Annotated in this window: 51 protein-coding genes, 2 rRNA genes and 1 other RNA gene (1 of these 54 only partly in view); 10 read left to right on the top strand and 44 right to left on the bottom strand. The window is 46.8% G+C overall.

Annotated features, from left to right (window positions below):
• Positions 1 to 30: 30 nt before the first annotated feature.
• Positions 31 to 816 (bottom strand): sulfite exporter TauE/SafE family protein, encoded by a 786-nt coding sequence (locus MY523_RS00495; protein WP_250656855.1) that lies wholly within the window; start codon positions 814 to 816, stop codon positions 31 to 33.
• Positions 817 to 987: 171 nt separating this feature from the next.
• Between MY523_RS00495 and MY523_RS00490 the strand changes: the two genes are divergently transcribed.
• Positions 988 to 1,755 (top strand): NRDE family protein, encoded by a 768-nt coding sequence (locus MY523_RS00490; protein WP_250656854.1) that lies wholly within the window; start codon positions 988 to 990, stop codon positions 1,753 to 1,755.
• Positions 1,756 to 1,768: 13 nt separating this feature from the next.
• Here the strand turns inward: MY523_RS00490 and MY523_RS00485 are convergent, their stop codons facing one another.
• From MY523_RS00485 to pomA, 3 genes are all read right to left on the bottom strand, one after another.
• A complete protein-coding gene (locus tag MY523_RS00485) occupies positions 1,769 to 2,350 on the bottom strand; it encodes a hypothetical protein (RefSeq protein ID WP_250656853.1) in 582 nt (193 codons plus the stop codon).
• Positions 2,351 to 2,429: 79 nt separating this feature from the next.
• Positions 2,430 to 3,422, bottom strand: coding sequence for a flagellar motor protein MotB (locus MY523_RS00480; protein ID WP_250656852.1), 993 nt, complete (start codon positions 3,420 to 3,422; stop codon positions 2,430 to 2,432).
• Between the two features lie 76 nt (positions 3,423 to 3,498).
• Complete coding sequence (pomA, locus tag MY523_RS00475; protein WP_250656851.1) at positions 3,499 to 4,263, bottom strand: flagellar motor protein PomA; 765 nt, start codon at positions 4,261 to 4,263, stop codon at positions 3,499 to 3,501.
• A 331-nt stretch (positions 4,264 to 4,594) separates the two neighbouring features.
• Between pomA and MY523_RS00470 the strand changes: the two genes are divergently transcribed.
• The 3 genes from MY523_RS00470 (at position 4,595) to dxs (ending at position 7,931) form a co-directional block, all read left to right on the top strand.
• The gene (locus MY523_RS00470) at positions 4,595 to 4,858 is read left to right on the top strand and encodes an exodeoxyribonuclease VII small subunit (RefSeq protein ID WP_250656850.1); all 264 of its coding nucleotides are present in this window, start codon (positions 4,595 to 4,597) and stop codon (positions 4,856 to 4,858) included.
• Positions 4,859 to 4,907: 49 nt separating this feature from the next.
• Complete coding sequence (gene ispA, locus MY523_RS00465) at positions 4,908 to 5,804, top strand: (2E,6E)-farnesyl diphosphate synthase (protein ID WP_250656849.1); 897 nt, start codon at positions 4,908 to 4,910, stop codon at positions 5,802 to 5,804.
• Positions 5,805 to 5,972: 168 nt separating this feature from the next.
• On the top strand, positions 5,973 to 7,931 hold the full coding sequence (gene dxs / locus MY523_RS00460; RefSeq protein WP_250656848.1) for a 1-deoxy-D-xylulose-5-phosphate synthase: 1,959 nt from the start codon (positions 5,973 to 5,975) through the stop codon (positions 7,929 to 7,931).
• A gap of 31 nt (positions 7,932 to 7,962) precedes the next feature.
• Here the strand turns inward: dxs and ribA are convergent, their stop codons facing one another.
• The 7 genes from ribA to MY523_RS00425 all read right to left on the bottom strand — a co-directional run bounded on the left by ribA (position 7,963) and on the right by MY523_RS00425 (position 16,986).
• Entirely contained in the window at positions 7,963 to 8,577 is a 615-nt protein-coding gene (gene ribA, locus MY523_RS00455; RefSeq protein ID WP_250656847.1) for a GTP cyclohydrolase II, read from the bottom strand.
• 230 nt (positions 8,578 to 8,807) lie between these two features.
• On the bottom strand, positions 8,808 to 9,833 hold the full coding sequence (gene moaA, locus MY523_RS00450) for a GTP 3',8-cyclase MoaA (RefSeq protein WP_250656846.1): 1,026 nt from the start codon (positions 9,831 to 9,833) through the stop codon (positions 8,808 to 8,810).
• Positions 9,834 to 9,845: 12 nt separating this feature from the next.
• Positions 9,846 to 10,325 (bottom strand): cyclic pyranopterin monophosphate synthase MoaC, encoded by a 480-nt coding sequence (gene moaC, locus MY523_RS00445; RefSeq protein ID WP_250656845.1) that lies wholly within the window; start codon positions 10,323 to 10,325, stop codon positions 9,846 to 9,848.
• A 71-nt stretch (positions 10,326 to 10,396) separates the two neighbouring features.
• Complete coding sequence (locus MY523_RS00440; RefSeq protein WP_250656844.1) at positions 10,397 to 11,347, bottom strand: Nudix family hydrolase; 951 nt, start codon at positions 11,345 to 11,347, stop codon at positions 10,397 to 10,399.
• A gap of 17 nt (positions 11,348 to 11,364) precedes the next feature.
• The gene (gene argJ, locus MY523_RS00435; RefSeq protein WP_250656843.1) at positions 11,365 to 12,582 is read right to left on the bottom strand and encodes a bifunctional glutamate N-acetyltransferase/amino-acid acetyltransferase ArgJ; all 1,218 of its coding nucleotides are present in this window, start codon (positions 12,580 to 12,582) and stop codon (positions 11,365 to 11,367) included.
• Between the two features lie 192 nt (positions 12,583 to 12,774).
• Positions 12,775 to 15,507, bottom strand: coding sequence for a preprotein translocase subunit SecA (secA, locus tag MY523_RS00430; RefSeq protein ID WP_250656842.1), 2,733 nt, complete (start codon positions 15,505 to 15,507; stop codon positions 12,775 to 12,777).
• A gap of 537 nt (positions 15,508 to 16,044) precedes the next feature.
• On the bottom strand, positions 16,045 to 16,986 hold the full coding sequence (locus MY523_RS00425; protein WP_250656841.1) for a M23 family metallopeptidase: 942 nt from the start codon (positions 16,984 to 16,986) through the stop codon (positions 16,045 to 16,047).
• 263 nt (positions 16,987 to 17,249) lie between these two features.
• Here MY523_RS00425 and MY523_RS00420 point away from each other — a divergent pair, with 263 nt between their 5' ends.
• On the top strand, positions 17,250 to 17,711 hold the full coding sequence (locus MY523_RS00420) for a DciA family protein (RefSeq protein WP_250656840.1): 462 nt from the start codon (positions 17,250 to 17,252) through the stop codon (positions 17,709 to 17,711).
• 32 nt (positions 17,712 to 17,743) lie between these two features.
• Here the strand turns inward: MY523_RS00420 and lpxC are convergent, their stop codons facing one another.
• The 18 genes from lpxC to rsmI all read right to left on the bottom strand — a co-directional run bounded on the left by lpxC (position 17,744) and on the right by rsmI (position 37,359).
• On the bottom strand, positions 17,744 to 18,652 hold the full coding sequence (lpxC, locus tag MY523_RS00415; RefSeq protein WP_250656839.1) for a UDP-3-O-acyl-N-acetylglucosamine deacetylase: 909 nt from the start codon (positions 18,650 to 18,652) through the stop codon (positions 17,744 to 17,746).
• A gap of 118 nt (positions 18,653 to 18,770) precedes the next feature.
• Complete coding sequence (gene ftsZ / locus MY523_RS00410) at positions 18,771 to 19,934, bottom strand: cell division protein FtsZ (protein ID WP_250656838.1); 1,164 nt, start codon at positions 19,932 to 19,934, stop codon at positions 18,771 to 18,773.
• An 86-nt stretch (positions 19,935 to 20,020) separates the two neighbouring features.
• Positions 20,021 to 21,256 carry a cell division protein FtsA gene (ftsA, locus tag MY523_RS00405; protein WP_250656837.1) on the bottom strand — a complete coding sequence of 412 codons (1,236 nt, stop codon included), beginning with the start codon at positions 21,254 to 21,256 and terminating at the stop codon, positions 20,021 to 20,023.
• A gap of 93 nt (positions 21,257 to 21,349) precedes the next feature.
• Positions 21,350 to 22,192 carry a cell division protein FtsQ/DivIB gene (locus tag MY523_RS00400; RefSeq protein ID WP_250656836.1) on the bottom strand — a complete coding sequence of 281 codons (843 nt, stop codon included), beginning with the start codon at positions 22,190 to 22,192 and terminating at the stop codon, positions 21,350 to 21,352.
• A gap of 16 nt (positions 22,193 to 22,208) precedes the next feature.
• On the bottom strand, positions 22,209 to 23,177 hold the full coding sequence (locus MY523_RS00395) for a D-alanine--D-alanine ligase (RefSeq protein WP_250656835.1): 969 nt from the start codon (positions 23,175 to 23,177) through the stop codon (positions 22,209 to 22,211).
• Between the two features lies 1 nt (position 23,178).
• On the bottom strand, positions 23,179 to 24,621 hold the full coding sequence (murC, locus tag MY523_RS00390) for a UDP-N-acetylmuramate--L-alanine ligase (protein WP_250656834.1): 1,443 nt from the start codon (positions 24,619 to 24,621) through the stop codon (positions 23,179 to 23,181).
• Positions 24,614 to 25,696, bottom strand: coding sequence for an undecaprenyldiphospho-muramoylpentapeptide beta-N-acetylglucosaminyltransferase (murG, locus tag MY523_RS00385; protein WP_250656833.1), 1,083 nt, complete (start codon positions 25,694 to 25,696; stop codon positions 24,614 to 24,616). The genes murC and murG overlap by 8 nt, the downstream gene beginning before the upstream one ends.
• Positions 25,689 to 26,873: a putative lipid II flippase FtsW gene (gene ftsW / locus MY523_RS00380; RefSeq protein ID WP_250656832.1), complete on the bottom strand. Its 1,185-nt coding sequence runs from the start codon at positions 26,871 to 26,873 to the stop codon at positions 25,689 to 25,691. Before ftsW ends, murG begins: the two co-directional genes overlap by 8 nt.
• Positions 26,870 to 28,213, bottom strand: coding sequence for a UDP-N-acetylmuramoyl-L-alanine--D-glutamate ligase (murD, locus tag MY523_RS00375; protein ID WP_250656831.1), 1,344 nt, complete (start codon positions 28,211 to 28,213; stop codon positions 26,870 to 26,872). Before murD ends, ftsW begins: the two co-directional genes overlap by 4 nt.
• Positions 28,214 to 28,232: 19 nt before the next feature.
• Positions 28,233 to 29,315, bottom strand: a complete 1,083-nt coding sequence (gene mraY, locus MY523_RS00370; protein ID WP_250656830.1) for a phospho-N-acetylmuramoyl-pentapeptide-transferase — start codon at positions 29,313 to 29,315, stop codon at positions 28,233 to 28,235.
• Positions 29,315 to 30,682 carry a UDP-N-acetylmuramoyl-tripeptide--D-alanyl-D-alanine ligase gene (locus MY523_RS00365; RefSeq protein WP_250656829.1) on the bottom strand — a complete coding sequence of 456 codons (1,368 nt, stop codon included), beginning with the start codon at positions 30,680 to 30,682 and terminating at the stop codon, positions 29,315 to 29,317. The genes mraY and MY523_RS00365 overlap by 1 nt, the downstream gene beginning before the upstream one ends.
• Entirely contained in the window at positions 30,675 to 32,174 is a 1,500-nt protein-coding gene (locus tag MY523_RS00360) for a UDP-N-acetylmuramoyl-L-alanyl-D-glutamate--2,6-diaminopimelate ligase (RefSeq protein WP_250656828.1), read from the bottom strand. Before MY523_RS00360 ends, MY523_RS00365 begins: the two co-directional genes overlap by 8 nt.
• 2 nt (positions 32,175 to 32,176) lie before the next feature.
• The gene (locus MY523_RS00355; RefSeq protein WP_250656827.1) at positions 32,177 to 33,952 is read right to left on the bottom strand and encodes a peptidoglycan D,D-transpeptidase FtsI family protein; all 1,776 of its coding nucleotides are present in this window, start codon (positions 33,950 to 33,952) and stop codon (positions 32,177 to 32,179) included.
• A gap of 49 nt (positions 33,953 to 34,001) precedes the next feature.
• Entirely contained in the window at positions 34,002 to 34,313 is a 312-nt protein-coding gene (gene ftsL / locus MY523_RS00350; protein ID WP_250656826.1) for a cell division protein FtsL, read from the bottom strand.
• A gap of 5 nt (positions 34,314 to 34,318) precedes the next feature.
• Positions 34,319 to 35,269, bottom strand: coding sequence for a 16S rRNA (cytosine(1402)-N(4))-methyltransferase RsmH (rsmH, locus tag MY523_RS00345; RefSeq protein WP_250656825.1), 951 nt, complete (start codon positions 35,267 to 35,269; stop codon positions 34,319 to 34,321).
• A 38-nt stretch (positions 35,270 to 35,307) separates the two neighbouring features.
• Entirely contained in the window at positions 35,308 to 35,748 is a 441-nt protein-coding gene (mraZ, locus tag MY523_RS00340) for a division/cell wall cluster transcriptional repressor MraZ (protein ID WP_250656824.1), read from the bottom strand.
• A gap of 322 nt (positions 35,749 to 36,070) precedes the next feature.
• Positions 36,071 to 36,422: RNase P RNA component class A (gene rnpB / locus MY523_RS00335), an RNA gene on the bottom strand.
• Between the two features lie 88 nt (positions 36,423 to 36,510).
• Entirely contained in the window at positions 36,511 to 37,359 is an 849-nt protein-coding gene (gene rsmI, locus MY523_RS00330; protein WP_250656823.1) for a 16S rRNA (cytidine(1402)-2'-O)-methyltransferase, read from the bottom strand.
• 186 nt (positions 37,360 to 37,545) lie between these two features.
• Here rsmI and MY523_RS00325 point away from each other — a divergent pair, with 186 nt between their 5' ends.
• Genes MY523_RS00325 through MY523_RS00315 form a run of 3 tightly spaced genes read left to right on the top strand, consistent with a single transcriptional unit; the run spans position 37,546 to position 40,402 of the window.
• On the top strand, positions 37,546 to 39,366 hold the full coding sequence (locus tag MY523_RS00325; RefSeq protein ID WP_250656822.1) for a penicillin-binding protein activator: 1,821 nt from the start codon (positions 37,546 to 37,548) through the stop codon (positions 39,364 to 39,366).
• Positions 39,367 to 39,398: 32 nt separating this feature from the next.
• The gene (locus MY523_RS00320) at positions 39,399 to 39,764 is read left to right on the top strand and encodes a YraN family protein (RefSeq protein ID WP_250656821.1); all 366 of its coding nucleotides are present in this window, start codon (positions 39,399 to 39,401) and stop codon (positions 39,762 to 39,764) included.
• A gap of 47 nt (positions 39,765 to 39,811) precedes the next feature.
• Positions 39,812 to 40,402, top strand: a complete 591-nt coding sequence (locus MY523_RS00315; RefSeq protein ID WP_250656820.1) for an SIS domain-containing protein — start codon at positions 39,812 to 39,814, stop codon at positions 40,400 to 40,402.
• Between the two features lie 65 nt (positions 40,403 to 40,467).
• Here MY523_RS00315 and MY523_RS00310 read toward each other — a convergent pair whose 3' ends face one another.
• From MY523_RS00310 to prfC, 9 genes are all read right to left on the bottom strand, one after another.
• Positions 40,468 to 40,854, bottom strand: coding sequence for a ClpXP protease specificity-enhancing factor (locus MY523_RS00310; protein ID WP_250656819.1), 387 nt, complete (start codon positions 40,852 to 40,854; stop codon positions 40,468 to 40,470).
• A 140-nt stretch (positions 40,855 to 40,994) separates the two neighbouring features.
• Complete coding sequence (sspA, locus tag MY523_RS00305; RefSeq protein ID WP_250656818.1) at positions 40,995 to 41,624, bottom strand: stringent starvation protein SspA; 630 nt, start codon at positions 41,622 to 41,624, stop codon at positions 40,995 to 40,997.
• A gap of 118 nt (positions 41,625 to 41,742) precedes the next feature.
• Positions 41,743 to 42,498, bottom strand: coding sequence for a cytochrome c1 (locus MY523_RS00300; protein WP_250656817.1), 756 nt, complete (start codon positions 42,496 to 42,498; stop codon positions 41,743 to 41,745).
• Positions 42,498 to 43,730 carry a cytochrome b gene (locus MY523_RS00295; protein ID WP_250656816.1) on the bottom strand — a complete coding sequence of 411 codons (1,233 nt, stop codon included), beginning with the start codon at positions 43,728 to 43,730 and terminating at the stop codon, positions 42,498 to 42,500. The genes MY523_RS00300 and MY523_RS00295 overlap by 1 nt, the downstream gene beginning before the upstream one ends.
• Complete coding sequence (gene petA / locus MY523_RS00290) at positions 43,730 to 44,323, bottom strand: ubiquinol-cytochrome c reductase iron-sulfur subunit (RefSeq protein ID WP_250656815.1); 594 nt, start codon at positions 44,321 to 44,323, stop codon at positions 43,730 to 43,732. The genes MY523_RS00295 and petA overlap by 1 nt, the downstream gene beginning before the upstream one ends.
• Positions 44,324 to 44,571: 248 nt before the next feature.
• A complete protein-coding gene (rpsI, locus tag MY523_RS00285) occupies positions 44,572 to 44,964 on the bottom strand; it encodes a 30S ribosomal protein S9 (protein WP_250656814.1) in 393 nt (130 codons plus the stop codon).
• A 12-nt stretch (positions 44,965 to 44,976) separates the two neighbouring features.
• Entirely contained in the window at positions 44,977 to 45,405 is a 429-nt protein-coding gene (gene rplM / locus MY523_RS00280) for a 50S ribosomal protein L13 (protein ID WP_250656813.1), read from the bottom strand.
• Between the two features lie 229 nt (positions 45,406 to 45,634).
• Positions 45,635 to 46,411, bottom strand: coding sequence for a TatD family hydrolase (locus MY523_RS00275; protein WP_250656812.1), 777 nt, complete (start codon positions 46,409 to 46,411; stop codon positions 45,635 to 45,637).
• Between the two features lie 11 nt (positions 46,412 to 46,422).
• On the bottom strand, positions 46,423 to 48,003 hold the full coding sequence (prfC, locus tag MY523_RS00270; RefSeq protein ID WP_250656811.1) for a peptide chain release factor 3: 1,581 nt from the start codon (positions 48,001 to 48,003) through the stop codon (positions 46,423 to 46,425).
• Positions 48,004 to 48,228: 225 nt separating this feature from the next.
• Between prfC and MY523_RS00265 the strand changes: the two genes are divergently transcribed.
• Entirely contained in the window at positions 48,229 to 49,569 is a 1,341-nt protein-coding gene (locus tag MY523_RS00265) for a sensor histidine kinase (protein WP_250656810.1), read from the top strand.
• 16 nt (positions 49,570 to 49,585) lie between these two features.
• Positions 49,586 to 50,116 (top strand): response regulator transcription factor, encoded by a 531-nt coding sequence (locus MY523_RS00260; RefSeq protein WP_250656809.1) that lies wholly within the window; start codon positions 49,586 to 49,588, stop codon positions 50,114 to 50,116.
• Here MY523_RS00260 and rimI read toward each other — a convergent pair.
• The 6 genes from rimI to MY523_RS00230 form a co-directional block, all read right to left on the bottom strand.
• On the bottom strand, positions 50,106 to 50,546 hold the full coding sequence (rimI, locus tag MY523_RS00255) for a ribosomal protein S18-alanine N-acetyltransferase (protein WP_250656808.1): 441 nt from the start codon (positions 50,544 to 50,546) through the stop codon (positions 50,106 to 50,108). The two genes, MY523_RS00260 and rimI, sit on opposite strands and share 11 nt — an antisense overlap.
• Positions 50,543 to 51,481 carry a hypothetical protein gene (locus tag MY523_RS00250; protein WP_250656807.1) on the bottom strand — a complete coding sequence of 313 codons (939 nt, stop codon included), beginning with the start codon at positions 51,479 to 51,481 and terminating at the stop codon, positions 50,543 to 50,545. The genes rimI and MY523_RS00250 overlap by 4 nt, the downstream gene beginning before the upstream one ends.
• A 10-nt stretch (positions 51,482 to 51,491) precedes the next feature.
• A complete protein-coding gene (locus MY523_RS00245; protein WP_250656806.1) occupies positions 51,492 to 53,039 on the bottom strand; it encodes a 2-isopropylmalate synthase in 1,548 nt (515 codons plus the stop codon).
• Positions 53,040 to 53,145: 106 nt separating this feature from the next.
• Positions 53,146 to 54,159, bottom strand: coding sequence for an AraC family transcriptional regulator (locus MY523_RS00240; RefSeq protein ID WP_250656805.1), 1,014 nt, complete (start codon positions 54,157 to 54,159; stop codon positions 53,146 to 53,148).
• A 564-nt stretch (positions 54,160 to 54,723) separates the two neighbouring features.
• Positions 54,724 to 54,839 (bottom strand): 5S ribosomal RNA (gene rrf, locus MY523_RS00235).
• Positions 54,840 to 55,038: 199 nt separating this feature from the next.
• Positions 55,039 to 57,671: ribosomal RNA gene (locus MY523_RS00230) — 23S ribosomal RNA — on the bottom strand; it runs 260 nt beyond the window's last position.

The raw sequence follows: 57,671 nt of genomic DNA, 5'->3' as shown, positions 1-57,671 counted from the left end.
GTACACATCTTGCCACCTTAGCAGAAACCGTTAGGCTAACAGAAACCGAAGCCCAACAAAGACAAGTAACAAAGCAAAAATACGTTTAAGTTTCTCAGCCGATAATTTATGCGCTAGCTTAGCGCCTACCCGAGCGAAGTACACGCTGGTCATCACAATGCCGATGAAAGCAGGTAGGTAAATAAACCCGGCACTCCACTCCGGCAAGGCGGGCTCCCCCCAGCCTTTGTAGATATTTGTCACTGCCGCAGATACCGCTATGGGTAGCCCGCAGGCGGCTGAAGTACCCACCGCCTGCTGCATGCGAACATTGCACCAGGTTAAAAAAGGAACCGACAATGAGCCACCACCAATACCAAATATAGCCGAAGCCCAGCCAATCCCTGCACCTACGCCCATCAGCCCTTTGTTGCCTGGCACCTCACGGGCTGGTTTGGGTTTCAATCCAAAGCCCATTTGAGCGGCCATTACAATAGCAAACACACCGATGACCTTTTGCAGCACCGGGCCACTCAACTCTGCTGCCGTATAGACCCCGAGCGCAGCGCCTAAGACAATGCCTACGGTCATTGGTTTAAATAATTCCCAGCGAACGCCCCCTTTTTCATGGTGCGTTTTAACTGAACTCAAGGAGGTGAAGACTATCGTCGCCAGTGATGTGCCAACCGCCATATGCGTTAATACGTCAGGTGAAATACCCTGATACGCAAAACTAAATACCAAAACGGGAACAATAATCAGCCCGCCACCAATGCCAAATAAACCCGCCAGTAGCCCGGCAATTGCCCCTAACACCAAATACAGCAGAACAACCATTTATCCAATAAACCCTTATATTCGTTCAGCGCTAGAGCCAAAGCCGAGAGGAAAAAGTAGACCAAACCCTATCATCTACCGCTCATGTTTTTTTGAGAGTGGTATGATACACAAGAAGCGGCCATAGTGGTAAAACATGGTCTTAAGATTTTTCATTTTTGAGTCAACTTAATGTGCCTTATTTTATTCGCCTGGAACCCAGGCGCCGAAGAGCAGCTGATCGTTGCCGCCAATAGAGATGAGTTTTACAAACGCCCCAGCCAAAATGCTCATTTCTGGCAAGATAACGAGCAACTACTGGCGGGCAGAGATTTACAACAACATGGTACATGGCTGGGCGTTACTCGCGGAGGCAAGTTCGCCGCAGTCACTAACTTTAGAAGGCCCGATAAAAAGCAGTACCCTCTATCCAGAGGCGCTCTGACAGCGCAGTACCTGATAGGTGAGCAAAAACCGGCAGATTATCTGCAAGAACTTCAACAAAATCATGACCAATACGCAGGCTTCAACCTTTTAGTCGGTGACAGCTCGTCGCTCTATTATTACTCGAACAGAAGCAACCAGCCACCTTGTGAGTTATCTTCTGGGGTCTATGGTCTCAGCAACCATTTACTGAATACTCCTTGGCCAAAGGTAACAACGGGAGTAGACAGTTTTAGTAAAATAGTAAACCTCGACTATGACTCACCTTCAGCAAAAGAGGAGGCACTCTTGACACTTCTCCAAAACGACCAGCAAGCAGAAGAGTCCTTGTTGCCTGAGACGGGGGTTGGCAAAATGATTGAGAAACTACTGTCCCCTTTGTTTATAAAAAGCCCCGGGTATGGCACTCGAACAAGTACCATTCTAAGAGTGCAAGGCAATGGCGGCATCAGCTTTGTGGAACAAAACTATTCAGAAGGTGGCACGCCAGCAGAGAGGTCAAGGTTCGCGCTATAAGGCATTACACCCATTATTTTTGCCTCGATTCGCGTCTTTCTTTCAGCTGCTGAGTCTGTCGTTTAATAACATGTTGCACCAGCACTTCCTGCTCATTGCTGGTAATGTCAACAAAGTCTGCTCTAACGATATAGCAGTCATCCCCAATTGGCTCTTCCATCGAGTCACTACTAATGACAACAGCAACCAGCTTAAGACAAACATTAGAAGGGAACAGCGTCAAATCCAGTAATAGTCTATCGTTGGGCCGTAACTGCTCAGGAGCCGGGAATGCAATTCCGCAGGCACTGATACTAACCTGCTGAGAGCGTTTCTGCTGCTGACTGTCAGGTTCTGAGAGTGACTCATCCAGCGATAAAACCAGGTTTATTTTTCTATTGAATAGCTCCATCAACTCATGCACTTGAGGTTGGGCTGAGCGCAGTGTTTCAAGTGAGGCCGATATTTGGTTTTCCAGCTGCGCAATCAATGCAGCAGGCGAATTAATACCCACACCTGTTGCTGCAGCCTCGTCTTCAGGTAACAGCCGATAGCTAATGGCAACCTGATCGACAATTCTAAAGTAACGCCTTCGCTCTTGATTATTATTGTGCATATCTATTATTGCCTTGCGCTTCCCTTGTCATCATTACTATAAAAAGCCAGTTTCACCATCTATAGACACTCAGCACACGCTAGAAAATCTCATCTGGATTTAGCTCTTCAAACCCATCAAAGTCATCGCCTTTAAAGCTATCCGGGTCTACTTCACGCGCTTTGCGTATATTTTCCTTAAGCTCTGGATCGACCGGCTCTTGAAGAATAATCTCAACGCGCCTGTTTTTAGCCCTGCCCTCTGGCGTATCGTTGGGTACTAATGGTTTGGTATCAGCCATCCCGGTAACAGTGAAACGGCTCTGATCTAACGTGCCATCATCAAACAAGCCATGAGACACCTCAAGCGCTCTCGCAACCGAAAGATCCCAGTTTGAAGGAAACTGAGCGGTATTAATAGGAATATTGTCCGTGTGCCCTTCCACTGCGATATTGCCCTCTATATCAGCAAGCAGCTCTATCAGCTTGTCGAGCACCGGAAAAAAGTCTGTTTGCAGTCTTGCTGAGCCTGACGAAAAGGAGCCTTTTTCCTGAACCCTGATGACAATCTTTCGCCCCCGGGTCTCAATCTCAACCATGTTGCTGCGAATTTCGCTCTCAAGCTTGGCAGCCATGTCCATAGCATTACTTTCAGTCTGCTCAACCAGCTCTTGCAGCTTTTGAATCACCACTTCATTAAGTGCCTGCTGCTCACCGACCTGCTCAGAGCACTGATCTTCGACGGCCTTGCTAATCTGGGCTTCGCATAACACCTCAAGGGTTGACTGATCAGGGTCGGTCGTATGCTGCATCACCACTTGCAGGGGGGAAGGGTCAGGACGACCGGGAGAAAACTCCTGAGCAATAATACTCGTGCCCTTTGGAATATCATTGGCTTTAATCTGATTCTGTACCCCAAAAGCCTCTCTCATTGATCCAGCCAAGCGCTTAAACTTCAGCGCATCCATCTCGGAAAAAGAGAGCAACAATACGAAAAAGCACATCAACAGCGACATCAAATCCGCAAATGTCGCTAACCAAGCAGGAAGGCCGACAGGGCATTCGGGACAATCCTGTTCTTCTTCATCACTCATTCAAAAAATCACTCACAACACATTTATTACAGCTGAGCTAAAGCAGCAAATTTCACCGTTCACAGAGAGCACGTTATTAGCCATCTGCTTCGGCAGATGCTCGTTTACCTTCCGGCAAGTAAGTTCTTAACATTTGCTCAATTACACGAGGGTTCTGGCCAGCCTGAATCGCCAATAACGCATCTATAATCATCGACTTTAGCAGCTGCTCTTCCGCCATTCTGATTTTCAATTTATCGGCGATAGGCAAGGCAATCATGTTGCCGACCATCGCACCATAAAGCGTTGTTAGCAGGGCAACAGCCATGGAAGGCCCTATTGATTTTGGGTCATCCATATTTGATAACATTGCAACCAGCCCGACCAACGTACCGATCATTCCCATTGCAGGCGCAACATCGCCTATCGACATAAACACACTGTTGCCTAAACTATGGCGCTCCACCGCAAGATTTTTATCTTTAGTCAGCAGAGATTTAACGACATCACCATCATGCCCATCTACCAACAGTTGAATCCCTTTTGCCAAAAAATCATTATTGATTTCCTTTCCCTCAAGGGACAAAAGACCTCCTTTACGCGCTGCATCAGCCATTTCCACAATCTGTTCAATCAGCTCTTCAGGCTTATCCATCTTGAACATGAATGCTTTCGCAGCCACTTTGCCTGCCCCCAGAAATTGCCCTAATGTAAACTTCATTAATGCAACAAAGATGGTTCCGATTATTACAATCAGAAACGATGGCACATCGAGAAACATCCCAACGCCGCCGCCCAACACCATCGCCATAATGACGATAGCAAAACCACCAATTAAGCCTAAGAGGCTTGCTAAATCCACCCGCTACTCCTCATCTTGCCTTTACCAACAATACGTCATCAATCAATACATACATAACCAATCAATCAATACACAAGGTCGAAAAAACTCTCACCCATGCCAACCGGATATAATGAAGCCACACGTCATATCCGCTATTACACTTATATGTACAAGAATAAAGAAAAATGATTTCGATTATTGTTGGTCTGGTATAATGTTATGCACTTTATTATTGTAGCTATAATTTTTCAAAAATCATGAATAATTTTAATAATCTATGGTAACTTTGATATTCATGATGGTAGCGCCTAAACAACAACTTACCGACTTCAAGCAGGTCTGAAAGACAATGCCCAAGACAAAAAACATTGCGGCTGAGAGTGAAGCCCCCGTAGATTTCGAGCAGTCACTGAGAAAACTTGAGGAGATTGTTCGAAAAATGGAGCAAGGCGAACTGACGCTCGAAAGCTCTTTAGAAGCATTTGAAGAAGGGGTGAAACTGACCCGAAACTGTCAAACTGCACTGCAAAATGCAGAACAGAAAGTTAATATTCTGATGAAAAACTCCGATGGGGAGCTTTCAACCACTGGGTTCACCCCAGACAAAGACTAATTCACAGACGTCAAACAGCACGCAGCTTTTTATTAGGCCTACCGGATAAATGAATAACAACGACATTAGCAGCTACTTCACCCAAAGCCAGGAATTAATCGATAACACACTAACTGGCTGGCTTCCCTCAAGCACGATAGAACCTCGGAAACTACACTCGGCTATCAGATATAGCGCACTGTCTGGAGGCAAAAGAATAAGGCCTGTTCTAGTATTTGCGACCGCCGAAGCGTTTGGAATAGACAAAAGTGACGCACTCGCAGCAGCCAGCGCAGTAGAACTTATTCATGCCTACTCCCTTATTCATGATGACCTGCCAGCCATGGATGATGATGATCTACGCCGAGGCTTACCGACCTGTCATATTAAATATGATGAAGCCACGGCTATTTTAGCGGGTGACGCGTTGCAGGCAATGGCCTTCGAGATACTCTGTACCAGAGGTAAGCACTCGCCTCAATCAAGAGTCGAAATGCTGAAAACACTGAGCACAGCCAGTGGCAGCCTGGGAATGGTAGGCGGGCAGGCGATTGACTTGGACTCTGTTGGCCAGCAACTCAGCCTCGACTCATTGGAAAACATGCATAACCATAAAACCGGCGCACTCATTGAAGCCAGCATTATTTTAGGCGCGCAAAGCGCTGAAATATCCGATGCAAGCACGCTACAGCAACTGCGGCTTTACGCACAGAGCATAGGCCTCGCATTTCAGGTTCAAGACGATATTCTGGATATCACCAGCAATACCGAAACCCTGGGCAAAACACAAGGCGCAGACGAAGCCAGGAACAAGCCAACTTACCCCGCCCTGCTAGGGTTAGACGGTGCCAGAGAAAAAGCACAGGCACTTCATCTATCGGCGCTATCAGCGCTCGACAATCTCACCAATATTGACACCTCAAGACTGGCACAAATTAGTGAGTTTATTATTAGCAGAAGCCGCTAATAACTGAATATTGAAACCAAGCCGCCTTTTAAACAGTGACACTAACATCAGCAAATGAGCAAAATTCAGCAGAACTTCAGTGCTAAAAAAGTACATGCCTCTGTGTCAATTTGCTGAATATCCGAGTTATAATGCCTCTTTGTTGTCTCAACGGATTAACATCGCCGGATGCTTCATTCTCACATTTTTCAAGAAATACCAACTCACAGACCAAACACGCCTCTACTGGATAAGCTGGACACTCCGGCCCAATTGCGTTTGCTGAGCGAAGACCAACTCCCGCAGCTTGCACACGAGCTACGTGCATTCTTGTTATATAGCGTTGGGCAGTCCGGCGGGCACTTTGGTGCAGGTTTAGGTGTTGTAGAGCTGACTATTGCTCTGCACTTCGTCTTCAACACGCCTGAAGACCGGCTGGTGTGGGATGTTGGTCATCAGGCCTATCCACACAAAATTCTTACTGGCCGTCGCGATCAGATGACCAGAATCAGACATAAAGACGGCCTGGCTGCATTCCCTCGTCGCTCGGAAAGCGAGTTTGATACATTTGGCGTGGGGCACTCAAGCACATCTATCAGTGCAGCACTAGGCATGGCACTCGCAGCAAAACTGCAAAATATTAAACGTCAATCAATTGCCGTCATCGGTGATGGGGCTTTAACCGCAGGCATGGCATTTGAGGCACTGAGTCATGCAGGTGATGTTAAGCCAGACATGTTGGTTATTCTAAACGACAATGATATGGCGATATCCAATAGTGTCGGCGGCTTAAATAACCACTTAGCAAAAATTCTCTCAGGCAAAACCTACAACCATATGAGAGACAGTGGTAAAAGCTTTTTAAGCCAAAACCCAAATCTTATGGAGCTTGCACGAAAAACCGAAGAACACTTCAAAGGGATGGTGGCTCCCGGCACGCTGTTTGAGGAACTTGGTTTCAATTACATCGGCCCTATCGACGGCCACGATTTGCCAACCCTGGTTGCCACGCTTGAGAACATGAAAGAGTTAAGCGGACCGCAATTCCTTCATATTGTCACTAAAAAAGGCAAAGGGTTTGCTCCAGCAGAAAGAGACCCAATCGGCTACCACGCTATCAACAAAATAGCGCCAGCACCGAAAGCCGCTATAGCGTCAGAAGAAAAACCTCAAAAACCCAAATTCTCTAATGTGTTCGGCCAATGGCTATGTGATATCGCAGAAGCAGACCCACGTATTGTCGGTATTACTCCGGCAATGAAAGAGGGCTCCGACCTTATCGCATTTGCTGACCGCTTTCCTGATCGTTATTTTGACGTCGCCATAGCGGAGCAGCACGCAGTCACCTTGGCAGCGGGTTTGGCCTGTGACGGTGCGAAGCCGGTCGTCGCAATTTATTCAACATTTCTGCAACGAGCCTATGATCAACTGATCCATGATGTATCAGTTCAGAATCTGGATGTGTTGTTTGCTATTGATCGAGCAGGCCTGGTCGGTGAGGATGGGCCAACCCACGCAGGCAGCTTTGACTTATCTTACCTGCGCTGCATCCCTGAAATGCTGATTATGGCACCTTCTGACGAAAATGAACTAAGGCAAATGCTCAATACTGGCTACCACCACCAAGGGCCTGCAGCCGTGCGCTACCCAAGGGGAACCGGTATTGGAGCAAAGATAGAAGAGACGCTTGAACAGCTTCCCATCGGCAAAGGGCGCGTTGTCCGTGAAGGGCACAATATCGCTATTTTAGCATTTGGAACTCTACTGCATGAGACATTACATGCAGCGGAAGAGCTCAACGCAACTGTGATTGATATGCGCTTTGTAAAACCGTTGGATACAGCTCTGATTAGCCGCCTTGCTACGTCTCACTCTTTATTGGTAACCATTGAAGAAAATACGATTGCTGGCGGCGCAGGCAGCGGGGTTAACGAATTCTTAAACCAGGCAGCCATAGATATACCAACTATCAATCTTGGCTTACCTGATTACTTTGTCGAACATGGGAAGCCAGCAGAGCTATTAAAAGAGTGTGGGCTGGATAGACAAGGAATATTAGAAGCGATCCAAACAAAGTGGAGCCAAGTTCAGCTAAAAGACTCAGCACCAGCAATAGACAGCAGCTCTCAACACGCTATCAATCAATAAAATAAGCAGGTAAAAAATAACCGGAGTAGCATTACTCCGGTGGCTGATCATCCTGATGAGTTTGCAGCCAGTGGCCCAATTTGTCCGCCTTGGTAGCCAGATAACCTTCATTGTGAGGGTTTTTGCCCACCCGAAGCGGCACCCGACTCACGACCTCAACACCAAACTCACTGAGCGCCTTCACTTTTCTTGGATTGTTCGTCATCAGCTTTAACTTCGAAACCCCCAAATGCTCAAGCATTCCCTGACACATGCTATAGTCTCGAAGATCCGCAGCAAAGCCCAACCGCTCATTCGCCTCAACCGTATCAGCCCCTCCATCTTGCAGGTGGTAAGCTCTAATTTTATTGAGTAGCCCGATCCCACGACCTTCCTGTCGAAGATATAGCAGAATTCCGCGCCCTTCATTGGCAATGCTTTTCAGCGCCTCTTCAAGTTGATATCCACAGTCACAACGCATACTAAATAATGCATCACCAGTAAGGCACTCTGAATGCGTTCTGGCTAATACGGGCTCACCATTAGAGATATCTCCTAATGACAAAATCACATGCTCTTGACCTGTTTCCGTTTCTTCAAAGCCGTGCATTTCAAAGACAGCAAATGGAGTGGGCAAAAGACAAGTTTCAATAAAGCGAACAGACACTATATTTCCTCGGCACTATATTTCTCTGAGAGGCATCAATATCTCATAAATGCGGTAAACGATGACATTGGATACACTTGAGAATCAAATTAGGGCGGCATTGTACCATACTCAATATACTTGTGTGAGAGACATCACATACACCAAATTTACAGTACTAACCATTGTTGCTATTTGAACCACATCAGTACATTTTTATCGCGGCTCATAAGCAGCCCCTGCGGGTCTTTTTAGCCCCCAGTCATGTTCATAAACCTCAATATTTGAGGGTCATCATCATTGTTGAAGTAATGCCTCTCAGGCTTGAGATCCATCGCACTAATAATCACCTGCTTTAATCGGCCGGTATCTCCTGGATGCGACCGTAGCACGTCCTTTAAATCAACTGAGTGCTCGTTTCCTAAACACAAAAGCAACCGACCTTCGACAGTCACTCTTACCCGATTACAGTCACCGCAAAAGTTGTGGCTGTGGGGAGAAATAAAACCAATGCGACTATTTGAATCGGACATTGCGTAGTATTTTGATGGCCCGCCTGTGGAGTCATCAACAGGCGTAAGAGAATAAACAGTTGAGATGATATCTAATATCTCATCACTTGAGCAGTACGATTCACCTCTGTCATGCGATGAGATTTCACCCAATGGCATCTCTTCAATAAAACTGATATCTATTTGCTTATCTCTCGCAAACTTAACCAGATCAAGAATTTCATCATCATTCCGGCCTTTTAATATTACCGCATTTAACTTTATTCTTGTAAAACCTGCCGCAATAGCGGCATCTATACCGTTTAAAACAGTATCAAGGCAGCCGGTGCGAGTCAGCTGGCGAAACCGTTCAGCTTTAAGGCTATCAAGGCTGATATTAATACGCTTAACGCCTGCTGATACCAAGCCATTTGATAGCTTGGTTAACTGAGATCCATTGGTGGTTAATACCAATTCATCCAGCTGGGGCAGAGCGCCAATTTCTTCAATAACAGACATGACATTATTACGAATTAGTGGCTCTCCTCCTGTGAGTCGGATTTTACGAACGCCCAACTCACTGAACACCTTAGCGATAACCCCAATCTCTTCTAGCGTTAGGATATCTGCTCTAGGCAGAAAGCTCATCTCTTCATCCATACAGTACACGCAGCGAAAGTCACAGCGGTCTGTTACAGATATTCGAACATAAGTGACCTGTCTGCCAAATTTGTCGACCAATTTAGCTTCGGGTAAAACGGTACTACCTGCTTCATTATTGCTCATAACTGCAACTCATCATTCCGCTTTCCAATGCCCTGAGCGCCCGCCCTCTTTCTCAAGAAGTCTAACCCCTTCAATGACCATGCCCTTATCGACGGCTTTACACATGTCATAAAGTGTTAGTGCCGCGACACTGGCGGCGGTTAGGGCCTCCATTTCAACCCCTGTCTTCGCATCAAGTTTGCACATTGTTTCAATTCTTACTCGTGAATTATCAGGCTCTGCACTCAGGCTGACCTTTACCGAGGTCAATAACAAGCTATGACAAAGAGGAATTAACTCAGGGCACTTCTTTGCAGCCATCACGCCTGCAATACGCGCAGTCGCAAATACATCACCTTTCTTATGTCGCCCCTCAGTAATCATCTTGAGCGTTTCCGCCTTCATGACGATATACGCTTCCGCCCTTGCAACTCTGGTGGTGATCGTTTTCTCAGATACATCCACCATATAGGCTGCACCAGTATCATCCAGATGTGTAAGTTTCGACATCATAACCTCTATAGTCGTTTGATTAGACCGCACTCGCTTGCTAAGCGTTCAATATAGTTCTGAAAACAATAAGCCTACCACCAGCTACTTATAGCCGCGACGCCCTGCGCACCATGGCAAATTGCATCATTAATATCTGCCTCCCCCAATCCCCCAAGTGCGTAAACCGGAAACGGGGCATAATCAACAATGTCCTGAAATAGATTCCACCCTAGCGACTCTGCGCCAGGGTGCGAATTAGTGGGTTTTACCGGCGAAAGAAAAACGTAGTCTGGCTCTAAGTGCCTTATACTTGCGATCTCTTCGGCATTATGGCACGAAACGCCGAACCGCTTATTCGCCGGCACAGGCCTAACAGCATGCCGGCGAGACTCGGCATAACTAAGGTGCACGCCACCAACATCAATATCTTTTAATACTTCCGGCTGTGCGTTTAGCACTAAGCACACTCCATTTTTGTCGCAGAGTCTCTTAATTTGTTTGGCGAAATCAACATAGGCATCATAGTCACGCCGGTATAAGTCATGATTACGAAACTGTACCAGTTTTATGCCATTAACCAGAATGGCTCTCTCCAATCGATAAAGGCAGTCTTCTACATTGTCGGAACGGCCCGTGATCAGGTATTTCTGCGGTAAGAGAGTGGCTGCAAGAATAGGCCTATTGGCTTCAGGGAAGTCATAGTCAGCTAGTTCAGTTTTTTCCACCCATTTAATGGGTTGGCCTTCCGCCCCTTTTGCCTTGCCGGTAAATTGAGTGACACCCCAGACATCAAGTAAAACAGCCTTGTCACCGTAGTCATGCCGGATTCGAATTAACGGTTGAGTATTCCCTTTAATGTCGAGATCAATATCCAGCTCTTCTTTTAACTCGCGCTTCAAGGCTTGCTGGACAGTCTCATCGGGTTCTACTTTCCCCCCTGGAAACTCCCACAAACCTCCCTGATGAGCATGATCTGCACGGCGCGCGATCAGCACCTGATCATCGCGACGAATCACAGCAACGGCTACATGAACTAATGGCATCACAACACAAGCCCTTATCAGGTGCGGTATTCCGCATTAATAGTGACATACTCATGAGACAGGTCGGTTGTCCATATCGTCTCAGAGACTTGACCACGCCCCAGGTTTATCAGGATGGAAATCTCTTCGCGATTCATCACCTCCTGCCCTCTTTCCTCTGTATACTCAGCGTCTCTCCCCCCCTCACTAACAATGCACACTTCATCAAGATGTATGGTAATCGCGTCTAAATTCAGGTCATCAACCCCAGCTCTTCCAACCGCAGCCAAAATACGGCCCCAGTTAGGGTCACTTGCAAACAACGCTGTTTTCACAAGTGGCGAATGCGCAACCGTATAAGCGACACCCAGCGCCTCTTGTTGGCTGTTAGCCCCATCAACGATCACAGAAACAAACTTTGTTGCCCCCTCGCCATCTCTGACAATGGCTTGAGCGAGTTCAACAAACAGAGCTTTAAGCTCAGCTTTAAACAGTTCCAGTTCCTCTGTCCCTTTTTTCAATTCGGGGGCATCACTTCTGCCCGTTGCAACCAGTATACATGAGTCATTGGTAGAGGTATCACCATCTATCGTAATTCGATTGAATGACGAGTCCGTACACTCGATTAATAAGTCCTGTAGTAGCGCTTGTTCAATATTGGCATCCGTTGCCACGAACCCCAGCATGGTTGCCATGTTGGGCATAATCATTCCAGCGCCTTTACTGATACCTGAGATAAAGATATCTTTCCCGGCAATATCTATACACCTGGTTGCGCCTTTAGGCCGCGTATCTGTCGTCATTATCCCTTCAGCAGCTCCAGCCCAGTCGGTTTCGTTTAACGCACTCAGGGCGCATGGTAAACCTTCCACAATAGACTCAACCGGCAGCTTCTCCCCAATCACGCCAGTTGAAAATGGCAACACTGCAGTTTGGGGAACCCCCGTTAATGTAGCAAGCGCCTGACAACAGTGGGTAGCGTCTTCCATTCCCTGAGCGCCTGTTCCTGCATTTGCATTGCCGGTATTAATCAGCAGGTAACGGGGAGGAGTGGCTTTCAAGTGTTCCTTTGATAAAACAACGGGGGCAGCACAAAATGCATTTTTGGTAAAAACGCCAGCCGTCGTGGCCCCTTCAGCTAACTCAAAGACCACTAAATCTTTCCGGTCGGGGTACTTTATACCTGATTTGGCCACACCTAGACGAACACCACTAATAGCATTAAATTCAGGCAACCCACCTTTCCCAACGGCCATAACGACTCTCTCTTTATCCCAAAAGTTATCTAATCCCAACAGTCTGCTAGGGTAAACTTGATTTTTGCGCCTTAAAACCAAATAAAGGGATGAGCCTGTCAGCTCACCCCTTTACCGTCTATTAGATAACAAAAATCAATCAAATTAGTGATTGAGGCCCTTGCCCACATAGAGCAAAGGCCGCTTATTGCATTAAGCGATCTTACCGTGACACTGCTTATACTTCTTACCAGAACCACATGGGCACGCTTCGTTACGTCCAACTTTGCGTCCATCTCTGACAAAAGGTTCAGCATGAGGTTGCTCTTCGCCTGTCTTCTCTTCAGCAGGCATGGCTGAGCCTTCCTCATGCTGAGTTTTTGCAGCTTCCATCTGGTGAGCTAGCGCTTCTCTGCGCTTTTGTTCAATTTTCTCTATTTCATCCTTGCTCTGAACCTGAACATGACATAACACTCTAACAACATCGTGCTTCAGTGCGCTTAGCAGGTTATTAAACAATTCAAACGACTCACGCTTATATTCTTGCTTTGGATTCTTACCCGCATAGCCTCGTAGGTGAATCCCTCTACGCAGATTATCCATGGACGCCAAGTGCTCTTTCCATAAAGTATCGAGTATTTGCAAGAAAATTTGCTTCTCAAAGTTACGCATGACGTCTGCACCAGCCGACGCTTCTTTGTCTTTATAAGCCGCAATGACTGCATCTCGAATCTTGTTACGCAACGTTTCTTCGTGAAGATTGTCATCCTCGTCAAGCCATTTCTGAACAGGCAGAGAGATAGCCATTTCAGACTCAAGGTGCTTCTCCAACCCTGCAATATCCCACTGTTCCTCCAAGCTCTGGGGAGGAATAAAGCCACTGACTACGTCATCAATAACGTCTTCCCGGATAGCATTTATCATCTCGGAGATATCATCGTTACTCATCACCTCATTACGCTGTTCATAAACAACTCGGCGCTGGTCATTTGCTACGTCATCATATTCCAGAAGAGACTTTCGAATATCGAAGTTGCGGCCTTCGACCTTTCGCTGGGCTTTTTCAATCGCATTGCTCACCATGCGGTGCTCAATTGCTTCACCCTTCTGCATGCCTAATGCCTGCATGATATTCTTAACACGGTCTGATGCGAAGATTCTCATTAGGCTGTCTTCAAGTGAAAGGAAGAAGCGCGTGCTTCCCGGATCACCTTGTCTGCCTGAACGCCCTCTTAACTGGTTATCAATACGTCTCGACTCATGCCGTTCAGTACCCAGTATGTGCAAGCCACCTGCTTTTATAATTGCGTCATGACGAATCGACCACTCCTGCTTGATCTTATCAATCTGCTCCTGGGTCGGGTTATTCATGGCCGCAACTTCAGCTTCCCAGTTGCCCCCCAATACAATATCTGTCCCTCGCCCAGCCATGTTTGTTGCAATGGTTACCGCGCCTGCTCGACCAGCCTGAGCAATGATCTGTGCTTCTTGAGCATGCTGTTTGGCATTCAGTACATTATGTTTAATGCCCGCTTTTTTCAGCGTTGCAGACAGGATCTCAGATGTCTCAATTGATGCGGTACCAACAAGGACAGGGCGCTCTTCAGCGGTAACATCTTTTATTTCATCAATAATGGCCTGAAACTTCTCTTCTTCGGTTAAATAAACCAAGTCATTATGATCTATTCTCTGTATCGGCTTGTTCGTTGGAATAACAACGACATCTAACCCGTATATTTGCTGGAATTCGAATGCCTCGGTATCTGCCGTACCTGTCATGCCAGCCAGTTTTTCATACAACCTGAAGTAGTTCTGGAAAGTGGTAGAAGCCAGTGTCTGACTTTCTGCTTGAATAGCAACGCCCTCTTTGGCTTCAATCGCCTGGTGCATTCCCTCACCCCATCGTCGCCCAGGCATTGTCCGGCCAGTATGCTCATCGACAATGACTATCTGCCCATTCTGAACAATATAATCAACATCTTTAGTAAATAAGACGTTAGCCCTTAGCGCCGCAGATACATGATGCAGCAGGCCGAGGTTACTGGCTGAGTAGAGACTATCACCTTCCTCAAGCAGCCCCTGACTGACCAATAGTTTTTCTATATAGGTATGGCCTTCTTCCGTTAGATCGACAGAGCGACTTTTTTCATCAACGATATAGTGGCCTTCATCTGTCGCTTCACCTTCCTCGTTCACCTCTGCTCTTTTTAGCATGGGTGCGATCTGGTTCATTTGAGTATAAAGTTTGGAGCTATCTTCTGCCGCTCCAGATATAACCAAAGGTGTTCTCGCTTCATCGATCAGGATAGAGTCAACCTCATCGACAATGGCATAGTGCAGCCCTCGCTGAGCTTTTTCAGCCGCGCTAAACGCCATATTATCTCGAAGATAATCAAAGCCAAACTCGTTATTGGTGCCGTATGTAATATCGCATTGGTAGGCCTGACGTTTCTCTTCAGGATCCTGGCCGCCATAAATGACACCTACCTCCATTCCCAAAGCGTTATATAGAGGTTTCATCCAATTGGCATCACGCTTGGCAAGGTAGTCGTTAACCGTTACAACGTGAACCCCTTTGCCTGACAACGCATTGAGATAAACAGGCAGTGTCGCCACGAGGGTTTTACCCTCACCGGTTCTCATTTCGGCAATGCGCCCCTCATGCAACGTTATGCCACCAATCATCTGAACATCAAAGTGCCTCATCCCCATGGCACGCTTGCCAGCCTCTCGAACCACGGCAAATGCTTCAGGCAGTATCTGATCCAGTGTTTCTCCGCCTTCAATCCTCGCCTTAAGCTTTGCTGTTTGCCCTTTAAGAGACTCATCGTCTAGTTTGGCTAACTCTTCTTCCATGGCATTAATCAGTGGAACGATTTTGCCCATTCTTTTTAATTCACGGCTATTTTTGCTACCAAAGACCTTCTTTACCAAAGATGAAAACATAGTGCTCTTCTGTTTGATGTCTACGAAAATTTAATATGAGGCTACTGGATTATTATTCAGTAATGACTGCATCTACAGTAACTACTGAGTTGTTATTACTGCTGAAAAAACTACTAACATTCTGAAAACATTAATATTCTTATAATAGTAACATGCAGTAATTAGCGCGGAGCTTTTTCCTGTTTAAACTGCGCTTTTAAAACATTGTCCTTCGAAACCATCATCCTACGTGTTTTTACTATGTATTTAAACCATTGAAATGGCGTTACAATACCGCTGATTTTATTAGTTATGTTAAATAGAAACAGCTCAGGCAGACTTGATCATCCGCAACTACACTACTGGTAACCGAAACTACATTACTGGTAACCGCAACTGCTTAAAATCATACGTGCGCGCCAGGCTGAACTCCCACCTAAATTTGATAAGCGGAACATTCTAACCCTATTTTAATCACGCGACAAAATTTTTAAAACCAGGACAAAAGGGCTTAACGCCCTTAATAAGAGATGAGAAAAACCGAAAAGATCAAAGTTATTATCGGCTTGCTCGATAGATATACTTTTCAGGGTTCTGAGACTTATTGTTTTTAATAACTTCAAAATGGACATGCGGACCGGTGGATCTTCCTGTGCTTCCCATATGGGCAACAACCTGCCCCTTTTTAACAACCTCGCCCACTTTTACCAGCAACTCTTTACAGTGCCCATAGCGAGTCGTAACGCCGCCACCATGGTTTATCTCAATCAAGTTGCCATAACCATAACGCTCTGACGACCAGGTCACAACACCTGAAGCTACGGCGACAATATCACTTCCATCCTTGCCCGCAAAATCAACACCCGCATGCCATGCACGCTTGCCAGAAAACGGGTCTGAACGATAGCCATATCGAGATGACATCCAGCCCTTGCGAATAGGGCGACCCGCTATAAACAGGTCTTTTTGTATCTTCTGGCTAACAAATAGTTCATCCAGCACATCGAGCTGTTGCTCTCGATCTTCAATCTGGTTCTCAATTCTAGCCAGGGACTCCTGTATGTCGGGAAGGCTGTACGATTCGGTGTCAATTGAGGACTCAGGGCCACCTAATGCAGGGGCACTCTCGAAGTCGAACTCCCCTTTTCCGATCTTGGCAACTTCTGTTAGTCTCTGACCCAGAGCGTCGAGGCGTAACAAGCTTGCTTGAATAGCCCCCATTCGCAATGTAAGCGCATCGACTTGCTCGCCAGACTCTCGCTTCAGCTCATCGATCTGCTGTTGCTGAGCAACAAGCATGGACTGCCAGTGCTCTATTGTTTTCCCGCTCAACTCTTGTGGCAGGCTACCTGTCTTCTGAGGGGCAATTAACTTAAAACCTGCAAATACCCCTCCGGCCAGGACTAGCGCAAAGGCGATAGCGACCAATGCTATTCTGGCATTGTTAAGAACAATGGTTTTGGATTTACCGTGACTACGCCCTACAAAAATTATATTCATTAACTGGTCAATCTCTCTTCATCGCTTGAGCGTCTTGCTAAACAGCTAAAATACAAATAGCGCCCCCGCACTACATATATCTTTATAGCCCAAAACACTGCAAACTCAATGTGGATGAGTTATCCTGCCCTATTAACATTTTTAACTATTTTACAATTAATGCTGTTTATTCTTGTAACAATCTGTATTAAAACTGCACAATAAGGGCTTGGAGCGCGCTATTCTCACGCTTCTTTTAATTTTTTTCAAACTTTTGCATCAATATGAAGAACGAAAAGCTCACTGAAAAGCGATCATTAGCCCAGATAACCCGTAAAACCCACGACCTGAACAGGCTTTTCAGAAAGGCTGATGCTATATCCAAGCTCAACAAAGAATTGGATCAAGCCCTCCCCGAAAGCTTAAAAGGGCAGTTCAAAATCTCGGGCTACAAAGATCGAGTATTAAAGCTGGTTGTTCACTCTGCCGCACTGGCAACTCGACTAAAATTCACTCAAGCACAATTGATACAAAAGCTTCGCGCCAACCCAGTATTAAAGGAGCTGCAGTCAATTACAATAAAAGTCAGGCCTTCTCGCCATAAAAAGAAGCTCGTCAGGAAATTGCAACCCATTAGTAACGAAAATGCCCAGCTACTCAAAGAAGAAGCTGGGCAAACGGAGGATATAGATCTTAAAAATGTGCTGCTGAAACTAGCGACCCGCACTCGACATCACAATGAGTGAATGCCGCCGCGCTCAACACTTAAGCTATACAATTAGGTCAATAAGGGTCTCATATACGAGATCGGTGCAGTAGAAGCATCATCAAACGTTTCAACTTCCCACGCGTCTGTTTGCGAAATGAGTTCCCGCAATAACTTGTTATTGAGGTCATGCCCTGACTTATGGCCTTTAAACTCTCCAATTAAGCTATTTCCTAGCAGGTACAGATCGCCAATCGCATCCAAGACCTTATGCTTAACAAACTCATCTTCATATCGAAGACCGTCTTCGTTAAGAACCTTGAATTCGTCAACAACAATCGCATTATCAACACTGCCTCCCAAGGCAAGGTTCATAGCGCGTAGCTGCTCAATGTCCCTCATAAAACCAAACGTTCTAGCTCGACTAACCTCTTTGACAAATGATGTGCTCGAAAAGTCCACGGACGTCTCCTGACTTCTTCCCTTGAAGGCCGGATGATCAAACTCAATAGTAAAGCTGACTTTGAAGCCATTAAAAGGCACAAACGTGGCAGTCTTATCGCCATCTGTCACAGTGACTTCTTTCTTGATGCGAATAAACTTTTTCGCAGACTGTTGCTCTTCTATTCCTGCAGACTGAATCAGAAATACAAAAGGTCCAGCACTCCCATCCATAATAGGAACTTCTTCCGCACTCACCTCCACATAGGCATTATCAATGCCCAGGCCTGCCATGGCAGAAAGCAAATGCTCGACTGTCGCCACCTTAACGCCATCTTTCACCAATGTAGTAGACAGCGTTGTCTCACCTACATTTTCGGCGCGGGCAGAGATCTCGACAACAGGATCAAGATCTGTCCGACAAAACACAATACCCGTGTCAATAGGCGCTGGCTTTAAGGTCAAATAGACCTTTTTACCGCTGTGAAGACCAACACCCGTTGCCCGGATTGTGTTTTTTAAAGTCCTTTGTCTAATCATAAGGATGTAAACCGCTCAAAGATATTCAGTATCATTGCGCAAATTAATTCGCACAAATTTTTGCCAAATGATACCAGAAACCAGTCACTGAAACCAATTCAATGGACATTACCGATTGTTAATCGGCCTGCCTTCTCAAAAACGCAGGAATATCCAAATACTCAACTCCAGTTTCTGCTCCTACGGCAGCTTTTGTATCAACCGCAGCGCTTCCGTTGGTCATTGGGCGCTTTCTCATAACCGCAGGACGCTCCAACTGGTTATAGTCAGTCGTGCCATCAACCGGTTTAGCTGTATTGTCTACAACCTTAACTGGCTTATCCATTGCCTGTCCCAGCCCAGTAGCAACAACAGTTACTTTCAACTCATCACTCATATCAGGGTCAATAACCGTACCGACAACCACTGTCGCGGCATCAGAAGCAAACTCTTCAACGATGCTACCTACTTCTGAGAACTCTCCCAGATTTAGATCAACACCTGCGGTGATATTCACCAGAATTCCTCGCGCACCTTGCAGGTTTACATCTTCAAGTAGAGGGCTTCGTATAGCCGCCTCTGCGGCTTCTCTTGCACGGTTCTCACCGGTCGCGGAGCCTGTTCCCATCATCGCCATTCCCATTTCGGACATGACGGTTTTCACATCGGCGAAATCGACGTTGATCATACCAGGGCGGATAATCAGGTCTGCGATACCTTGAACAGCCCCTAACAAAACATCATTAGCCGCGCTAAAAGCGTCCAATAAGCTGGTATTTTTACCTAACACTGCAAGCAGTTTTTCATTAGGAATAGTGATTAGGGAGTCTACATGCTCTGCGAGTTCACTTAAGCCGGCATCTGCAATTTTCATTCGTTTGCCGCCCTCGAACGGAAACGGCTTAGTGACAACGGCAACGGTTAGTATTCCCAGATCGCGCGCCACCTCAGCAACAATTGGTGCTCCACCTGTACCTGTTCCACCCCCCATGCCAGCGGTAATAAAGACCATGTCAGCACCTTTAAGCGTCTCAGCTATGCGCTCTCGGTCTTCAATGGCTGCCTGGCGTCCAATTTCAGGGTTAGCACCAGCTCCCAACCCTTTAGTAATATTGTTACCCAACTGGATGATTGATTTTGCATCCAGCTCTTTAAGAGCCTGCGCATCCGTATTGGCACAAATAAAATCAACACCGTCAACGTCACTTGCCAACATATGGCGAACAGCATTACCGCCTCCGCCACCTACGCCTACAACCCTTATCACAGCGTTCTGTGGTACATTATCTACGAGCTCAAACATCGCCCTTCTCCTTCCTATATTTCTTCAGTCTGTTAGTTTTAAAGCTTTCTGTTCTTTTTATTGCTCGTTTAAACGAGCTCTTATTTTTAAAAGTTTCCGGTAAACCAGCTTTTCAAGCGCTCCATAACATTTGCTCCTCCTTCTGGTTTTGCCGGGGGAACGATCCCCAGTCCCTGCTGTTTTAGTCCATACATCAGCAGCCCTACGCCTGTTGAAAACATAGGGTTATTCACCACATCAGCTAAACCAGTAACGCCTTGCGGCGATGCCAGTCTAACCGGCATGTGGAAAATTTCTTCAGCCAGCTCTACCGCGCCTTCCATTTTTGAAGTCCCTCCGGTGAGCACAATTCCAGCTGCAATTAAGTCTTCAAAGCCACTTCTGCGAAGCTCTGATTGAATAAGCGTAAACAGCTCCTCGTAGCGAGGTTCAACGACCTCGGCTAGCGCCTGGCGGGACAGGTCTCTAGGTGGTCTGTCGCCGACACTCGGAACCTTTATTGTTTCGTCTGCTCCTGCCAGTTGCGTCAACGCGCATGCATATTTGATTTTTATCTCATCTGCATTTTGCGTAGGCGTACGCAATGCCATTGCTATATCGTTTGTCACCTGATCCCCAGCAATCGGAATTACCGCGGTATGTCGAATGGAGCCACCGGTAAAGATCGCCATATCAGTGGTGCCTCCACCAATATCAACTACGCATACCCCCAACTCTTTTTCATCGTCAGTAAGCACCGCATAACTCGAGGCCAGCTGCTCCAAAATGATATCGTCAACATCAAGTCCACAACGCTTTACACATTTCTCTATATTTTGCGCGGCATTCACGGCACAGGTAACCAAGTGTACTTTTGCCTCCAGACGAACTCCTGACATACCTAAAGGTTCTTTAATTCCTTCCTGGCTATCAATGACATATTCCTGCGGCAAAATGTGAAGCACTTTCTGATCTGCCGGGATTGCAACAGCCTGAGCTGCATCAATAACTCTTTCGATATCAGCCTGCACAACTTCTCGCTCACGCACAGCCACAATACCGTGAGAATTAAGACTGCGAATATGGCTGCCAGCAATACCTGCATAAACGGAATGGATCTCACACCCAGCCATCAGCTCCGCTTCTTCTATTGCCCGCTGAATAGCCTGTACAGTCGTTTCGATATTAACCACGACCCCTCTCTTCAAGCCCTTGGAAGGGTGAGAGCCAATCCCAATCACTTCAACGCCGCCCTCGGGGGTCTCCTGGCCAACGATCGCCACAACCTTTGATGTTCCTATATCCAGTCCTACAATCATTTTGTTACTCACTAACTCTGGCATCTCAGATTCTTATCGCTAGTAACCCTCAAAACCGGTCACTAACATTTGATTTTCTACTATATGGTTTCCCCCAGACCATGTCTGAAGGTTGGCTTAAGTCGAGCCTGAACTCTCACCTTCGCCTTCTTTAACACTCTTCCACCGAACCGCGATTCCATTGGTATACCGCGCATCGATAGATTGAATTTCATCGGCCTTGCTACTTAACCCTTGCTTATACGCCCTTAAAAAGCGGTTAAGCTTTTCATCAAGCGGTGCCCTGCCTAGCTTTATCTCAATCCCATTTTGCAACGTCAGACGCCATGCGCCTCTTGACTCCAGACTGAGGGCTGCAATGTTTTCATCCACTGTGGCCAACAGCTCTCTATACCCGACATACTGCGTCAACACTTCTTTGGCATGATCCATAGGGCCAAAAAATTCGGGAACCCCAGCTACGTTAACCGCTTGTAGAGGACTAAACATTTCTCCGTACTCGTTTAGGTAAGCCTCTTTATTCCACTTTGCGACAGGGTATTGCTCCTTCACTGTAATCATAAGAGCCCCCGGCCAACGTCGTGTCAGAGAAGCGCTATATATCCAGGGCATTGCCTCAACTTCTGCTTTTAAACCATTCAAATCGATAGCAAAAAAGCCTTCACCCAGGTGCTTATTCAAAACCTTTTGAAGCGCTTCCGGGTTTTGGTAGTTCAATTGCCCTCTTACTTCTATCCTCACTACTTCGTGATCAAGCTTGTTTGCAAGCGTCTCCCAATAAACCACCAACAGCGCCGCTATAGTGCAAAACAGGACGACAATCGTCATCGGCACAAAGTTAATCGTTTTAACGCGTTTCAGTTTGGCTACATCAAACTTAATAAAACGCTTCTGCTGCTGTTTTTTTAACGTGGCTCCTGTGCTTTTCGCAGACCTGGATTCTCTACTACGCTGATCCACAGCAATCACCTGGCACCTAACTCGTCTCAAGCGTATTCTGGAGAATACGCACGACCAGCTCTTCAAACGAAATACCCTCGTGCTTTGCCGCCATGGGCACTAAGCTATGGTCAGTCATGCCAGGGGTTGTGTTGACCTCTAACAACCAGAACTTACCATCTAAGTCCTGCATAACATCGACACGAGCCCATCCCTTGCAGCCTACCGACTCACATGCTTTTTCGGATATTTGCGCTATTTCCCGCTCTTTACCCTCATCCAGACCGCTTGGCAGATAGTAGTGAGTATCATCTGCAAGATACTTGGCGTCATAGTCATAAAAAACATGATTTGTACTCAAACCAATAACAGGTAATGACTTGTCAGCTAATACCGCTACCGTAAACTCGGGCCCCTCAATCCATTTTTCAATTAACACCTGTGCATCAAATTCGATGGCCTCTTTATAAGCCTCAATAAGCTCTTCCAGCGTTGTGGCTTTTTTGATTCCAATACTCGAGCCTTCTCTGGCAGGTTTAACACTTAGAGGTAGCCCCAACTTGCTGACAATCGCCTCAAATTCACCTTTTTCAATATTTGCACGATCAAGCGCAACAAAAGGCGGCGTTGGCAATCCAACACCTTGCCATAAGTATTTGGTGCGCAGTTTGTCCATGGCCAATGCAGAGGCCATTACACCGCTACCGGTATATGGAATTTCAAGACACTCCAGCAACCCTTGAATCGTTCCGTCTTCCCCTCCGCGACCATGCAATGCAATGAAAGCACGGTCAAAATCTACAGACTTCAAGCAATCAAGCGGACTGCCTTTAATATCGATTGCCTGAGCATCAACGCCCGCTTTAAGCAGCCCACTAAGAACCGCTTCACCACTTTTCAGCGAGACTTCCCGCTCTGCTGAATTCCCCCCCAACAACACGGCCACCTTTCCCAGCTGCTGGGCAAGCTCAGGTGATACTTTGTAGTTGCTGTTTACTGCACTCATCTCACACTACCTTTAGGTTTATCTCTGCCAAGCGAGTTGATAGTCGTCCTATATCACCTGCACCTTGAGTGATAAGCAGATCACCATCCTCTAACAAGTTTCCTAATACCGACTCGATATCACTTCCGTCATCAATAAATATCGGGTCTACATGCCCTCTTTGACGAATACTGCGACAAAGGCTGCGACTATCAGCTCCCGGTATCGGCCTTTCACCTGCCGGATAAACATCCATCAGCAGAAGCACATCAACTTCAGACAATACCCGTACAAAGTCTTCATATAAGTCACAGGTGCGGCTATACCTATGTGGCTGATAAACCATGACCAAACGCTTATCTGGCCAACCAGCTCTTATCGCCTTTATGGTCGCCTCAACTTCTTTTGGGTGATGACCGTAATCATCAACCAGCATCACCTCTCCACGGCCTGTTTCGTATTCACCATAAACTTGAAAGCGTCGGCCTACACCCTGGAAGTTTGCCAGCCCTTTTTGTATGGCTTCGACATCAATACCTTCGTCCGTCGCAATGGCTATGGTCGCTAACGCATTAAGTACATTGTGGTGCCCCGGCATACTCAAGGTGATATGAATATCTGATAAGTCACCCGGTCGCTTGGCAATAAACTTTGTATGGATTCCTTCCTGCGTAATTGACTCGGCACGATAGTCAGCATGATCACTCACCCCATAGGTGATAACAGCACGGGAAACATGAGGAATTACGTCTTCAACAACCGGGTCGTCAACACACATAACCGCAGCCCCATAAAATGGGAGGTTATGCAGAAAGTCGATGAACGTTTGCTTTAACTTTGCAAAGTCCCCGCCGTAAGTGTGCATATGGTCAGCATCAATATTTGTCACTACGGCAATCATTGGCGTCAGGTGCAAAAATGAAGCATCACTCTCATCCGCTTCTGCAACAATGTATCGTGACCCACCCAACTTCGCATTTGTGCCTGCACTGTTGAGTCGACCACCAATTACGAACGTCGGATCAAGCCCAGCTTCTGCCAAAACAGAAGCGAGTAAGCTGGTGGTGGTAGTTTTACCATGGGTTCCGGCTACAGCGATGCCATGCCGATAGCGCATTATCTCTGCCAGCATTTCAGCCCTCGGCACAACAGGAATCCTGCTGCTGCGAGCCTGCATAACCTCTGGGTTTTCTTCATTGACCGCACTAGATACAACAACAACGTTTGCACCTTGTACATTTTCTGATTGGTGGCCAATAAAAACCGAAACTCCGAGCGAGCGTAAACGGTTAGTTACAGCACTTTCGTTCAGGTCAGAACCTGATATGTCATACCCTTGGTTAAGCAGCACTTCAGCAATACCGCACATACCGGCACCACCGATTCCTACAAAGTGAATCCTGCGAATTCTTCTCATTTCAGGTACATCGCATATCATTACCTGGTTCATTTTCTTATCAGCCATTACACGCCTCCATACAATACGAAACCACTTTTTCGGTGGCGTCTGGCCTAGCCAAATTTCTCGCCGCTTGAGCCATACTGGTCATTATTTCTGTTTTCTCTATCATCGCTTTTAACTTTTTGTGAAGTGCTAGTGCTGTTAACTCATTCTGAGGCATGAGCTCTGCCGCACCCGCATCGACCATAAACCCCGCGTTTTTTGTTTGGTGGTCGTCTACCGCATAGGGGTAAGGGATAAGGATCGCACCTACACCCGCCATGCATAGTTCCGAAATGGTCAGCGCGCCCGCCCGACAAATCACGATATCTGCCCACTCATATGCAGATTTCATATCTGAAATAAAAGGCACAACGTTAGCTTCAACACCCGCACGCTTATAGTTCGCTATAGTGGCTTCCAAGTTGTTCTTACCTGCCTGATGGGTGACATCAATACCCATATCGACACAACTAAGCTTTATCGCCTCGGGAACCACCTGATTTATCGCAACAGCACCCAAGCTGCCACCAACAACCAAAACCCGTGGGCGTCGCCCATCAACATTACAAGCTTGCTTTGCAGGTAAGTTGCAAATCTCTTTTCTTACCGGATTTCCTGTTACTACGGTATTGACACCCTGAGGAAACGACCCTGGAAATGCTTCCATCACACGGCTTGCAAACCTCGACAGCAGCTTATTTGTCATTCCTGCTACTGCGTTTTGTTCATGTATCAGCAGAGGCTTGCCCATTAGCCTTGCCGCCAATCCGCCTGGGCCTGTTACAAAGCCCCCCATACCCAGCACCCCATCAGGCTTCACCGCTCGCACGACCGATAATGCCTGCAACAATGCATTCACAAGTCTGAATGGCGCTGTAAGCAAAGCCAGCTTGCCTTTACCTCTAAGGCCCGATATCGAAATGCAAGAAATTGGAATACCTGCGGCAGAAACCCATTCCACCTCCATTCCATTTTCAGAGCCCAACCAGTGCACGTTAACGCCTTGCTCCTGTAACATACGGGCCGTTGCCAGCGCAGGAAATACATGACCACCTGTTCCACCAGCCATAATCAGAAAGGTATTGCACTTACCCATCTTTCCCCCCATCGGAGCCACCGCTATCGGATAACTGACATCGCTCCAGGTTAATTCTGATCAAGACTCCTACACACATGCAACTTACAACCAGGCTGCTTCCACCGTAGCTTACCAGTGGTAACGTTAATCCTTTTGTTGGTAAAAGGCCGGTGTTTACCCCCATGTTGATTAAGGCCTGCCCGCCAATTAACAGCGCAATACCATAGGCAAAATAGGCGGCAAACCTTTGATTCGCTCGCTCAGCTTTCACACCTATTTTTAGGGCTCTGAATACCAGCACAGAAAACAGCGCAATCACAACAACGCAACCTAACAAACCAAACTCTTCAGCCAAAATGGCAAACACGAAGTCAGTGTGGGCCTCTGGCAGATAAAAAAGCTTCTGAATACTGTTTCCGAGTCCCACTCCTGTCCACTCTCCGCGCCCAAACGCAATCAGCGCCTGCGACAACTGATACCCACTACCAAATTGATCCGCCCAAGGGTCGGTATAGCCGGTAAACCGTTTTAACCGATAAGGTTGCGAAACCACCAACAATACCGCTGAAATAGCACACCCAACTATGAGTACCGAAAACTGGCCGATACGCGCGCCACTTAGAAATATCATTCCTAAAATAGCCGAGGCAATCACAACGGTAGCACCAAAGTCTGGCTCCATTAGCAATAGAAAAGCGGCCATCAGCATCACCAACATGGGCTTCAGAAAGCCCCACCAACTTGCCATCACCTCTTCTCTTCGCCTATCCAGGTAGCCTGCCATGTAGGCAATCAAAAACAGTTTGGCCAATTCTGAAACCTGTAAATTCAAACCACCAAAACCAATCCAGCGAGTACTTCCATTAACGGTTCGCCCAACTCCCGGCAATAACACCAACACCAACAGTGCCAGCGAAACAAATAACAACAGCCAGCCGCTTTTCATCCACCACTGCACTGGAACATTTACTACCGCAAACCCTGCGGCTAAACCCAACAACAAGAAACTACCGTGCCTCATTGCATAAAAAAACGGGTTATCGTTTCGGATGTCCGCGATATCAATCGAGGCTGATGAAATCATGACCAGCCCTATCATCAAGAGCGCCCCGGCAGAACCTAACAACCAAAAATCAACACCCTTGCCAACGGAAAGCAGTGGCCCGGTTGAGTTTGCCAGCGCCGTGTTCGTCATAGCCGGTTCACCGCATCTATAAATGCATCACCGCGTGCTTCAAAATTGCGGAACATATCAAAGCTGGCGCAAGCGGGAGACATCAACACTGAATCTCCAGCTTGTGCCAGCTTTCTAGCTTCCTTAACGGCTTCTTCCAGCGAGTTAACTTTCACTGACTGGACAGAGTCGGTTAAGCTCAATTCAATTTTTCCTGCATCACGCCCAAACAGAACCACGTTGCGGCCAAATTTTGTTAGTGGTTCTGCCAATGGCGAAAAGTCTGCTCCTTTACCTTCCCCGCCCGCAATTAATACCACCTTGCCGCGCCCGGACTTCCCAAAGCTCTCGATGGCAGTGACAGTGGCACCAACATTTGTGCCTTTCGAGTCGTTTATATAATCAACACCATCGAGACTTCGAACCCACTGGCAGCGATGCTCAAGCCCCTTATACTGCTTCAACGCCTCCAGCATTGCGCTCATATCAATGCCAGCAGCAGACCCTAAGCCCAATGCGGCAAGCGCGTTGCTAATATTGTGAGCACCTTTGATTGCTACTTCTGCAACATTGATCAGCTTCTCAAAGCCAAAACAAATATACGTTTCTTCGCCCTCTGTGACTGTACTGAACTTCCTTATATCTGCCTTTCCTAAACCAAAACGAATGGCCTCCATCCCGTCAACCATCAAAGGTTCGCTAAGCCTGTCATCTTCATTCACGATGACGTAACGGCACCCTCTAAAAACGTTCTGCTTAGCCTGCAGGTAAGCCAACTTATTTGGATATCGATCCATATGGTCTTCTGAAATATTCAGAATGGTTGCCGCCGAGGCCCCCAGCCGATGAGTGGTTTCTAGCTGAAAACTCGAGAGCTCTATAACATATAACTCAACACTATCATCGAGCAGATCTAACACAGGGGTTCCCAAGTTTCCCCCTACCGCAACATTTAGCCCCGCCTGCCGAGCCATTTCTGCAACTAGCGTCGTTACCGTGCTTTTTCCATTGGAACCGGTTATAGCTATTACAGGCGCACCGACCAGTTGACTAAACAAATCAACATCACCGGTCACTCGAACACCTCGGCTCTGAGCCTCTCTTATTGCAGGTTCGGCAATCGCGACACCAGGGCTTACAAACAGCTGTGTTGCTGAGCTCAACAGCTCAGCATCAAATGGCCCGAGGCATACAGGCACGTCTGGGTACTCAGCTTTAAAGGCATCGAGAGCAGGCGGGTTATCCCTGCTATCAACGACAATTACACGATGCCCTTTTGACAACAGATAACGAACGCAGGAAAGCCCGGTAATACCGAGCCCCACTACGATGCTAATGTTATCTGTTGCTATAAGTGACACAAAATACTCCTACTGCTGCCTATCGCACTTTGAGTGTGGCTAAACCGATCAAAACCAACACCACTGTAATTACCCAAAACCTCACGATAACTCTGGGTTCTGGCCATCCCTTTAGTTCAAAGTGATGGTGGAGAGGTGCCATTCTAAAAATTCTTCTACCGGTGAGTTTGTATGAACCGACCTGCAAAATTACCGATACCGTTTCCATTACAAATACGCCACCCATTATGAACAGAACAATTTCCTGCCGCACAATCACTGCGACTACGCCTAATGCCGCCCCTAAAGCAAGGGCACCAACGTCACCCATAAATACTTGAGCCGGATATGTGTTAAACCAGAGAAACCCCAAACCAGCCCCCACCAGCGCGCCGCAGAAAATGATAAGCTCTCCAGTACCTGGCAAATAGGGGATATGGAGATACTCCGCAAAGCGAACATTACCTGAGAGGTAACAAAAAATAGCCAACGCACCTGCAACCATCACAGTTGGCATAATAGCCAGCCCATCCAGACCATCCGTCAGGTTTACAGCGTTGCTACTTCCCACGATGACAAAGTAGCTTAACAAGATGAACACAGGCCCCATCTCTAACGCAAAATCCTTAAAGACAGGAATGATCAGCGTGGTTTCCTGCGGTAGCTCCGCTGTGCTGTAAAGTGCGAACGCAGCCCCCACTCCAAAAACAGACTGCCAAAAATATTTCCACTTCCCAGGCAAACCACGAGAGTTTTTCTCTACCACTTTTCGATAGTCATCCACCCACCCTATGGCACCAAACAATAAGGTAACCAGAAGCGTTATCCACACATACCGATTGCTCAGATCTGCCCAAAGCAACGTACTAACCGCAACAGCGACAAGGATTAGCGCTCCCCCCATAGTCGGCGTGCCCGCTTTGCTAAGATGTGATTGTGGCCCATCATCCCGAACAGACTGCCCTATTTGATACTGGCTCAGTTTTCTGATCATTACTGGCCCTACGATAAGCGCAATAGTCAGCGCTGTAAGAACCCCAAAAATCCCTCTTAGCGTCAGGTACTTAAAAACGCCAAACACACTGATATACTGTGATAGAAAATCAGCTAACCAAACCAACATTACGCAATCACCTTTTGTTTAAGCATTTTTTCTACGACAGTTTCCATCGCTGAACTTCTCGAACCTTTTACCAAGTACGTGGCGTCCGCCCGTAACTCTTTTATTAACGCCTCAGTAAGTAGTTGTTTCGTTTTAAAAAACTGCGCCTTGTCTCCGTAACTACGGGCGATATCCTCTGCAAACTGACCATAAGCGTATACTGCGTCGGCACGCCCCTCTCTGGCATACCGTCCAATTTCCGTATGCATTAAACTGGCGTCTGAGCCCAGTTCAGCCATATCTCCCAGCACAGCTACCCTGTAGCCTTTCGCATTAGCCAATACATCCAGCGCTGCTTTTGTTGAAGAAGGGTTTGCATTGTAGGTATCATTAATTACGGTATAACCCAGTTCAGACTCAGATATTTCCAGGCGTCCTTTGACCCCCTTTAATCCGCACAAGCGCTTCTGAATTTGCTCCCAACTAACGCCTAGCGCATTGGCAGCACACGCTGCCGCCAACGCATTCGAAATATTGTGTTCACCAGGAAGCGGCAACAGCACAGGCAAACGCCCCTCACTCCAACACATCTCAAAACTGCAACTATCTGGATGCAACCCAATAGATTCCGCCCAGACGTCTGCGCGACGATTGCCCGCTTCCAGACTGAACGCCTTCACTTTTCTAGGTTTTGCTAAATCAAGCCAGTACTCAAACGCGGCATCATCTGCATTTAAAACTGCCACGCTCTCGCTACCCAAAGCAGTGATTATCTCACCCTTGGCTTTTACTATGTTCTCGTAGCTACCAAACCCCTCCAAGTGGGCGGAAGCTGCGTTGGTCAGTATCGACACATCGGGCTTTGCAATTGAAGCCGTGTAGTTGATCTCGCCAACAGCACTTGCACCAAGTTCAATAACTGCAAACTGGTGCTGCCTGCTAATGCGCAGCAACGTCAACGGGGCACCAATATGGTTGTTAAAATTACCAGAAGTGGCTAATGTCGAGCCCTCTTCAGCTAACAAGTCTGCCAACATCTCTTTAACTGATGTTTTCCCGCAGCTGCCCGTTATAGCAACGAGCTTGCCGTTAAATTTTTGCCGGTTGTGCCTCGCCAATGCCCCCAAGGCAGTTAATGTATCTGACACTTTGACCTGCGGAAGGTCTGTTTCTTGGCATGAAGAGACCAACGCCCCTATCGCACCCTGTGCATCTGCTTGAGCCACATAGCGATTGCCATCAAAATTAGGCCCCTGTAGCGCAACAAATAAATCACCTGGCTCTATACTTCGAGTATCTGTACTTACAGAGCAAAACTCTGCGTCACTGCCGACTAACTGGCCAGAAGTGATTTCAGCGAGCGTAGAGAGCGAGCATATATCAATCATTTTGATGCCCTGTGTCCAAATAGCTCTCAACTACCGCCAAATCACTAAAATAAAGGCGCTGCCCTGCAATTTCCTGGTAGTCCTCATGTCCTTTGCCTGCCACTAACACCATATCGTTAGCGGAGGCTTCGGTTAGCGCAGTTTCAATTGCGTCTTGCCGGTCATGAATAACGCGAACGTTTTCTTTTTCAGTAAACCCGCTGAAAATATCTTTCACTACCTCTTCGGGTGATTCGCCCCTTGGGTTATCGTCAGTAACCACCACCTTGTCAGCATACTTTTCTGCTATCGCTGCCATCATGGGGCGCTTACCCTTGTCTCTCTCTCCACCGCAACCAAAAACACACCAGACATTGCCATTGCAGTGCAATTTCACCGCCTTTAGCGCATTTTTTAACGCATCAGGTGTGTGTGCATAATCAACGATAATGCCAGGTTGGCCCTCAACAGAGTACGACTGCATCCTTCCAGTCACCGGAGAGAGTCCAGCAACTGCCTGACAGATTTCGTCAATCCCATATCCCATAGCATAAGCAACGCCTATAACAGCCATTACATTACTTAGATTAAATGCCCCGAGTAATTGGCAACGGACTGATACCGTCCCCCAAGGACCGGACAGCTCTGCGTGTATGCCTTTTTTTGTATATTGAACCCGGTCTACCGATATATCCGCAGGCTCGCTAATCCCGTAACTGATAATTTTCGTATCACCTGAGATCGTGTTTACCAGGTCGCGACCATATTCATCATCAAAGTTAATGACAGCAAATGACAACCCGGGCTTCTGAAACAATGCCCGCTTTGCATTACCGTATGCCTCCATGGACTCATGATAGTCCAGGTGGTCTCGCGATAAGTTTGTAAATACAGCGCCGGCAAAACTCACCTCATCAACCCGACCTTGATCCAGGCCGTGTGAGGAAACCTCCATTGCAGCTGTACTTATACCTCGCCCCCTCAAGTTCGCCAGAATCTGATGAACCTTGATTACGTCTGGCGTCGTATGTGTTGCGACTTCCAAATCATCAAGTGGCCCATATCCAAGCGTCCCGATAACGCCAGTTGCTTCTCCAAGACCGCTCAGCACTCCTGCGAGGTATTGCGACACAGAGGTCTTACCATTCGTCCCAGTAATACCAACAACCTTCATCGCTTTAGAAGGTGACCCAAAAAAACGTGACGCTATCTTTCCTACATGCCCTTTCAAACCTGGAATAAATAGCTCTACGGAGTCTCCATCCTCGCAAATGTTGACTACGCCTTGATCGCTCTCAACCAGAACGGCAACCGCACCATTAGCGATAGCTTGGGGAACATAAGCTCTAGCGGCAGAGTTGAACCCTTTTAACGCAACGAACAAGTCACCTTTCTTTACTTTACGACTGTCTAGCGCAATACCATAAACACGACAATCTAAAACTGAAGGAAGAACACAGATACCTTTCAACAGTGCACTGAGAGTATGTTCTCTAGGTTCTATTGCCATCATGATCAACCCTTCTCTCTGCCGTTTCCAGTTGACTTTTGACCAGATTTTTCGGAATGAACAAGTTGTTGCCCTGCCAGAACAGGCAAGTTATCCGGCGTTACATTCAATAAACGCATGGCCCCAGACATCACTCTAGAAAATATAGGTGCGGCAACTTCACCGCCGTAGTATTCCTGACCCTGAGGGCCGTCAATAACAACGACCGCCGCCACTCTGGGCTTATCAACCGGAGCAACACCTGCAAACAAGGCCTTATACTGGCTATCTTCATATCCACCGCGACCAACACTGTGAACGGTGCCAGACTTGCCACCAACATCATACGTTGCCACGCGCGCCCTCGTACCTGTACCGCCCTTTTCTACAACCTTTTTCAGCATTTTGCGGAGATTCTTCGCAACCGCTGTATCCATTACCTTTTCTGTCGTGACATCACCTTCAATTTTTAACAAGCTGACCGGAGGCTTCGCGCCGTCATTGCCTAGCACCATATACATTTGCGCCAACTGCAACGCATTCACACTCATACCATAACCGTAAGACATTGTTGCTACTTCAATAGGCTTCCACTTGGCAGGGTTTCTCAACAGCCCAATACTCTCTCCAGGAAAACCTGTGCCAGTAGCCTGACCGAAGCCGAGCCGGTAAAACATGTCCCAAACAACCTCACCCGTCAGGTCTAATGCAATCTTGCTGGTTCCAACATTGCTCGATTTAGCAATAATGGTCGATAAGTCAATCACCCCATAGTCCCGATGATCTCTTATCGATTTCCTACCAACCCTGAAATAGCCGGGCGCCGTATTTATTTTGGTTGCGGGGTAGTATTTGCCCGTCTCTAATGCAGCAGCGATAGTTACCGGCTTGACTGTCGAGCCCGGCTCAAAAACATCTGTAATGGCGCGGTTGCGCAAAGCGGATGTCGACAGTTTTGCGCGATTGTTTGGGTTATATGACGGCTGATTAACCATCGCCAGCACTTCACCTGTGGCCACATCAAGAATCACCATTGACCCTGCTTTCGCACGGTGTGCTGTAACTGCCGCCTTAAGCTCCCGATAAGCCAAATACTGAACTCTCATATCGAGACTTAAGCTCAGCGACCTGCCAGGCTGTGCATCCCTAACAAGGTCAAGATCCTTAACGACCGACCCTCTACGGTCTTTCAAAACCCGCTTTTTACCAGGGTGCCCGGTTAGCCACTCATCATATGCCAACTCAACGCCTTCTTGCCCCATTTCATCAATATTGGTAAACCCAACCACATGAGAGGCAACCTCACCCGCGGGATAAAACCGCTTATACTCTCTGCGGCTATACACTCCTGGAATATCAAGTGCTATCACACGCGCGGCCTGGGCTGGAGAAATTTTGCGCTTTAGATAAATAAACTCGCGCGCCTTATTCCTGGCAACCCTTTTGTTCAACCAGCTTTCACTGACATTGAGCGCATTAGCTAGCTTACGCATATCCCCTGCATTGCTATCCATCATCTGAGGGTTAGCCCAAACAGTTTCAACAGGAGTGCTCACAGCCAAGGGCTCGCCAAACCTGTCAGTAATCATTCCCCGGTGAGCATCTATTTTCTCATGGCGAATGGTACGAGCATCTCCCTGCCCCTTCAAAAATTGCTGGTCAACCACCTGAAGCTCTACAGCTCGATACAAGAGCACAATCACGGCAAGCACAAAGACAGACACAACGAACCAGAATCGCCATATAGCGATACCCTGTTCATTATTAGTCTGTTCTTGGTTTGGATCAGCTCTGCTGCTCATTTCCCATGCCTCGAAGGGCTATACTAAATTCTTATTGTCACTCATCGCATCACTTCATCACGACGATATCTTTCGCTTCTGGAACTTTCATATCCAGCTTTGTTGTTGCCAAGTACTCAACTCGCCCATGCGCACTCCATGCACTTTGCTCCAATAACAACTGACTCCACTCCATCTCGTATGCATCTCGAGCCTCTTGTAGTAGGGCAAGCTCGGTAAATAACTGGCGATTGAGGTGCGACGCAAAAATTACACCGACTGCACTCGCTATCAGTACGAGGCACAGAAACACCGTTATTAGAGAACTCTTTCCCAACAGCGCACCCGAAACCTCCCTTAGAAAAAGCCACCAATTCCTCATTGATGTCAACCAATCTTCTCCATTACCCGCATCACGGCACTGCGAGATCGAATATTAACGTCAACTTCTTGCCTCGAAGGCTTAATTGCTTTTCCAACCAACGTAAAGTGCCTTTCTATCTGGTCATGCATAACGGGCACGCCTGGCGGTGGCTCCATGCCTTTTACTTTACGCCGCATAAAGCGCTTAACCATTCGGTCTTCAAGGGAGTGAAAACTAATAACAACCAAGCGCCCACCCGGCTTAAGTATCGACGAAGCCGTCTCAAGCACCGACTCCAAATCCCCAAGCTCATTGTTAATCTGAATACGAATACCCTGAAAAGCCCTGGTCGCCGGATTTTTTCCTTTCTCCCATGCGGGGTTTGCATCCGCCACAATTTTTGCCAGCTTTGCCGTCGTATCGATAACCCCTTTTGCTCTTGCTTCGACAATAGCCCTGGCAATTCGTTTGGCAAAGCGCTCTTCACCATACTCTTTCAGGGCAAAAGCGATATCTCGCTCTTCTGCAGCTGCCAACCACTGCTCCGCGCTCAACCCTTTTTCCGGGTTCATTCTCATATCGAGTGGGCCATCGTTTAGAAAGCTGAAGCCTCTCGACGCATCATCCAGCTGCGGTGAAGAAACCCCTAAATCCAACAATACACCGCTTACATCACTCCACCCTTGCTCACCCATGGCCCCCTTAAGTTCTTTAAAAGACCCATGATATATGGAGAAGCGGCTATCATCTTTCATCAAAGCCTTAGCAGAGCTGATCGCCTCCGGATCTTTATCTATGCCCAACAGCCGCCCATCTGGCAAAAGTGTTTCTAGTATTTTTCGGCTATGCCCACCACGGCCAAATGTGCCATCAACGTATACGCCCGTTTTATCGGTAACCAGAGAGCTAACCGCCTCCTCCAATAAAACGGTTTGATGAGCCTCGCCTGCTTCAACTTCTACGCTTGCTGCCACAATTAAATCCGTTGTCAAATAAATCGGTTGTTAGAACGTTATAAAGATAAGTTACTCATTTCTTCTGGCATTGGCTCATCATCAGACTCATCCAACATTTCATTCCAGCTCTGCTCGCTCCATAACTCAGCCTTCTCTCCCAGACCTACGAGCACGGCTTTTTTATCAAGGTTGGCAAACTCTCTTAGCGTCGGCGGCAAAAGCAATCGACCATTACCATCCATCTCAAGCTCACTCGCATTACCCAACACCAACCGCTGTAGTCGCCTAACTTTTTTATTGCTGTTAGGTAGCGCCTCAATCTTCGCTTTTACATCTTTCCATTGTGGTTCCGGGTAAATATTCAGGCATCGTTCATAAGGGTTTGCAGTCACAATAAGGCGCCCCTCACAGACAGCAGCAAGCAGTTCACGATACCGGCTAGGTACCGCAACACGCCCTTTTACATCCACATTTAAGGACTGGCTGCCTTGAAACACGCTTAACGCTCCCGAATTAAAACTGCTTTTGATGGAAAAATTCTAAAAACACCACAAAAATACACTTTTTTCCACTTTTCACCACTTTCACACACTATAGGAATTGAAGCAAAACAATGCAAGATAAAATAGGCATATAAAGAAGGAAGAATTAGCGAAAAAGCCCGCCAGTTAGCACTTTCAATAAAAACAATATGGGAAAATAAAGATATTTAGCTTTGGTAATCACAAAGATAAAGACAACTCTTAACAAGTCACTTTAAGTTTAAGAATATTTGGCTATAAAAATAAAAAGGGAGTTTTAAATAAAGAGAAGAAAATTGAAAAGAGTTCGCCGATAAGCCGGGTTCTGTCGTGGACAGTCATTCATCTGGGATATGTGTCACCACATACCTCAAGCAACCTACCCGGATCCAGTGCGGGTCACACCGAAGGATCCCTATTTGGTCTTGCTCCGAGTGGGGTTTACCATCGCCATGGACTGTTACCAGCCATGCGGTGCGCTCTTACCGCACCATTTCACCCTTACCGGCAACCGAAGCTGCTTAGGCGGTATACTCTCTGCTGCACTAGCCGTAGGCTCTCGCCCCCCAGGCGTTACCTGGCACTCTACCCTTTGGAGCCCGGACTTTCCTCCATCTATTTGCATAGACAGCGACTGCCTGGCGAACTCAAACGACAAGATACCCTGATCCCCTCGGTTCGGCAAGCGCTTTTCTAATGAAAAATGCCCATATACCCACTGCCACTTCGATCGCGACTCTAAACCGTACGACCTTGAATTTCCAGCGCCCGCTTATAGAGGTCTTTTTTGTTATCCCCCGTCATTTCAGAGACAATTTTGCTTGCCTTTTTAATGGGTAACTCAGCCATCAACAGCGTCAACATTTTATCCTTATCTAATGCAGATGCATCAGGGCTATCAACCGCGCCCTCTAACAACAGGACAAACTCCCCCTTTTGCTGATTTGCATCTGCCCCCATCCACTCTATTAACTCACCCAGCGCCCCTCCTTTAATCGTCTCAAAGGTTTTTGTCAGCTCGCGCGCGACAACCAAATGCCGCTCGAGGCCAAAAACCTTACCCATCACAGCCAGAGTATCAGCGACGCGGTGCGGCGACTCATAAAAAATAACCGTGCGAGACTCATACAAAAAGTCACCAAGACGCTTTAACTTAGCACCTTGCTTGGCAGGCAAAAACCCTTCAAAAACAAAGCGATCAGAGGGCAACCCCGAAACACTTAACGCAGTTACAACAGCAGACACCCCAGGAATAGGCACCACCTTAACACCTTGTTCCTGAGCCAGTTTAACGAGAAAATAGCCTGGATCAGAAATCAACGGAGTTCCTGCATCTGAAATCAAAGCGATGGCATGCCCATCTTTGACCTTATCAATAAGCATCTGGGATTTTTCCCTTTCATTATGCTCATGAAGCGCTAACAAACGAGCAGTTACGTCGAGGTGATTCATTAGCTTTTGACTGTGTCGTGTATCCTCTGCGGCAACAAAATCCACCTTCTTTAGCGTCTCAACTGCTCGCAAGGTAATATCATCCAGATTACCTATAGGGGTCGCTACAATGTACAAACCTGCTACTGCACTCACCGAATACCTTCCAATATTGCTAGCCACTTTCAGCCGCTCATTTATGAATAATAAGCGGATCTTAAACATCAATTTTTCTAAATCAATCAACCACACGTAAAGCGTTATTTGTTATTCTACAGTATTATTCCAATCACATCCGTCCAACCTCTGCGACTGTCGGAAATTAATGGTTATCATTTGATTATGCATAGACTTATAAAAACTGGACTTATCCCCTTAATTATTTTTGCTGTCGGGTGCTCAACCACGCCTACAGAAACACCACAACAGCAAGATACCATGGATACTCCAGAAGAAACCTTATCAGTAGAGAACCTGCGTAGAAATGCTGAGAATGCAATCGACCCCCTCGTCAAAGCAGGTTACCAACTACAACTGGCAGAACTATTTCGCCAAAATGCAGAGTATGATCAGGCTGAAGCAACACTAATATTAATCGACTACTCTCAGCAGCCCCCACACATTCAAGAGCAATATATGCTTATCGCGCTTTCAATTGCAGTAGCAGAGCAAGATACAGCGCAACTGAAACAACTCCTTGAGAACACACTCAGCCACTTTTTTCAACAAGCCCCCCCTGACACCCAGAGACAGGCTTGGGAAATAAAAGCCAAAGCCTATGATTTAACCAGTCAATATCTTTTAGCGGCCAAAGAACGAGTTAATGCATCTGCGCTTTATTCGGGAGACGAGTATTGGGACAATCATGAACGAATCTGGCAGTCACTGAGCAAGACTCAAACTTCTGAGCTAAGCCAGCAACAAGAAAACACAAACAACTACGAGCTCAAAGGCTGGCTGCAACTTGCGGCAAACATTAAGCAAAACCAAATCAGCCTCGAACAGCAGTTATCAGCGCTTTCCTCATGGCTAACACAATGGCCAGAACACCCAGCAGCCCTAAAACTGCCAGAGGAGCTTGAGCTTCTGTCAACACTTCCAGATAGGCGTCCAGACAAGATTGCACTTGCACTCCCCCTCACAGGCCCTTTAGCAAAAGCAGGCGAGGCAATCCGCGACGGTTTTCTTGCGACATTTTATGCAGACAAGTCTCACTCAACCAGCGATACTGAAATAACACTGTACGACACAAACAATCGCGCCTTTGCTTCAGTTTACCAGCAGATACTGAACAGTGAGCCGGACCTGATTATAGGCCCTTTAGATAAAGGCTCTTTAAAGGAACTTGAAAGCATGAGCTCACTCGCGGTTCCCGTGCTTGCCCTAAACTACCTGGACAAAAGCGCTATTGCTCCCCTTCAGCTATACCAGTTTGGTCTCTCAGCAGAAGATGAAGCCCACCAATTGGTAGATAAGCTTTGGTTAAGCGGTGCCCGGCAAGTCGTCACCATAATGCCTGAGAGCGATTGGGGTCAGCGTATTTACCACGCGTTTTCAGAGGAATGGCTACGGCGCAATGGTCAGATTGTGGACAGCGCTTTCTTCACCAAAAGAAAGTTATCCAATGTCGTTGAGAAACTACTCGCTGTAGACAAGAGTAAACAAAGAGCCAGGGCAGTCAGAAACACCATAGTAGAGTCCATTGAGTTCACCCCGAGAAGACGACAAGATATTGATGCTATTGTGATGGTATCCAAGCCAGAAACAGCAAGGCAGCTGAAGCCATTGTTCTCGTTTCACTACGCAAGCGATATCCCCATCTACGCAACATCTCACATATATTCTGGCACCCCTTCCCCGCAAAGAGATACTGACTTAAACGGGGTTAAGTTTGTTGAAACACCTTGGATATTAAACCAAACCAATGCCATCAAACACCAGATCCACACCCTGCTACCTCAGCGCTCGCAGCGTTATGACCGTTTATTCGCCCTAGGTTCAGACACCTATACGCTTGCGCCGCGCCTGATTCTGCTTGAACGCATTTCAGGGAGTCAGGTAAACGGGCAAACAGGACTGCTGACGATGAATGAGAAAAATCAAATTCATAGAACACTTGATTGGGCTCGCTTTGTAAGCGGAGAGCCTAGAGCAGAAAAATAGCATCCCATCACCGCCATCTCAAGGAAGAGATTATGAACAACACTACGCAGCAAGGCGCTTACTACGAAGAAATTGCAAGCCGCTACCTACAGAAAAATGGCCTTATTCTTCTTGAAAGAAACTTTCGGCACAGAACTGGTGAAATTGACTTGATTATGCAGCACAACGATACGCTTGTTTTCGTCGAAGTAAGGTTTAGGAAAAGGCACCATTTTGGCTCAGCAGAAGAAAGTATCACACACAGAAAACAACAAAACATTATCACTACGGCAAACTATTTTTTAATGAAAAATAAACTATGGGATACCCCCTGCCGCTTTGATACCATAACAATCAAGCCATCAAAAACACCCTTTAAAGCTCACGATATCAATTGGATTACATCAGCATTCAACTGAGTACCTAAACACCATAAAACACATCCACGCTATTTACCGAGACCCAAATGCATCCAGAAGACAACGCAAGAAAAATAATATGCGATAGCATAGACTCTCTTACCGATATACTAGAGACACTTCCTGTAAGCGTTACCGATGCCAGCCAACTAATGGTTAACTGCTTATTAAATGACGGTAAAGTGATTGTTTGCGCCAACGGCAGTAGCGCACCACTGGCAAGCTTTATAACTACCAGTTTAATGAATAGGCATGAACACGAAAGACCCGGCCTGCCAGCTATCAATCTCTCTTCAAATATCTCAACGATTACGGCCATAACCCGAGACTCAAACTATAACGACATTTTTTCAAAGCAAATTAGAGCGATAGGCCACACCAAAGACATCTTGATTGTGCTTACTGAAGACGGGAACTGTGCAAACGTTATTCAAGCAATTCAAGCAGCACACGACAAGGAAATGAAAATCGTTGCATTGACCGGAAAGGACGGAGGACACCTATCATCTCTGCTCCATCCGGAAGACATAGAAATCAGAGTCACATCTAATTCAGGAGCCAGAATACAGGAAGGCCACTTGCTAGCCATTAACACGACGTGCTCGCTTATTGACCAGCAAATTTTTGGTGTAGGATAAGGTGGTCGTTGCACGAGTAATAGGCGTTCAACTCAAACGCATCGTGCAACTAATCAAGCACGACGCTATTTCACAACTTTCAAGGAAGGCTTAGAGGCCTTTTCTTTTTTTGACTCAGTAGGCTTTTCAGGGTCTGGTGCCCCAGGCTCTGAACCAAAGACCATTCCCTGACCATTCTCTTTAGCATAGATAGCCATAATTGCGACAAAGGGGACATATACCTGCATTGGCACCCCACCAAATCGGGCACTAAACTCGACCGACTCATTGTCAATAGAAAGGCCTACAACAGCTGTAGGACAGATATTCAGTACAATCTGGCCATCCGTGACAAAATCCTGGGGAACCTCAACACCTTGCACCCCTGCATCAACAACAAGATAAGGGGTCATGTTGTTATCCAAAATCCACTCATTTAGGGCTCTTAGCAAATAAGGCCTGCTTGGCGTCATTTTATCTCTCCACAGAACAGCTTAATACCCGTCACTATCATTCGACGTCTCAATTGAAACAGCTTAGCTACATTGGATTTTATACAATACACAAAGAAAAAGGGATGCGAACATCCCTTTTTGGCAATTTTATGCAAATACTAGATTCGCATTTCCAGCTCTGCATCTGAAAGACTCGCTTTGAACGATTCCCGCTCAAACAGTCTATCCATATATTTATTGATCAACTTCTCCTGCTTTTCGGGAAGCTCAATACCTAGCAATGGCAACCTCCACAGTAGAGGCGCAACACAACAGTCAACAATGGTAAACTCCTCACTCATAAAGTAGGGTTTCTCATTGAAGATCGGCGCAGTCACAATAAGGCTTTCTCGAAACTCTTTACGCGCTTGCTCAACCGCTGCTTCATCTTTACCCAATAAAATGGTGTCCACAAAGTCACACCAGTCTTTTTGAATACGGTGCATCATCAGGCGACTCTGCGCACGAGCAACAGGGTAAACAGGCAACAAAGGAGGATGCGGAAATCGCTCATCCAAATACTCCATCATGATGTTGGCTTCATAAAGCACAAGCTCACGATCAACTAGCGTCGGTAACGCGTTATATGGATTAAGGTCTGCTAATTCTTCAGGCTTGTTATCAGGATCAACATCAATTACATCAACAGCAACACCTTTCTCTGCCAACACAATTCTAACCCGATGACTATAATGACTTTGGCCATCTGAAAAGAAGGTCATCGAAGACCGTTTGGTCACAACACCCATAGAGTTACCCCACAATAGCAACGTTTCTATATCATTATAAAAACAGAAGAAAAAATCCAGCGAATGGGGTTAACCACGCGCTGGACACAAGAAAGTAGACGAATTATACACCAATTTTTTAGTGAACGTCTTTCCAGTACTCTTTATTTAAGAAGTATGCAGGAATAAACAGGATTACCAAGAATATAAGCACCCATTTCCCCAAGTTCTCACTCTCCATTCGAGACGGCTCAGCCATATAGACCATAAAGTTAACCAGATCATAAATGGTCTCATCGTACTCAGCCTTCGTCATCGTTCCTTCAGTGGCATAACTCTCACAGCCACCTTCCGAAACAATACGTCCACTCAATGGATCAACTACTTTTTCAGCACCTGTTTCTGGCTTATGGGCGCAAACGCCTTGCAAACCAGCCAGAACATGAGGCATGCCCACATCTTTGAATACTGAATTATTCACACCGTAAGGGCGAGAAGGATCAGCATAAAAGGCGCGCATATAACTATACAACCAGTCAGCTCCACGCAAGCGGCCTTCCAATGTTAGGTCTGGCGGAGGGTTACCGAACCAGTTTTTAGCTTGAGAGGGCTGCATTGCGATATTCATCAGCTCGCCGATTTTAGCATCGCTGAATATCAGGTTCTCTTCATAAGCCTCAAGAGGAATCCCAAGATCCGTCGCAACACGCTCGTAACGAGCGTATTTCATGCTATGGCACCCCATGCAATAGTTAGTAAATGTTGCCGCACCATTCTGAAGCGAAGCCTTGTCTTCCAAGTCAGGCTTCATATGATCGAGAGGAACACCCCCTCCAGCAGCAAATGCAAATGCAGGTAATACTGCAAACACCATAGTTACAAGTATCTTCTTCATTAGCCCGTCACCCTTTCTGGTACTGGTTTTGTTTTATCGATTCGACTATACCAAGGCATCAAGATGAAAAATGCAAAGTAAATAAATGTCAGAATCTGCGCCAAAGTAGTTTTCCCTGGGGTACTCGGTACAGCCCCCAAATAACCAAGCACCACAAAGCTAATAGCAAATGCAATCAAGGCAATTTTACTAATCCATCCTTTATAACGAATAGATTTAACAGGACTACGATCCAACCAAGGCAATACAAATAGAATCGCGATGGCGGCTCCCATAACCACAACCCCCCAGAACTTAGCTGGCAAACCTAGTATCCCCACGGTTACCGCTCTAAGCATTGCGTAATATGGCGTAAAGTACCATACGGGCGCTATATGCTCAGGTGTTTTCAATGGGTTTGCGGGTTCAAAGTTAGGCTTTTCAAGGAAGAACCCACCCATCTCAGGGAAGAAGAACACGACACCACAGAAGACGAATAAAAAGACCACAACTGCAACAATATCGTGAACAGTATAGTAAGGGTGGAACGGAATACCGTCTTTAGGAATACCATTCTCATCTTTATTCTTCTTGATTTCGATCCCATCAGGGTTGTTAGAACCAACCTCATGAAGAGCCAACAAGTGCAGAACAACAAGTGCCAACAGAACAATAGGCAGTGCAACCACATGTAAAGCAAAGAAGCGGTTTAACGTAATACCGGAGATCAAGTAGTCCCCACGAATCCAAAGGGAAAGATCTTCACCGATAACAGGGATAGCACCAAACAGGTTGATGATAACCTGAGCTCCCCAGTACGACATTTGCCCCCAAGGCAGCAAGTAGCCCATAAAGGCTTCTGCCATCAACACCAAGTAGATCGTCATACCGAAGATCCATACAAGCTCACGGGGCTTACGGTAGGAACCGTACATTAAGCCGCGAAACATATGGAGGTAAACAACAACAAAAAATGCCGATGCACCTGTAGAGTGCAAGTAACGTAACAACCACCCGTACTCTACGTCACGCATGATATATTCTATTGAAGCGAAAGCGCCTTCAGCAGATGGGTTATAACTCATTGTTAACCAGATACCCGTTAACAACTGATTCACAAGCACCAGCATAGATAGTGAACCAAAGAAATACATAACGTTAAAATTCTTTGGCGCATAGTACTTGCTCATATGCTTTTCGTACGCGGTTACAACAGGCAGCCGCGCGTCAATCCATTCAATCAACTTTTGCATTACGCGGTCTCCTCATCAACACCAATAATAAGATTATTGTCATCAATATACTTGTATGGAGGTACTTCAAGGTTTAGGGGTGCTGGAACACCCTTAAAAACACGACCAGACAGGTCAAACTTAGAGCCGTGACACGGGCAGAAAAAGCCGCCTAACCAATCAGCACCCAAGTCTGCCGCCTCAACTTCAGGGCGATACTGTGGAGAGCACCCCAAATGAGTACATATTCCCACAAGCACTGCAAATTCTGGGCGAGAAGCACGATAGATACCGGTAATGTATTCGGGCTGCTGAGGCTCTTGGGAATCAGGATCTAGAACTTTATCGTTCAACTTCTCGATATTGTCTATCATTTCTTTTGTTCGGCGAACAATCCATACAGGCTTGCCTCGCCACTCTACTGTCATTTGCTGACCCGGCTCAATCTTGCTTATATTTGCCTTAACCGGTGCACCTGCAGCCTTAGCCTTCGCACTTGGATTCCAAGATGCGACGAACGGTACTGCAGCTCCGACAGCCCCAACCCCACCCACTACGGAGGTTGCGCCGATTAAAAATCGACGTCGGCCGGCGTTAACTTCGCCATTACTCATACTGGCTTCTCCCATCAAGCAGCTCACAACCCTTAAAAGAGTCGTTTTTTTAGTTTAAAAAACTTTAGGACCCAAAAATTTAAACGGCACAAATGGTAAAGAAAATAACCATTTTCTTCAAGAAATTTGGCATATTAATCAGCGGGCGTTGCGCTAAATCAACTATTTAGAGTTGACAGCCCCATAAACAAAAAAACGCCCGAAAGGACATCCCTTCGGGCGTTTTAAGACTGCATCCGAAGCGTCGATTAACGCTTGGAGAACTGTGGACGCTTACGCGCTTTGCGAAGACCCACTTTCTTACGCTCAACTTTACGCGCATCACGAGTAACATAACCCGCACCGCGAAGAGCTGGACGCAATGTTTCATCGTATTCCATCAATGCACGTGTAATACCGTGCCGGATAGCACCAGCTTGACCCGTTGTACCGCCACCAATAACAGTAACCTTGATGTCAAACTTGTCAGTCATTTCAACCAACTCAAGCGGCTGACGAACAACCATACGAGCAGTTTCACGACCGAAAAACTCGTCCAATGGACGATCATTTACTAGTATCTGACCACTGCCCGACTTGATAAATACACGAGCTGTAGATGTCTTACGGCGACCAGTGCCGTAGTTAAAATTAGTCGACATAATCGGCTCCCGTTAGATATCCAGTTGTTGCGGCTGCTGAGCAGTATGAGGATGCTCTGAACCCGCGTACACTTTCATTTTTTTGAACATTGCGCGACCCAAAGGCCCTTTTGGCAACATTCCCTTAACAGATGTCTGAATAACTCGCTCAGGGGCTTTTTCAATCAACTTTTCAAAAGAGATCGACTTAATACCACCCATGTAACCAGTGTGGTGATAATATGTCTTATCTTTCTGCTTGTTCCCTGTTACACGAACCTTCTCACAGTTGATTACAACAATGTAGTCGCCAGTATCAACATGTGGAGTATACTCTGGCTTATGCTTGCCCCTAAGGCGTCGGGCAATCTCAGTCGAGAGACGACCTAGAGTCTTGCCAGCAGCATCAACTACGAACCAGTCACGTTTTACGCTTTCTGGCTTTGCACTTAATGTTTTCATTAAATCCCGCCTTTAAATATATAAAAGGTCTTCCAAAAGTGCCGGGCATTCTACCCAAGCAAAGGAAGCATTTCAAGATTGCTAAAAATGCCCAACCGGCAGGAAACGGGGCAGGTTCCATTCAGTAAAGCGTTAAAAAATTCAGGGCGCGAATTATAAAACAATTAAAAGACAAAGTGCTAGTCTTATTTAACCTAAAACTAACTTATTTTCCTGTCATTAAACATAATCAGGCTTTGGGGGCCTCAATACTAAAGAGTTCAAGCGTATTTTTTAGAATCTGTTGCTTTATCACCTCTTCACTTTCGGGCCTGAGAGAGCAAAACGCTGCACTTATCAGCGGGATATTGAGAGGAGTATTTCTCCCTCCCTGCTTCCCCGACAAGGGCATGTCAGGGCTATCCGTTTCCAAAACAACAGACTCTAGCGGTAGTTGGGCAAAGGCTCTTCGGGTTTTTTGCGCCCGTTCATATGTGATAACCCCACCCATACCCAAATACACTCCAGCTCGCCAAAACATCATAGCCTGCTCGAAACTACCGGAAAAACCATGAAGCACCCCGCCAGCCACAAGCGGCTTTCTCTTGATCACTTCAAGTATCAGATTGTGAGCTTTTCTGGAATGCATAATGACCGGCAATTCATACTGATTCGCAAGATCAATCTGGTGTTCAAAAAGCGCCAACTGCCGTTCCAGCCCTCCCACCGTTAGATCCAACCCGATTTCACCGATAGCGACTATCTCCTTGTGCTTAAGCAACAAGCCCTCCAGCTCATCAAGGTCTTTATCTTGATATCCTTCCAAAAAACAGGGATGCAAGCCGATGCAAGGATGAACGCCCTCATATCTTGCTGACAAACGTATAACTCGACCCCAGTTTTCTCTCCCCACCCCGGGGACAATGAACAGCCCAACCCCCGCAGACTCACACCGCTCAATCAAATCTTCGCGATCACTATCAAAGATCGCAAAATCCAGATGACAATGTGTATCCGCGAAGATCATGGGCCTTCCGACTAATGCTCTCTTGTTTTATGGAATTCAATTTCTGGGTGGCGTTCCTGCGCTAACTGAAGATTGACCATCGTGGGGGCGATATAGGTCAGGTTATCCCCTCCATCCAGTGCGAGATTGTCAAACGCCTTTTTGCGGAACTGTTCAAGTTTTATTTCGTCCTCACAAGTCACCCAGCGAGCTGTCGCCACACTGATAGGTTCATACATTGCGTCAACCTTATACTCTGCCTTTAGCCTGTGAACAACAACATCAAACTGCAGGACACCAACAGCACCAACGATAAGGTCATTGTTCTTAAGCGGCCTGAATACTTGCACAGCCCCTTCCTCAGATAACTGAATCAGCCCCTTGTTTAGCTGTTTTGCCTTTAAAGGGTCTTTCAGCCGAATTCTTCTAAATAGCTCAGGGGCGAAGTTAGGAATACCCGTAAAGCGCATATCCGTATTGGTTGCGAAGGTGTCCCCGATCTGAATGGTGCCATGGTTGTGAAGGCCAATAATGTCACCGGCATACGCCTCTTCAACCCTCGCCCTATCTCCCGCGAGAAACGTTAGGGCATCAGATACACGAACATCTTTGCCAATTCTGACATGACGCATTTTCATTCCCTGCTCATAGCGCCCGGAGCAAACCCGCAAAAACGCGACTCGATCACGGTGCTGTGGATCCATATTCGCCTGAATTTTAAATACGAAGCCGGAGAACTGCTCATCAGTAGACTCAATAGTGCCCTTATCAGACTCCCTCGACAAAGGTGCGGGTGCCCACTCAACGAGACCATCCAGCATATGGTCTACTCCAAAGTTTCCAAGGGCGGTACCGAAAAAAACCGGTGTTAACTGCCCGGCTAGAAACTCATCCAGGTCGAACTCATGAGACGCCCCTTTGACCAGCTCAATCTCGTCTCTTAACTCTGATGCATAGGCTCCTAACACATCATCTAACTCAGGGTTGTCCAGACCTTTTATAATGCGCTCTTCCTGTATCAAATGACCTTGCCCGGATTGATACAGAATTATTTCGTCTCTCAATAGATGGTAAACGCCCTTAAACTGCTTCCCCATCCCGATGGGCCACGTCACGGGAGAACAGGCAATTTTTAATACATCTTCAACTTCGTCCATCAATTCAATTGGATCCCTGATATCTCGATCCATTTTGTTCATAAAGGTCAAAATAGGCGTGTCTCGCATACGCGTTACATCCATCAATTTGATGGTCCTGGCCTCAACACCTTTCGCACAATCTATAACCATTAGACATGAATCCACTGCGGTTAAAGTGCGGTATGTATCTTCAGAAAAGTCCTCGTGTCCAGGCGTATCAAGCAAGTTAACCAAGTGATCTTTATAGGGAAACTGCATAACCGAAGTGGTTACCGAGATCCCGCGTTCCTTCTCCATCTCCATCCAGTCAGACTTTGCGTGCTGACCTGACTTCTTCCCCTTTACCGTTCCTGCGGTTTGCAAGGCCTGCCCAAATAGAAGAACCTTTTCGGTAATGGTTGTTTTACCCGCATCAGGGTGGGAGATAATGGCAAACGTTCTGCGTTTATTAATTTCTTGCTCAAAGCGGGACATGAAAGCTCTCTTGAAGTTCGCTTAATAGTGGACAAATTCAAATTATGACGCGAATTATAACCAGTTTGGTGACATATAGACATCTTATGAGCGAGCTATAAAACAACTCACCGCGAAGCGATACGGAACTGCGACCAGATGCCGCACCAATCCGCTTAATAACACGGTATAATCAACGCCATTGAAAATAAATAACTAAACGAGTGACTGTTCGTGGTCAAACTGATGCAACCTCTCAACCGAAACTTACTTCTCGTTAACACCGTGCGCTGCTTTATACTGCTGGCAGTTCTTATATTGGTGTCTACAGGCTACTTTTTTAATTCTACAACCGCAGGCATCTATACAACCCTGCTAACTTTGTCGTTCTATACAGTTCTGACCGTCTATACATTTAATCGCCTTAGTAGACAGATCAGCATATCTGAGCGTGAGTTTTTCGCTCATCTAGGCATCGACATTTCGGTTCTGACAATACTGTTTGTGTTTTCAGGTGGCTCAGCGAACCCTTTTGTATCACTTTACCTGTTTCCCATTATAGTAAGCGCCTCCCTCCTCTCTTCGACTTACACTCGCATTCTGCTGGCATTGGGGATCACTTGCTACAGCTCACTCTTTGTTATTGATATGCTTTGGCCGGGAACCGCATCCCATGTAACATCAGCACAACACAATATGAGCGCTCACAGTATGGGCAGCCATGCCAGCCCTATGCAGAGCTCACACACCTCTGACAATTCGATGTTTTCTCTCCACCTGTATGGCATGTGGTTCACGTTCGCTTTCAGCGCACTATTAATATCTACGTTTGTTGTAAGAATGAAAAAGCAGCTGGCCAAACAACAACAAAAAATTAATGCGCAGCGCGAATCAGCACTTCGCGACGAACAAATCATTGCAATAGCGACTCAAGCCGCGAACGTCGCCCACCACATAGGTACACCTCTATCTACCATCTCAGTAATTACCAACGACCTTAAACAAGAACCAGAGTTGGCAGCATACTCCGAAGATTTGAGCGTTTTATCAAGTCAAATCGAGATATGCAGAAACGAACTGCAACAGTTGCGAATTGATACAGACAAGAACCACCAGCAGCTTACCAGTCATATCCAGGTTACTCAGCAGCTCCAGGAAATTACTGACGAACTGACACTCCTTCACCCTCAAACAACCATTGGCTTAGATGTATTAAAATGCCCCCCTGAACTAGGGATTAGAGCAGACCAAGGCTTGAAGCTCGCTATATTAAGTTTGCTAAATAATGCCTGTGAGGCCAGCCCCGAAAAGATAGACATTAGCGTAGAACAAGAGAACGATAAACTGATCATTCGCATTAGAGATTACGGGGAAGGGATACCTCAGACACTGGAAGGCATACCACAACAACCTACCCAGTCAACGAAGCCAACAGGGCTAGGGCTTGGGCTCTTTTTGTCTCATGCAACACTTGAGAGGCAAGGGGGCACAGTCAGATTGGTCAATATGTCAGACACTACAACTGAAGATTCCTCAGGGGATACCGGCACACTCACCGAAATCACACTTCCTTTGGATAAAAGCTAAAAGAGTAGGAACCAACATGAGCCAAACCATCTTAATTATCGATGATGACGATATATTTGCTCAAACACTCAAACGGTCGTTTACTCGGCGCGGTTATGAGGCATGGACAGCCAATAATATTAGCGAAGCAGAGAGCCTGTTTGCTAAAAAGCCTCTCTATGCTGTCATCGACCTGAAAATTGATGACGAAAGCGGGCTACATGCACTAAATCTCTTAATGCAGCGTTCCCCGGAAACAAAAGCATTGATTTTAACCGGCTATTCATCCATATCTACGGCAGTTAACGCCATCAAACTGGGCGCTCAAAACTACCTGTGTAAGCCAGCAAATACAGATGAGATAATAAAAGCACTAACAGACTCTACTTCGAGCCAGGAAGCAGTAAGCATAGAGGAGAACCCTATTTCTGTTGATCGCCTGGAATGGGAACACATACAAAGAGTACTAAACGAACACGAAGGGAATGTTTCAGCCACCGCACGGGCACTTAATATGCACCGCAGAACATTGCAACGAAAACTACAGAAGCGGCCAGTCAATCGATAGACAGCGACATGACTACAGCGTGCTCTCGCTCACTTCCAAACGGGTAGTAATTTTTGCGCGAGCCTATTGTTCGGAACCCTTCAGCCAAGTACAACGCGATTGCCGATGTGTTACTCTCTCTCACCTCAAGAAACATAACTGTCGCCCCCAGCTGCTTGGCTCGTTCAATAACAAACTCGAGAATCGCCCTACCCAGCCCTTTCCTATGGTGCTGCCGTGCAACGCAAATATTTAGCAAGTGAGCCTCACCTACGGCAGCGGATATCACTCCATGACCAACGACTTCACCATCGAGCTCAAGTAGCCATACCTCATCGCTCCCTACCAATGAGTCTTTAAAATTGCCTTCTGTCCATGGATGAGAATATGCATTGCGTTCGATAGTAAGAACCTGAGCCAAGTCTGACTCATTCATCTCGCGAAACATCATTTAGCACGATAGGGGGATAGGTGCTGCCAAGCTACACGCTTCTTAAGCGGCTCTCGCAACAGGTCATTAAGTGAAAGCGTAGAAATAACTTTAACTCCTCGCTCATCGGAAATATTGAGTTCTAGCTCTTTACCTGCATCGTCATGCATAAAGCGCTGGAGCAGTATGTTTGTAATTTTTTCCCCCATCAGAAAACCATTGAGTTCATCTGACGCGACTCTATCTCCAATCCATTCGAACAATAAATCAAGCATTGAGCTTACATCGTTTCCTGGGAGGCGCTGATTGCCAAAAAAAGGCCATCTGAAACAAGTAATCCTCCCCAAATCGCCATTTTCACCTAATGCTGATGCAATATTGCCTAGCAGCTGTTGCTTTAGCTGCAAGGGAAACTCAGCGTCATTATCTGAAATAAACCAGCTCTTCTCCCCTACCCACAGCATCAACTCCAATGATTCCAATTCAGCTAATGTCGACTTTTTTGGTATACCAGAAGGTTGCTGAGCGTCAGCAGAAAACACTTCGGTATTGGCAGGCTTATTCAGTACTGAAACATCGTGAGCATCTGGCGCGATCGCTTCCTGTGGCGTATTTTGAGTAGCTGAAACCTCTTTAGGCAAGGTGTTGTGTAGCTCTGCTCGCTCATTTGAAAGAGCAGACGTTGCTTCTGAAGGGCTGGAATGGGGACTTGGGGATGATAAGGCACTGAGTATATCTGCCGCCGACTTCGGCGCAGCACTCCCCAAACCACTTGGGTTGTTTGCTAAGCCGTGCTCAACAGGTAGTGTTGAGCTCCCCCCCCCAGAATGCGGTGATTCTGCATTGGCACCAAAGTCAAATTCGGGCGAAGCAGCTGCTCCCGGAAGCTCGCAGCGGGAGTACCATAAGGTCACCCCCATCTGAGTTAAATAGTGCTGCCGAGTTTTTTCAGACATCACCGCCTTATCAGACATCACTTTGTGGATGCTGTTTGTCAGGCTGAGCTGATATCAGGTTTAGCGCACTGACATAGGCTTTCGCAGAAGCTATAACGATATCGGTATCTGCCCCAATGCCATTTACAATACGCCCTCCTAATTCGAGGCGAACAGTGACCTCACCTTGCGAATCCGTACCACTGGTAATCGCATTAACGGAGTAAAGCTGCAAACTAGCACCCGAATCAGCTATGCTTTCAATAGCCTTATAGGTCGCATCTACCGGGCCACTTCCTTCTGAAACAGCGGTTTTTTCTTCACCGCCCACCATCAGCGTAATTGTAGATTTAGGCGTCATTCCAGTTTCAGAACATACAGACATGCATACCAGTTTGAATTGTTCTTCAACATCAGGGATTTTGGTATCGCTTACCAGCGCCTGAAGGTCTTCGTCAAAAATCTCATGCTTCTTGTCTGCTAGGTCCTTAAAACGAGAGAAGGCTGCATTTAGTTCGGTTTCGGTATCTAACTGGATACCCAACTCTTCCAGGCGGCTCTTGAATGCACTTCTTCCTGAGTGTTTTCCTAAAACCAGGCTATTGGTATGCCACCCAACATCCTGGGCGGCCATAATTTCATAGGTTTCACGATGTTTAAGAATTCCATCCTGATGTATCCCCGATTCGTGAGCAAACGCATTAGCGCCAACAATGGCTTTATTTGGCTGAACAGGGAAGCCGGTTATGGTTGACACCAAACGAGAAGTCGGGACAATTTGGGTCGCATCAAGCTTGGTCTCGACTGCAAACAAGTCCTTGCGCGTTCTTACCGCCATAACAACTTCTTCAAGAGAGGCATTGCCGGCTCTCTCGCCTAGCCCGTTAATGGTGCACTCAACCTGTCTTGCACCGTTCATTACCGCGGACAAAGAGTTTGCAACAGCCAAACCTAAGTCATTGTGACAATGAACCGAAAATATCGCTTTATCTGAGTTAGGAATGCGCTCAATCAGTGTTTTTATTGTTTCTCCAAACTGACTGGGAATTGCATACCCCACTGTATCAGGAATATTAATAGTTGTTGCGCCCGCATCAATTGCTGACTCAATAATACGACATAAGAAATCTATTTCTGAGCGTCCAGCATCTTCACATGAAAACTCAACATCGGACGTATGATTTCTCGCTCGTTTAACCGCCCTGACCGCTTGTTCCACAACCTGTTCCGGCTCCATTTGAAGCTTATACTGCATATGAATTGGAGACGTGGCAATAAACGTATGTATTCTAGAGGAGGCAGCACTTTTTAGCGCTTCTGCTGCACGATCAATATCTTTATCAAGTGCTCGCGATAGGCTGCATACGGTAGAGTCTTTAACGGTTTCAGCTATGGCTTTAACAGCATCAAAATCGCCAGGGCTTGCAATCGCAAAGCCTGCTTCAATTACATCGACCTTCATTTTTTCCAATGACTTCGCAATACGTAGCTTTTCCGCCTTAGTCATCGATGCGCCAGGGCTCTGCTCCCCATCGCGTAATGTTGTATCAAAAATGACTAATCGATCTTTACCTGACATTGCCTACACTCCTAATCGCTTTGTACGCTAAACCAGACAATATTGTATTCGCTAATTAATCAATAAACGAGGTTTATCACCATAATTGACATGATAAATCTTGGAATTACTCAGCAGTAGAACCCCGGTAATCACCCGGAGTATTGCCTGTCCACCGTTTAAATGCCCGATAAAAGGCACTGGAGTCAGAAAACCCCAGCATTAACGCCACTTCGGCTAGTGGAATTGCTGTATCAGATACATAATCTAGCGCTAAACGCTGCCTAAGGTCATTATAAAGCCCTTGAAAAGTAGCGCCTTCTTCAGCGAGTTTCCGTTGTAAGGACTTTTCGCTTAAGCCTAACTTGTTAGCAATAAACGCTCGGCCTGCATCTTGGTTAGACATATAACGCCGCAAAAGATTTACAACCTTATCCTTCACGCCATTGTCACTTTCTAGCTCGATTAGGCGTTTTCTCGCATGAGACTCATGAACTTCACATAGCTCTTCATCAGCTTCTAATAATGGAAGAGCAAGCGTCTCATGTGAAATTAAAACACCATCGAACTCCGCATCAAAAACAGGCTCTACGCCGAAAATACGCCGATACTCATCAATGCAGGCTGGCTTTTCCCTGGCAAGCGAGACATCAATTGGGGATAGCACTTCGCCCGTCACCCAACGGGAAAACGATAGAACCGCAGCTAAAACCGCATCAATCTGATGGTAATAAAAAGGAATGGAACCCGGGCGAGGGTGATAGACCAGCCAAACCCCTCTACTGGTTGGCAAACGTTGAAAAACGCCGCCATCACTTATAAGTCGTTGATACTGATTTAATTTATCGAACGCTTCACTCAGGTTTGCAGAGTTCATTAGCGTATAACCAACGATATGGAATGTGGCAGGCCTCACTTTCTCACCTAAATGCAAGCCAAAACACGGATCACCTGTTTCTTCAATACAAGCCCCCCATAGCTTTACCGTTTCATCCATCGTGAAACGTTGCAAATTATTGAATACATCTAACGTAAGGTCAGCACTGTCCAAAAGCCGATGCCTATCACAACCGGCCTGCTCGGCAAACAACACCAAACTTTTTACCCAGTTAGCTGAAACAGTAATTTCGTTCTCAAGCATCACCAATCAAACCTTATGAACCCTTTAACCCTTCCAAACAGAGAGTGCCTCTCGTTATTCTTTTTGTAGCTCAACCGAACAAGTGCTTATCAAACCTCTCCCCCCCCTATGAGCACCCAATATTTATAAACTAACCTAATCACCAACAAAAGAGAATCAGCAATAAGAAAAGTATGTAACAGTAGGAGGGCATGGGTAAAAAATACTAATGCGGCGCGACACAGCCGCTATTAAATACTGAAGAGTGAACGTAACGGCTTTAAGTAGAGAGATTTGTACAGAGCACTCTATTCCTTACATCCAACATTTCTTCCAGGCAATAAAAAACCCCAGCAAGTTGCCCTGCTGAGGTTTCGTATTTAGATGCCTGACGATGGCCCGGCCCCGCATCGCAGATGCGCGTCGTTCACGGTTTTCGAAGCGGTGCTTCGCATGCCTTCGGCACCACCGCTCACCCTACTCTCTCATGGTCTGTGGTCGCTGCGCTCCACCTTTAACCTTTCCCCATGTGACAAATAATAAAAAACCCCGGCAGGATAACCTACCGGGGTTTCGTATTTAGATGCCTGACGATGACCTACTCTCACATGGGGAGACCCCACACTACCATCGGCGCTGAACCGTTTCACGACTGAGTTCGGGATGGGATCAGGTGGTTCCAGTTCGCTATTGTCATCAGGCAAAACCTTGGTCGGCTGATTGTTTAGCTATAAGTTTCAGACTTATATCGTTTCAATCAACCCACATCAATTCTGCAATGTCTTTAACATTCAGTAAGCAATTAAGTCTTCTAACATCTCGGATCATAATCACATTATCCGGTAATACTGTTTGTTTTTAATCTCTCAATTGAGAGACTCAAAACTATTTGGGCGTTATATAGTCAAGCCTCACGGGCAATTAGTACTGGTTAGCTCAACGCCTCACAACGCTTACACACCCAGCCTATCAACCTCATAGTCTTTAAGGGCCCTTTAGGGAGCTCGAAGCTCCAGGGAAATCTTATCTTGAAGGGGGCTTCCCGCTTAGATGCTTTCAGCGGTTATCCTGTCCGAACATAGCTACCGGGCAATGCTACTGGCGTAACAACCCGAACACCAGAGGTTCGTTCACTCCGGTCCTCTCGTACTAGGAGCAACTCTTCTCAAATTTCCAACGTCCACGGCAGATAGGGACCGAACTGTCTCACGACGTTCTAAACCCAGCTCGCGTACCACTTTAAATGGCGAACAGCCATACCCTTGGGACCGGCTTCAGCCCCAGGATGTGATGAGCCGACATCGAGGTGCCAAACACCGCCGTCGATGTGAACTCTTGGGCGGTATCAGCCTGTTATCCCCGGAGTACCTTTTATCCGTTGAGCGATGGCCCTTCCATACAGAACCACCGGATCACTATGACCTACTTTCGTACCTGCTCGACGTGTCTGTCTCGCAGTTAAGCGCGCTTATGCCATTACACTAACCGCATGATGTCCGACCATGCTTAGCGCACCTTCGTGCTCCTCCGTTACTCTTTGGGAGGAGACCGCCCCAGTCAAACTACCCACCACACAGTGTCCTCGATCCGGATTACGGATCTGAGTTAGAACCTCAAACATACCAGGGTGGTATTTCAAGGATGGCTCCACCCGAACTAGCGTCCGGGTTTCAAAGCCTCCCACCTATCCTACACAAGTAGGCTCAAAGTTCACTGTGAAGCTATAGTAAAGGTTCACGGGGTCTTTCCGTCTAGCCGCGGATACACTGCATCTTAACAGCGATTTCAATTTCACTGAGTCTCGGGTGGAGACAGCATGGCCATCGTTACACCATTCGTGCAGGTCGGAACTTACCCGACAAGGAATTTCGCTACCTTAGGACCGTTATAGTTACGGCCGCCGTTTACCGGGGCTTCGATCAAGAGCTTCGCCTAAGCTAACCCCATCAATTAACCTTCCGGCACCGGGCAGGTGTCACACCCTATACGTCCTCTTACGAGTTTGCAGAGTGCTGTGTTTTTAATAAACAGTCGCAGCCATCTGGTATCTTCGACTGCCAAAAGCTTACGGAGCAAGTCCGATCACCCTCAGCAGCGTGCCTTCTCCCGAAGTTACGGCACCATTTTGCCTAGTTCCTTCACCCGAGTTCTCTCAAGCGCCTTGGTATTCTCTACCTGACCACCTGTGTCGGTTTGGGGTACGGTCTCATATAACCTGAAGCTTAGGGACTTTTCCTGGAAGCATGGCATCAACCACTTCAGTCTCGTAAAAGAGACCTCGTCATCAGCTCTCAGCCTTAATGGACACCCGGATTTGCCTAAGTGTCCAGCCTACAACCTTAAACAACCATCCGATAGGTTGCTGGCCTAGCCTTCTCCGTCCTCCCATCGCAGTTATATGCGGTACAGGAATATTAACCTGTTTCCCATCGACTACGCTTTTCAGCCTCGCCTTAGGGGCCGACTCACCCTGCGCCGATTAGCGTTGCGCAGGAACCCTTGGTCTTCCGGCGTGCGGGTTTTTCACCCGCATTATCGTTACTCATGTCAGCATTCGCACTTCTGATACCTCCACGGAACTTCTCAATTCCGCTTCAACAGCCTACAGAACGCTCCTCTACCATGCCAGTAAACTGGCATCCGCAGCTTCGGTGGTATGTTTTAGCCCCGTTACATCTTCCGCGCAGGCCGACTCGACTAGTGAGCTATTACGCTTTCTTTAAAGGGTGGCTGCTTCTAAGCCAACCTCCTAGCTGTCTGTGCCTTCCCACATCGTTTCCCACTTAACATACACTTTGGGACCTTAGCTGGCGGTCTGGGTTGTTTCCCTTTCCACGACGGACGTTAGCACCCGCCGTGTGTCTCCCGTGATTGTACTCATCGGTATTCGGAGTTTGCATCGGGTTGGTAAGTCGAGATGACCCCCTAGCCGAAACAGTGCTCTACCCCCAATGGTAAGTCACGAGGCGCTACCTAAATAGCTTTCGAGGAGAACCAGCTATCTCCGAGTTTGATTAGCCTTTCACTCCTATCCACACGTCATCCCCTGGCTTTTCAACGACAGTGGGTTCGGTCCTCCAGTCAGTGTTACCTAACCTTCAACCTGCACATGGATAGATCACTCGGTTTCGGGTCTAATCCCAGCAACTAAACGCCCTATTAAGACTCGATTTCTCTACGGCTCCCCTATTCGGTTAACCTTGCTACTGAAATTAAGTCGCTGACCCATTATACAAAAGGTACGCAGTCACAGAACAAGTCTGCTCCCACTGCTTGTACGCATACGGTTTCAGGATCTATTTCACTCCCCTCACAGGGGTTCTTTTCGCCTTTCCCTCACGGTACTGGTTCACTATCGGTCAGTCAGGAGTATTTAGCCTTGGAGGATGGTCCCCCCATATTCAGACAGGATACCACGTGTCCCGTCCTACTCGATTTCACTACTATGCCGTTTTCGTGTACGGGGCTATCACCCACTATGGCTTTGCTTTCCAGCAAATTCCACTAACAACTTAGTAGCTTAAGGGCTACTC

Source organism: Alkalimarinus coralli (assembly GCF_023650515.1).
In the GTDB taxonomy this organism is placed as follows: Bacteria; Pseudomonadota; Gammaproteobacteria; order Pseudomonadales; family Oleiphilaceae; genus Alkalimarinus; species Alkalimarinus coralli.
Note: the sequence above shows the minus strand (reverse complement) of the source record. Positions and strands in the feature narration are given on the sequence as shown.

What these genes read in the sequence shown, in the direction of transcription:
- MY523_RS00495 (WP_250656855.1), bottom strand. Translation starts at nt 816, where the DNA reads ATGGTTGTTCTGCTGTATTTGGTGTTAGGGGCAATTGCCGGGCTACTG.
- MY523_RS00490 (WP_250656854.1), top strand. Translation starts at nt 988, where the DNA reads ATGTGCCTTATTTTATTCGCCTGGAACCCAGGCGCCGAAGAGCAGCTG.
- MY523_RS00485 (WP_250656853.1), bottom strand. Translation starts at nt 2,350, where the DNA reads ATGCACAATAATAATCAAGAGCGAAGGCGTTACTTTAGAATTGTCGAT.
- MY523_RS00480 (WP_250656852.1), bottom strand. Translation starts at nt 3,422, where the DNA reads ATGAGTGATGAAGAAGAACAGGATTGTCCCGAATGCCCTGTCGGCCTT.
- MY523_RS00470 (WP_250656850.1), top strand. Translation starts at nt 4,595, where the DNA reads ATGCCCAAGACAAAAAACATTGCGGCTGAGAGTGAAGCCCCCGTAGAT.
- ispA (WP_250656849.1), top strand. Translation starts at nt 4,908, where the DNA reads ATGAATAACAACGACATTAGCAGCTACTTCACCCAAAGCCAGGAATTA.
- dxs (WP_250656848.1), top strand. Translation starts at nt 5,973, where the DNA reads ATGCTTCATTCTCACATTTTTCAAGAAATACCAACTCACAGACCAAAC.
- moaA (WP_250656846.1), bottom strand. Translation starts at nt 9,833, where the DNA reads ATGAGCAATAATGAAGCAGGTAGTACCGTTTTACCCGAAGCTAAATTG.
- moaC (WP_250656845.1), bottom strand. Translation starts at nt 10,325, where the DNA reads ATGATGTCGAAACTTACACATCTGGATGATACTGGTGCAGCCTATATG.
- MY523_RS00440 (WP_250656844.1), bottom strand. Translation starts at nt 11,347, where the DNA reads ATGCCATTAGTTCATGTAGCCGTTGCTGTGATTCGTCGCGATGATCAG.
- argJ (WP_250656843.1), bottom strand. Translation starts at nt 12,582, where the DNA reads ATGGCCGTTGGGAAAGGTGGGTTGCCTGAATTTAATGCTATTAGTGGT.
- secA (WP_250656842.1), bottom strand. Translation starts at nt 15,507, where the DNA reads ATGTTTTCATCTTTGGTAAAGAAGGTCTTTGGTAGCAAAAATAGCCGT.
- MY523_RS00425 (WP_250656841.1), bottom strand. Translation starts at nt 16,986, where the DNA reads ATGAATATAATTTTTGTAGGGCGTAGTCACGGTAAATCCAAAACCATT.
- MY523_RS00420 (WP_250656840.1), top strand. Translation starts at nt 17,250, where the DNA reads ATGAAGAACGAAAAGCTCACTGAAAAGCGATCATTAGCCCAGATAACC.
- lpxC (WP_250656839.1), bottom strand. Translation starts at nt 18,652, where the DNA reads ATGATTAGACAAAGGACTTTAAAAAACACAATCCGGGCAACGGGTGTT.
- ftsZ (WP_250656838.1), bottom strand. Translation starts at nt 19,934, where the DNA reads ATGTTTGAGCTCGTAGATAATGTACCACAGAACGCTGTGATAAGGGTT.
- ftsA (WP_250656837.1), bottom strand. Translation starts at nt 21,256, where the DNA reads ATGCCAGAGTTAGTGAGTAACAAAATGATTGTAGGACTGGATATAGGA.
- MY523_RS00395 (WP_250656835.1), bottom strand. Translation starts at nt 23,177, where the DNA reads ATGAGTGCAGTAAACAGCAACTACAAAGTATCACCTGAGCTTGCCCAG.
- murC (WP_250656834.1), bottom strand. Translation starts at nt 24,621, where the DNA reads ATGGCTGATAAGAAAATGAACCAGGTAATGATATGCGATGTACCTGAA.
- murG (WP_250656833.1), bottom strand. Translation starts at nt 25,696, where the DNA reads ATGGGTAAGTGCAATACCTTTCTGATTATGGCTGGTGGAACAGGTGGT.
- ftsW (WP_250656832.1), bottom strand. Translation starts at nt 26,873, where the DNA reads ATGACGAACACGGCGCTGGCAAACTCAACCGGGCCACTGCTTTCCGTT.
- mraY (WP_250656830.1), bottom strand. Translation starts at nt 29,315, where the DNA reads ATGTTGGTTTGGTTAGCTGATTTTCTATCACAGTATATCAGTGTGTTT.
- MY523_RS00365 (WP_250656829.1), bottom strand. Translation starts at nt 30,682, where the DNA reads ATGATTGATATATGCTCGCTCTCTACGCTCGCTGAAATCACTTCTGGC.
- MY523_RS00360 (WP_250656828.1), bottom strand. Translation starts at nt 32,174, where the DNA reads ATGATGGCAATAGAACCTAGAGAACATACTCTCAGTGCACTGTTGAAA.
- MY523_RS00355 (WP_250656827.1), bottom strand. Translation starts at nt 33,952, where the DNA reads ATGAGCAGCAGAGCTGATCCAAACCAAGAACAGACTAATAATGAACAG.
- ftsL (WP_250656826.1), bottom strand. Translation starts at nt 34,313, where the DNA reads ATGAGGAATTGGTGGCTTTTTCTAAGGGAGGTTTCGGGTGCGCTGTTG.
- MY523_RS00325 (WP_250656822.1), top strand. Translation starts at nt 37,546, where the DNA reads ATGCATAGACTTATAAAAACTGGACTTATCCCCTTAATTATTTTTGCT.
- MY523_RS00320 (WP_250656821.1), top strand. Translation starts at nt 39,399, where the DNA reads ATGAACAACACTACGCAGCAAGGCGCTTACTACGAAGAAATTGCAAGC.
- MY523_RS00315 (WP_250656820.1), top strand. Translation starts at nt 39,812, where the DNA reads ATGCATCCAGAAGACAACGCAAGAAAAATAATATGCGATAGCATAGAC.
- MY523_RS00310 (WP_250656819.1), bottom strand. Translation starts at nt 40,854, where the DNA reads ATGACGCCAAGCAGGCCTTATTTGCTAAGAGCCCTAAATGAGTGGATT.
- sspA (WP_250656818.1), bottom strand. Translation starts at nt 41,624, where the DNA reads ATGGGTGTTGTGACCAAACGGTCTTCGATGACCTTCTTTTCAGATGGC.
- MY523_RS00300 (WP_250656817.1), bottom strand. Translation starts at nt 42,498, where the DNA reads ATGAAGAAGATACTTGTAACTATGGTGTTTGCAGTATTACCTGCATTT.
- MY523_RS00295 (WP_250656816.1), bottom strand. Translation starts at nt 43,730, where the DNA reads ATGCAAAAGTTGATTGAATGGATTGACGCGCGGCTGCCTGTTGTAACC.
- petA (WP_250656815.1), bottom strand. Translation starts at nt 44,323, where the DNA reads ATGAGTAATGGCGAAGTTAACGCCGGCCGACGTCGATTTTTAATCGGC.
- rpsI (WP_250656814.1), bottom strand. Translation starts at nt 44,964, where the DNA reads ATGTCGACTAATTTTAACTACGGCACTGGTCGCCGTAAGACATCTACA.
- rplM (WP_250656813.1), bottom strand. Translation starts at nt 45,405, where the DNA reads ATGAAAACATTAAGTGCAAAGCCAGAAAGCGTAAAACGTGACTGGTTC.
- MY523_RS00275 (WP_250656812.1), bottom strand. Translation starts at nt 46,411, where the DNA reads ATGATCTTCGCGGATACACATTGTCATCTGGATTTTGCGATCTTTGAT.
- prfC (WP_250656811.1), bottom strand. Translation starts at nt 48,003, where the DNA reads ATGTCCCGCTTTGAGCAAGAAATTAATAAACGCAGAACGTTTGCCATT.
- MY523_RS00265 (WP_250656810.1), top strand. Translation starts at nt 48,229, where the DNA reads ATGCAACCTCTCAACCGAAACTTACTTCTCGTTAACACCGTGCGCTGC.
- MY523_RS00260 (WP_250656809.1), top strand. Translation starts at nt 49,586, where the DNA reads ATGAGCCAAACCATCTTAATTATCGATGATGACGATATATTTGCTCAA.
- rimI (WP_250656808.1), bottom strand. Translation starts at nt 50,546, where the DNA reads ATGATGTTTCGCGAGATGAATGAGTCAGACTTGGCTCAGGTTCTTACT.
- MY523_RS00250 (WP_250656807.1), bottom strand. Translation starts at nt 51,481, where the DNA reads ATGTCTGAAAAAACTCGGCAGCACTATTTAACTCAGATGGGGGTGACC.
- MY523_RS00245 (WP_250656806.1), bottom strand. Translation starts at nt 53,039, where the DNA reads ATGTCAGGTAAAGATCGATTAGTCATTTTTGATACAACATTACGCGAT.
- MY523_RS00240 (WP_250656805.1), bottom strand. Translation starts at nt 54,159, where the DNA reads ATGCTTGAGAACGAAATTACTGTTTCAGCTAACTGGGTAAAAAGTTTG.